Below are 41908 nucleotides of genomic sequence, written 5' to 3'. Positions count from 1 at the left end.
CACTACGCATCATATATATTTGTAATATATTGTTTTATATATTTAATATTTTAAGTATTTGTATTTTAGTAACCATTATAAGTACCACCTCTTCTTTAAGTTCCCAACAACTCACTTTTTCTGTCATCAATGTTAAATAAGTCTTGTGCTTTAAATTCTTAGATGACCTCCTCTACCCTTTATTATCATTTTTATAAAAGTAACTATATGTACTCATTAAAATTTGTAGAGCTCAAAAACAAAAAAGACCGCTATATAGCAGTCTTTTAACTTAATTAAATAATAATTAATTCATTTTCATCATAAGTGCATAAGCATCACGTTTGTTTTGACGCAATGATTCTATCTCGGACTTCGTCAGCTGTTTTACGAGAGTTGAGGATATACTTTGCTTCCCACTCTGTGAGCCTTTCGAAATCGTACCCGTAAATCGATTTCCACCATGCTTCAAGATTACCATATACATCCCTCAATTGCTGAAGAGTTTCTTTACTTAGAGCTAATTGTGATGAGTATTGTTTACCCGTCAGTGCATATGCTCCAATAACTTTATTCGTCCCAGTTGTTTCAATATGACCTTTTAATGCTGCAAAAGTACCACCTTGGGTCTGGGTATCATCAACAATAATAACACATTTATCATTGTTTATTGTCCCATCAAATGCTGGTGGGTTGGCTAATCTATGCCACCCATCACCGCCAGTTCTTGATACTTTTATAGCTTGAACTATATTCGTATCAACTTCAAGCCCAAGTTTCTTTGCTATAACTGCTGAAGTAGCTAAAGGAATCATATTACGACCGACTGCTTCCTCAGCATGTACAGGTACTATAATAGTTTCCCGACCATCGATAATTCTTTCTAGTTCAGCAATCGCCTCATCCGAAACTAAATCTTTAGCTAAAATATACGCACTTTCAACATCCCCTGCTTTAGCAGCTTCATACATGTAATGAGAGGTTGCATCTCCAAGACCACGGTCAATAACCGTTTTAGGAAACATATTCCAATCTGTGCGATATAACTTCATATTTTTAAATAAGTTTTAATGATGGCTAGCATTAAATTTTACACTAAATTTACCGCTAGCATCTCTTGGATATTATTTTTCGTATCAGGCAGCACTCTCAAAAGCCGTTTGTTTGGACAGTCCCCATGATCATACACGAGGCAGCTTCAAATACTTATGGGCCCATCCTATCCAGTTGTATCTTCTTGCATCACATGAATATTGTATACTCATTTTGACTACTTGAAAATTATGGAACAACGTCAATAAAAACAATAACTCTAGAGTCTTTAGTCGACATTCCTAAAAAGGTAAATTCAACATTTCTTTCCATATCATTTCTTTGTGTCTCTGGATGAACAAAAGAAACATAGCTTATTTCAAAGAATCGGGCTAGGGTTTTTATGCCAATGATTTTGTTCTCTTCATTAGCAATTAAAACATCTAATTCCAGATCAAACTCTTCTAATTATTTAATTAAATCTTTAACTTTCATTTTACTATCAACCTCTATGAATTATTTAAAAAATTAGCACAATGAAACTTGTGAAAAAAATGGATTTGAACAAAATTTTTTAGCAAAAAAAGCATAGCAACCAGAAAAATCTTTCCAGCAATCAACAAAAATATCCCCGTGTGCTTCCAGTTTACAACATTTTGACTACCACACTGCCCACAGTAGTAATAATAGCCTTTGATACGGCCACCGCATTCAGGACAATTTTTATGATTAATGAATAAGTTACTCAACGTCTCTTCTCCAAAATTCTTATTATCAAGTTGTAAGTGAAGATAGCACACATTTATAAAAATGTCTTTTTTAAAACATCAAAAGATGTTATAAAAAAGACATTAGCTACTTTAGGATAACTTTTAAGATGAATTTAAATCTCCTTGATGAAGAATCAATCCAACCTTCTGAACCCACGCCATGTGATTTTTTCAAAGGTGAAAATGCTATCAAAAAAGCTAAACAGTTAGGATTACCTGATCTCGAGTTAGTCAGAAACGCAATTATGATCGGTGATGCTGACTATAGAACAAATACTCACTATAACCGTGCACGCTTTATTGCACGATGGGGAAAAATTGGAGAACAGATTGCTTTACTGCTTCGACAATCTGATCCTGCTTGGATATTCCACAATGACAGCCAGCCAAGAATTGAGAATACAGTAAAGAAAATACAAATTATCTTTATGAGCGGGAATATTGCATTGGGGTTAGCTGATCAAGTTGTATCAGCACACTGTGAAAAAGGATTAATGACATTAAATAATATTAAGGAGAATCAGTCTGCTTATGATGATGAGACAAAATTGAGAACATGGATTTTATACTTTCCTTCAGCATCACATCCAGCCTATAAAGACATTGATATCCCAAATATTCCTTTTGAATTTGCATACCCAACTAGCTTCGTACAGGACTTAAAAGCGAAAAAAATTTCAATTTTACCAAGTGACCATACTTGCAGAATTGCATTTGAAATAGATAATACAGTTCCTGTAAAAACTGATCCTAAGCCAGTATTGGAACCATCTAATGAAATTAAACCAGATGATTTTGATATTCAGCTTGTAGTTTAATCTGAGGTTAATGTGTTTAATAAAGATCGTTTACGTATTGCTAAAGAATTACGAGGACTTAGCAATACCGATTTCGCAGAAAAATTGAGTTGCTCTATCTCTAAGGTAAAGCAACTTTTAGACGTGGATAAAGAAATCAATGAAAATGATCAAGATGATATATGCCGTGTATTAAATTTACCCAAGTCATTCTTTGCAGGTAATGACACACAACCACATGAAACAGACCAAATCTTCTATAGATCGGTTGCTCGTATTAAAGCACAGCATAGAAAAGCTAATGAGGCATATACTCTTTTAGCAATAAATATTAACAAGTACTTAAATCAGAAAGTAAAGTTACCTACTTTTCACCGTCCTGATTTAGATATTACTGAGTTTTTGGGTGAATCTAAGTATGCCGATCACCTAGCGTCAGAGTTGAGAGGTTTATGGGCTTTAGGTAATCAACCTATTAATAACATTGTTTCGTTGTGTGAGCTAAAGGGAATCCGTGTCTTTAGATTACCGACTGAAATTCGAGAAATTGATGCACTATCTTTTTTTGATGATGAAAGTGGTAGCCCTTTCATATTTCTAAATACATTTAAGTCTGCCGAAAGAGCCCGCTTCGATTGTGCACACGAACTTGGTCATATCGTTATGCATACGCATAACAAAAAAATTCGTGTCAAGAAAGATAATCGTGTTCTCGAAACTGAAGCGGATCAATTTTCATCTGAATTTTTAATGCCAACAGATGCATTTCTTTCTACTGCTCCACGCTATTTTTCACTAGAAAATATGATTGAGTATAAAAAGATTTGGCGAACATCCCTGAAGGCTATTAACTATAAAGCTCACAAGCTGGGATTAGTTAGTGATTGGGTTAATCGTAGTAACTCTATAAAGATCAATTCGTTGGGCTACAACATTAATGAACCTGAGGAAACTCATCGAGATGAGAGTTTGATGTTGCCCAAAATTATCTCTGTTTTAGCCTCACAACCATCTTTTGATAAAAATAAAATGCTTGATGAAATTGGAATCTCTGAAGAAGATTTTAATCAATTAACATTTGATGCTTTAGCTAAAGTTGAGCCCCCGAAGAAAAAACATAAGTTATATATTGTCGAGTAATACAAACCTTCCTTAAAAATAATGCGCCTTACGGCGCACTATTTATGCAAAATCCTGATTAATTTTTTTATGACTTCACGCCCAACGTAGTTTTGCATCCCATAAGTCATACTTTAACTGAAAATGTAACTTGCCCCATCATGACTTTTTTCATATAGCCTACTTGAACTGACACCATAAATCCCATGTGTTCCATAAAGCATCGTATACAATTTCAGATAAATTCTTTAGTTATGTGATCAGGCTATGTGCTCAAATTACCTATTTCCAAATAAAAGAAATTTGACACTCTTAGGTGTCGATACCATCCAGTTTGATCTTGAGCTTAAGGATCATGTATTCCCTTCCTATCATGCTCCAATTATCTTAAATGGTTCTGAACACTTAGAACTTGATATCGCAAAGTTTGGATTACTACCGAGCTGGGCAAAAGAGTTGAAATTCAACAGTCATACCTATAATGCTCGTACCGAGTCTGTAGCAGATAAGCCAAGTTTTCGACATGCATGGAAGTACAGCAAGTTTTGCCTTGTGCCTGTTCAAGAGTTCTATGAACCCAAATACATCAATGGTAAGCCGCACTGGTACACCATTAAGCGTAAAGATGATCAGCCTTTCACGGTTGCAGGGATCTATGATGATGCGGTGATTGATGGCAATAAGGTACGTTCCTTTTCAATGTTGACCATCAATTCGGATCATCACCCCTTCATGAAGCAATTCCATGCACCGAAGGATGAAAAACGCTCCATCATCGTTATTCCAGAGCAGTACAGAAAAGACTGGCTGACTGCAGATCATGAACACGCGCATGAATATTTTTTTCAAATGCCCGATGAATTCATCACTTTTCCACGCGATGAGCAGAAACAAAACGTCTTATTCTGACGCATCCTTGTTTATCCACAACTTTTTAAATTTGATTTTCAAACGTTGTTAGTAATATCCTATTTAGACAAATTCTACTTCCAAACACGCCTCGTAGCGTAGGAGTATCACATGTCTAAGAAGTTGCCTATCTACTTCTCTGACGACGCATGGTCATCTTTACAAGAGCTCATGGGTCCAGAGGGTAAGCCAAGCCCTACCATCAATACCGTGCTTGAACAAATCGCTGTTCAAAATGAACTGGTTGCGCAGTTAGGGCTTACTGCAGTTCTACCCAAATCCAAAGTCTCAATTCCCGTCTCTCTAGAGCGCATACCTGCAGGTCCAGCCTTTAGTACCAAGGATGAGCAAGACAAAGCGCTTGATCTAAATGAGTTCCTGATTCACAACCCGATTTCTACGTTCATTGCTTATGTAGACAGTGAATCCATGCTCGATGCAGGTTTTGAGATCAACGATCCAATCATTGTCGATCGCAGTATTGAAGCCAAACATTACGATATCGTCGTTGCCCTAATTGATAATAGTGCCTCGACCATTAAACGGTTGATGATTACTAATAAGATGTCAAAGTCTGAAATCAAAGAGATATTTGGCGATGAAGATTATCCGCTTCCAGAACTTTGGTTGAAGGCTGAAAATCCTAACTACAATCACATCATCCCTGATGACAGTCAGACCATCTCAATCTGGGGTGTGGTGACTTTTAATTTAAAACGTATTTATCACCGCTCATAAAAAGAAGAATAACCATGCAAAGTGAAAATGAAATATTCGCGTTAGTCGACGTGAATAATTGCTACGTCTCGTGTGAACGTGTGTTTAATCCTGCCTTGAATGATCGCCCTACTATTGTGCTCAGTAACAATGACGGCTGTGCCGTGGCCAGAAGTCAGGAAGCGAAAGATCTCGGCATCAAGATGGGTGTTCCTGTATTCCAAATTCAGGACCTGATCAAGCAACATGACATTCAGGTGCTATCAAGTAATTTCTCCTTATATGGCGAAATGTCCAAGCGCTTTATGGAGCTGCTTGGGGACTATGTTGTACCAGGAGACCAAGAGGTCTATTCCATTGATGAATGTTTCCTAAAGCTCACAGCTTATGAGCGTCTATTTGACCTGACTGAATATGCTCAGGATATGAGGGCTAAAGCTTGGCGTTGGTTAGGACTACCCTGCTGCATTGGAATCGGTCGCTCTAAAACTGAAGCCAAGATTGCCAATCATCTCGCCAAGAAAAACAAGTTCTTCAATGGGGTCTGTAATCTGGCCCAGATGGACCCATGCTCTACAGAAACGCTACTCGCGCAGGTTGATGTATCTGAGGTTTGGGGCGTTGGCAGACAAAACTGCAAGAAGCTCAATGCCATGGGTGTTCAGTCTGTTCTAGATCTGATTAATGCCAATCCTAAAGAAATCAAAAAACAGTTTAGCATCGTGATGGAAAAGACGGTGCTTGAGCTACAGGGCATCTCTTGTATTGACCTGAGTGATGATGCCGTAGCGAAGAAACAAATCATCAGCAGTCGTTCATATGGCAACCCGGTCTACGAAATGGATGACATCAAAGCTTCAGTCCGGCTTTATGTGGCCAGAGCCGTGAAACGAATGCGGGAAGATGGCTCAATCTGCAAGATGATCGGTGTCTATATCCAAACCAGTCGCTTTGATAAGACTGAGCGCTACTCGCCTTACATCGTGGTTCAGATGCATGAGCATACAGATGATTTATTACTCATCACCAAGGCTGCGATGAAAGGTATCGACCAGATATTTAAGAAAGGCTTTAAGTATAAAAAGGCGGGAATCGTGCTGCTCGAAATCACAGATAAATCCAAGTTTGTGCCCGATCTATTCACGGACTATTCGCATAAGCAAGAGCGCGAAAGGCTTTCAGATGCCATCGAAGCCATCAGTGAACGGTTTGGGAAGAATCTCGTCACGCTAGGCATTGCTAACAATCAAGAAGCCTCATGGCACATGAATCAAAACCTTAGATCACCATCATATTTAACAAAATGGTCTGACTTACCAAGAGTAGGATAAAACATGCACTTATTTAAATTAACTGACGAACAAATTACTCAACTCCTAATCCCGAAACGATTTGTACCGCCTACTCCACCTGAACATGAAGGCAAAAATATGGTTTATGTTTTTGATAGCGAAGATAAGTTTGAGCTGACTTATGATGAGTTGGTTGAAATTATTAGCAAAGCAAGGATGGCTGGACCTAAGTTGATACCTGTGTTGGGAACAGTAAATTAAGTTGTGCAGTGATCACACACCACTTGAAACATTACTTGATTGGAAATGAATTTGGGCTGAGAAAAATTTAGCTCAAATTTAACCTAACAGACCCACTAAAAAATGGGTAACTGTCAGATCGGGTTTGGACTACAACACTTTAGCTCATTGATTTACCAAAACGCTAATCTTTACACCATTTTCGTAAATCCAGTGATCAAACTGTGATGCTAAAGCTTTTAAATTCCCCTTATTATGAATCAAAGTCAGCATGATGCTTTTCATAAAGACAGTTTACTTATAACCAGAGAGATTTCTAAACAATTCCCCCTTTTCAGTTTGCTTAGGCTATTTTAACCAGAGTTCATCTTCTAGCATGATTTTTAACATTTTGTGGATTTTCTTTCTATCTGCTCTCTCAAAGCTTTCGAGTCATATCCCTTATCAGCGCTAAGAAGATCGGTATTTTTCATAAATTAAGCCAAAAAACCCGCCATGTTAATCTGCACCCCGAAAGTTGGACACTCTTAGTCTAATTTGAAGGGTGCTTTTTAATGGCTAAATATTCTCAAGAATTCAAATTAAAAGTTGTTGAACATTACTTGTCTGGTCATGGTGACTCTGTGACAGGTCAACTTTTTAATGTTCATAGATCAGATGTTCAAAAGTGGAGTAAAGCATTTAAACTTTATGGTCTGGTAGGCTTAGAACGTAGAAGATCTAAAACAACTTTTACGGTTGAGTTTAAGTATCAAGTTGTCAAAGTAATACATGAAGAAGGCATTTCATTAAGAGAAGCTATGCAACGCTTTGATATTAATGAAACAAGCACGTTAAGAGATTGGTTGAAACAATATAAAGAAAATGGCATAGAGGGTTTGCAACCAAAGCCTAGAGGAAAACTTAACAGTATGCCGAAGCCTAAGATGCCCAAAGCTAAGACAATTAAAGCAGATCAGGATAAAACCCATGAGGAACTGCTTGAGGAGTTGGCATATCTACGTGCTGAAGTTGCTTTCCTAAAAAAGCGGAGAGCCTTGATTCAGAAGCAGAAAGAACAGGAAAAAGTCGAACAGCAACAGCTGCAAGATTCATATCTGAATTAAGGCAAAACTACCCACTAAAGCATGTGCTATGTGCAGCTAAGATGGCGCATAGTACCTATTTCTATCATCAGAAGTCATCAAAACTCAATGATAAATACAGTGATTTAAAACAGCAAATCAAAGTGATCTATCATCAGCATAAAGGGCGTTATGGGTATCGCAGAATTACGCTTGCATTGAGAAATACAGGCTTGATCGTGAACCATAAGTGTGTACAGCGATTGATGATATCTATGAAGCTTAAATCACGTATTAGGGTTGTGAAATACCGTTCGTATAAAGGGCAAGTGGGTAAAATTGCAAACAATGTATTGCAGCGTCAATTCAAGGCTGAGCGACCTAATCAAAAATGGGTTACTGATGTGACTGAATTTAATATTCGGGGGGACAAGCTTTACTTATCTCCCGTCATGGACCTGTTTAACGGTGAAATCATTGCATTTCAAATGGAACGTAGACCAGTATTTGGACTGGTCAAAGATATGCTTAAAGAAGCTATAGAGACACTCAATATAAATGAGAAGCCAATGATCCATTCTGATCAAGGTTGGCAATATCAAATGAGATTTTACCAGAAACAATTAGCAGAACGAGGGCTCACCCAAAGTATGTCACGTAAGGGGAATTGTTTAGATAATGCTGCTATGGAGAGTTTCTTTGGAATACTTAAATCTGAATGTTTCTATGGAGAAGAATTTAAATCAGTTGATGAATTGGAGCAAAAAGTGAAAGAATATATTCACTATTATAACCATGAGTGAATCAAGGTTAAATTAAAAGGATTGACCCCTGTAGAATACAGAAATCAGTTCTTAGAAATTGCCTAACTTACTGTCTAACTTTTGGGGGTCAGATCATGTAGACGGGTGGTTGCTCTCTTAAGATCTTAATCGTGTAGTGCTAATTCTGCACTTTTTGCCAAAAAGGCAGATCGACTTTAATGCTGTCTTTTTGCAACAGCATCAATATGTTTGACCAAAGACTCTGACATACTGACATTGATACGGACTGATTTTGCTTGTACCAATATCAATCAACAACCAGAACCCATCTTGAAATCGCTCATCACCCAACCATTGTTCAGGGCTTGATGGTTTTGGTAATTTCAAATCCTCACCATCAAAATGAAGCTCTACAGCCTCTTGCGCCATGCGTTGAATATCTTGCATTTCATCTGCTGCACTAAAACACCCTTCAAAGTCAGGAAAAGTTAAGCCGTATGCAGTATCTTCATCTTTATGAACATATACTGGATATAACATATTTACCTCCACTCCCAACCAGCCTGTTTATAAATATTGCGTAAAGTGCCAATCGGCATGTCTTTCCTCGGGTGAGGAACTACAACATGACCAGATTTTACAGGATGCTTTTATTTCTCATGCTCCGCCTTTATCTCCCACTTTATACCAGCCTTCCTGCTCTAGAGAATTAATAATGTCTTTGCTATTCATTGTGTAATTATACGCAACACTATAAAGTGGCGTTAGAATGTTGCCATATTTGTCAAGAAAGTTTGTCTCCGACAAACTCAGTACGGTTCACTTTATTAAGTGCAGAAAAGCAAAAAACTTTACTGCGTAAAGCTACAATGGGCAGTATTTCAATGATAATTTTATATAGTGGTTTTTTATTTATTACCGTTTTTGTGATTCTTAACGAAGGAATAAAGCGATTATAGGCACATAGACTTTGTAAATTGAAATATCAAGACTAACAAGAAATTCAAATTGATTACTAATAGAGCGCCTCACGGCGCCCTATCTTTTAGAAAAACGTATCTGCCGATACATTAAACCGCTCAGACAATGCCTTAATATGACGAATATTCAGTTGGCGTTTACCACTTAAAATCTCAGAAATCACAGATTGGGTTGCAACCTCTGCTAAGTCAGACTGACCTAAACCATGTTGCTCCATCAAAAAAGCCAAAGCAGCGCGACCATCCCCTTTAGGCATAGGAAGATGCTCATTTTCATAATCAGAAACCAAATCACCAAGCTGAAGAATAAGCCCCATTAAAGGATGAGACTCATCATCACCAACGGTATCTAAAAGTTCATCTAAAGCTTCAACAAGTGTATGAAAGTCGTCTTCATTTTCTGGCTTGCTGAGCAATGGTGCAACGTAGTGCCAGTGGTCTACGGCCTGTTTAATCATCGCGTTCATACTAACCTTCCTTCCAATGACCTTTGTCATATTCTTTATGGGACAAGACATGACGGATATACACACGTTTCGCCTGATACATCACGACTGCAATAAGTCGGATCTTGTTCCCGCCAATATCGAACACATGGAACTTTCCAACTTTATCGACCGCTGGAAAGAGCTGCTTCATCTCAGCAAAATCTTTCGGATCGTTTGCCTTTATGGTTCGATACCAACCATCTAATGCCGTTTCAGCCTGTGGCCACTTGTGCATTGCTGTTATAATTCGAGCGTGGGTGATCACATGCATAACATTTTATCGCATTTTGCTATAAATCAAGTATAAACCAATTATCGCATTTTGCAATATTGAGGGGCTAGGATGAATAAAGCGCCAAACGGCGCTTTATTCATTATCAGAATTCACTTAATCTGATGACCTTAAAAATGCCTGTTCATTGATCTGACTTTTCCCCGTCAATGACTTGATTTAAATCATGCTTTTCATCACAAAGGTTTCAGACAATTTAAGCAACCTGTTGATTTATTTTGATCTCTTCCAATGCTTTTACCAATTTAGTTAAGTTCTGCTCTGGATCTAGCCACCAATCAACTGTCCACACTGATAATACCTGCCAGCCTAACCCATTTAATACTGTTGGTCTGAGCTGATCACGGTCTCTTGCTGTAGCTGCTTTTGCATAATTTTCACCATCGACTAGAATACCTACAATATAGCTATCTGTATGCAAGTCATCTTTAATAGCTAGATCTACACAGCTATCGCCCTGACCTATTCCGGGGTCCACGCTCCAACCTTTTTCTTGAAGCTTATTCTGTAAGTACTGTACAAATTCTTTTTTTAGTCTGCTGTTTGTTTTGATCAACATAATTTAAATGCAACTGACCACTACGAGCAAAAACTAATAAGTCTTTTAAATCCCTTACACCCTCACTATTGGTGCGTGCCAAATTAATTTCTTCTGGACTTAAGGTCGAGAAAACATGTAATCCTTGACGAGCGCGAGTAATTGCTACATTTAGACGGCGCTGACCACCTTGACGGTTAAGTGCACCAAAACTCATAGATAAGCGGCCATCACGGTCTTTTGCGTAAGTAATTGAGAAAACGATAATATCGCGTTCATTGGCCCGTTGCAGTTCTTTATTCTCACGCTCAAGTTATTTGATACGTAGCTGATTTGAAAGAAGTTGTACTTTAACTGGATTCTGTTGATTCAAATACTTCTGAAATTATTTTCAAATCCACAGGTTTTCTTGCTTAATTGTATGTAATAACAATATAAAAACTATACAAAGAGTTACATTACCAAATGCTGAATTGATAAAACTTAATTTAATTTCACGACTTTTTCGTGTCATATCAGGTGGATAATTATCCAGTTTTAATACCGTATGATCAGGCAAAATGCATTTCAATCCTAATACAAGACTTTCAACAGACCAATTGATTCTTGGTCTATTTTGTTTATCGAAGCAGTATTGAAAATGAATGAAATTTTTTCTAACTTTGCCATGTTCTTTAAGAGTTTTTAGCGCAATCATAATCTGCTTTTGAACATTCTTCTGCATTGATGGAATATCTAAACATTTTTTCACATCAAAACCTTTCTTCAACGCATATTCATATAGCGTAATCAATTCACCATCATCAAGGAAATCACTTTCTTGAAACTTTTTCACGGCCATCCATTTTGTTGCCAGCTTTTTACTACGGGTAACCCAAATGTGATCCTCGTACGATTTATACTTTATATAATCATGTATCACTGTAGAGACAAATAAATTTTTACTTTCTGTAGGCCGAGATAGTTTGACTGAATCAACTTTATTTACTGCTTGTGAGGCATGATAAAAATCAAACTGCCTGTCTTTTTGAATCACGTGATTGAGATCAATAATATCTTCTTTCGATCCTTTTATATCACCTTGTAGAATCTGTTTGATCGCACTCTCATGGATTGTACATGGCAGGTGATAGATTCGATCGACCACCAACAAATCAAGTATGTGTAGATAATGTGATGCTGTTTGCTCTATGGTGCCGTGCCCCATCCAATCGGCAAGTAACCGCCACTTATGTTGTATAACAGCCTCATTTTGAATTGCAGTATCTCCAAACAAATGCTTACGCATCTTCTTACACTGGCTCCACCCATAGTCTGTATAGGTCATGACCATTTCTTTTGAGCCTAGCCAAGCTATTGCTAGATGATTCGCTGCACTATGCCTAAAATTATGGAATGTATAGCCGTGACCTTCTCCTAGTATCTTGTCAAAAATCATCTGGGTCATTTCGCTAATATAAGTTGTACTTAAAATTTCGCCATCATTAGCAAAAATCAATTTTTCCGTATGATTTGTTTTAACAGGATTATGCATAATACATTGCTTTATATGCTGCTGAACCAATGCTAACTCAGCATCTAGCATAACGGCATTCAAATCGAGCTGACGCTTTGCATTTTGACTTTTTAGTTTTCGGTAAACATTATTACGTAAGTTAATGCGAATGTTAACAATTTTTTCTTGTGTATCATGATTCCATATCAGCTCAGGACAAATGACCTCAGCGAGGGTTAGGCCACGGATTTCATTCAAACGCATTCCTAATCGAAATGCGAGTAAATACATGAGCTGTAGTTGATATAAATACTCTCGCTCTTTAGACCTCTCACTTTGTTCAATCTTTAAGGTGAGCACCTGCTTGAGCTGATTAAATAGTTTCGGACTAATCAATTTTGCATCACAAAATTGCACCCGTTGATAATCATTATACTTAAACGTACTAACTTTAGGCACTTGATATTGCTTCATACAAAATGTATGAAATGCTTTTAGTCGGCCAAATGCATACTGTGCTCGCCCATGATTAGCCTTTGGATCAGATTCTCGTTTCGCTTGGTCACGATCATCAATGCTATTTAGAATTGCTTCGTATAGTTCCTCACAATCTTCTTGATTCATAGTTTCTATATCATCCGTAAACATATAGATATGAAATAAATAATCTTTGGCGATGCTACTTAAATAGCGTTCGATACTATTTAACTTCTTGTTTTGAGCTTTAAGATGAAAGATCCAAGCCAGTAGCCTGAGCTGCGCTTCGATGATATTTCTTTCATATATACCGCTTACTAATTTCTTTTGTTCTAGACGTTGCTGAATCTGTTTCCATCGCATCCATTTAATTCGCTCACTTTTACGTTGTCTCTTGTGACTCTCATTTTTTTCCGTTTGATCTCGTTCAAATAACATCAACTCAAAAGGGATTTCTTTGAGTTGCTGATGTGCTGTAATCAAGTCTGGCTTGACGAATTCAGTATGTAGAGGAATTATCCTTTGCTTATCATCGGGCAAGGTTTGATCTTGATCTATGAACAAATCAAACCAAGACCGCACCTGATCCATAGGAGTTAAAGACACTGTCTTTAAGCGATTTTGCATTACCTCACTTAAACACATGTCTAAGCCTGAATTTGGGTCTAACTCAATAGCTAAATTCAAATTCTCGAAAGGCGTAAGTGAGCGGATCTCTTCTAACTTTGCATCACTACGGCGTAAGAGTTTCTTCAATCCAGTCATTTGATAATTGAGATCAAGCTCTTTCGGCAATCGACCTAATACTGTTGAAATAGACTCAAGTACAAGTCGAGGGGTCTGTGTATACAAAGCCTGAGCAGTTCGTTTTTTTATCCCTTGTATATACAATTGTGAATAGGGGTTCAACCAAATATGGCGCCACTGATAGACCTGTCTATTATCAATCTGATTACCATAAGCACGTTGCTGTACTCGGTAGTGTAGCACTAGAGGGTTAATAATTTTTTTGTAATCTGCATGGTATAGCTTAGAACAGACCTGTAGTTCACCCTCAATGATTGCTTTAATTAAAGTATTTCCTATAGCCGTTAAATGACTTAAATCACTACAACCTGAACAATACATCAAACTTAGATAAAAACTACCCCATATCCAATCCACTGTGATTTCTTCATGGCACGGATCATTCCAATATTCTTTTAATGCTATGGCGATATGAAAATGCTGCTGCCCAAGTCGAAGGTGTGCTTCAGTACTTCGAATTTGTCGTGGGATTGGATCAAAGAATGTGGTCTTTGGCCATACTTTTATAGGATAAGCCAGTGGTGTTTCTGATAAGTAATCCTGACGCAGGGATAAAAAATACTGTTCACAATCCTGAATATAGGGCTTTTGAGCATCTTTACTGGTTAGTTTTTTCTGCTCTAAAAAACATATTAATTCATCATAAAACTCATACCAGAGAGCATTCAACTTGTAATCTAATAATTCAGAATTATCACTTAACTTTTTAATCTGATTCCTCATCTCAGAAAAGACAGAATCAACCTGTTCTCTAATCTTCGCTATCAGCAGATCATTTTTTTTCATGATAAACCCTCATTCTGAGTAGTCAGGCTGATTGAGAGATGCTCAATATGCAACTGCTTAATCATGCGATCAATACTCTGGGTAAACTGATTTATATACTGCGGTAAGGATGCAGATGAATAGCGGTAAAAGAGCTCCTGATTGCGTTGATCATGCCCATAAATGGCTTGTATTACATTAAATGCAACACTCTGCTCCATTAGTATGTTCATATCAAAATGACGTAACCAATTGTTATACAAGCTGCTGAGCTGATGCTTCTCCATATAATCATTAACCCAACTACGTTTGAGGGCAAAAATTTTAATCTTTTTACTGGCCCATTCCTGAGCTGAACTAGGTAAGTCATTGGGATAGAAGATGACTTGCCCAAAAAGATCTTGCAGAGTAATCCTTTTACCAAACACATATTTGAGTAAATCTGCATACTGTTGTATCACCATATTTAAAAATTGGATATAACGTTTAACGGCTTGGATGAAAAATTGAGGCAACGGTATATATCGACCGTCTTTACGAGATCGACTGTTTTTCTTATCATTAACGTACAGCAATTTCATCCTCAAATCGTAATCACTATAATTTCCTAATAAATTCTCACGAGGACGGAGAGTCAGACACAATAAACTGATATGCCACATCCAAACGCTATAAGCATTTATTCGCTCGATCAGATGCTGATGAAGCTGTACCTTGTCAGAACAAGTTGCATGTAAGCGTGTAAAGAATTGAGAGACATAGTTTTGGTTTAACGCCAATTGACTGCCAAAACGCAGTGATAAATGCTGCTTATTTTCTTCAAATTGATTTTTTACAATTTGAATTTCTTGCTTAGTCTCTTTAATGTCGAGTGTATCTAAATAGATTAAATAATTCTGATTCAATTCAGTTGTCGGAACACCATTGTAATAACTACTTGGTAACTCATGATTACTGTCCTTGCCAGAAAGCACATGAGCAATATATTCATTGAAAGTACGATGGAAAATATAGAAATACAGCTGAGCTTGTAGTTTCTCTACAGTAATCGAGCCGATCCCTTGGTTCATTGTCCATTCTTTTATTTTTTTATTAATATCATTCGCCATAAGCACGTGTTGAGACTCATGAAGCACAATGTATTCGAACCAACTACTTGATAAATGCAGATCATGTGTCACAGTCTGATTTAGCTGATGATGCTTTAAAATATCAACTTTCTGTTCTGTAATATCTAAATGTAATCTAAGAATATACTCTGGTTTTTTATGACTTTTACTTTTTATCAAAACACCTTCATCAATCAATTGCTGAAATTGAAGTAAATGCATCGGTGATAAGCCTGTCGCCAGACTCAATAAACACGCGGCTGCTATTGCGGCATCATTGGGATGATCATTGTAAAGCTCGCTTTTTAGTACATATATCAGATGTTGAATAACATCCTTACTCATAAAATGAGTGTTGGTCACAAACGGCTGTAGACGTCTCTGACGATGCCTCATCAAATGTTCACTCTGCGGATTAAGTACAGAGTTAAATCTAGCAGTAGACCTATCTGTCGTATGTACAGAAATTCCTTCATCTATATATTCTACGTCCCCCTCTTCATCATAAAGGACCTCTTGGCACGTCCTAATGTATCCTGGATAACTTTTGATAAGCTGTCTTTTCTCTTGCTTTCTTTGGAAAATTTTTAATTTCTTTTTTGTTGGCCAATCATTCATTTTTATTTTTTTACGACGTTGCCGTTGAACAATTTTCCTTTGTACTAGCCTTTTAAAAATAATTTTCAAATCATGTAAGTAATTACGAATTTTGGTCTGATTGAACACCTGATTTTTAGAATAATTATCCCAGTCACTAAACGTAACCAGTCCATCCTTCAGTTTTAGCATATATTGTATAAAGCACTGTAATAGTCTCTGGCTTTCATCCTTTAAATCCAGTTCAGCTTCAATGTTTTGGATCAGAGGTTTAGCGATAAACCGTAGTAAATCAAAAACCTCTTTTTGCTTTGCTTGAGAATCCGCTAATTCGGCAATTTTTTCATAGAGTGCATAAATGAAATAACTCGATCTAAAAACAAGATACGACACATTATCATTTTTAAATTCTAGATCTGCTCCAAAATATGTTAATGCAGCAACGTCATATTTTTCGCCAAGTTTACGATCTCTAATAATTGATTTAAAAATTTGTCGAGCACGGTGTCTTAAGTGCTGAAAGGCTTTCAAATCTTCGTGATCTAAATCATCAAATTCTTTAGCAACAAACCTTGTCTTGCACTGATGATATTGATCTAAAAATTGCTGTTCCATTAACTCACTCAACTTCTTTGTTCATTAGTGGTGCTGTATCATTCACGGGGGATTTATTGTTATAACAATGGATTATTTTTTTCTTTATTTCTTCATTACGCAGATCAAAAAAAAGAATCAAGAATTGCGCAGTGAATTCTCTCCGAGTATTAAAAATTTCTGATGTCATTTTTGAGTCGATATATTTTTCCACATTACAAATCAATTGCAGTTGTGGAACATAGTTAACATTCGCTCGGACTGACCTATCGCTTTTAAGAAGCTCTAAAATTTGACACCAGAGTTTTACATAAATTTTTTTGAAATCATTCTGCTTAGCCTTGTTGTTGCCTGGTCTTATTTTTTCTAATTGTTTAAGCCTAGTCTTCACATTGGCCAACTCTTTCGCTTGAGTTGAGAACGGCAGAACAAACTGATAAAGAAAAACCTTCATATTTTTTACCATTTGTTCAAAATTCATTATTTAATAAGATCAAAATTAATTACTAAATATTTATACCATTTTTCTATTATTTATTTATAAAATGAACTATTTTTTCATATATTTTTGTTTTATAGTTACATTTTAAAAAATATTCTTCCATTTTACTATGATTTTTGGTTATTACATGCCATTTCAATGGAATGCATCAGTAAATCACATAAGTTATTTTTGACTAAAACTGTTCAACATGTTCAGCCTCCTAACAAGCTATCATAACGATTAATATTGGCTTGAGGCTCATGACGTAGTTGCAATCAATTCTGTTCTGACAGATCCAGATTGGCTGGTGATGTCGAAGAAATTAAATGCCGCAATTCATTCATTACGATGGATGAAATGCACCATACTATAGGGTCAGTTCACAAGTAACCTGTAGTGCTCTTACCCACACTCCTTAACTGCAAGCAACAATATGACAAACGCATAATCTTCATTAGGATATTTCAGTATTTTGTCTCGGACTTTGAGTATGGCAGGCGGAAATTCCTAAAATGGGACACCATGACGGACTGCGCTAGGTTTCTGTCAAAGCTTACATGCTAGATGATCACGTCCAAACGGACGGGGATAATCAACGCTGACCTGATGCTTATAAATCATTTTAATATGGTCGGCATAGGCATGGACGAGCACAATTTTTCTGGCGTACTGGGCTGGTACACTGTAACGGTTGAGGTCACAGTGAATCAGATGGCGGTTGCTTACGCGTAAGACATGCTGAATATAACCATCAAATGGCTGCTGGATGGTAATGAGATGGCATTTTCCATGTCATAAACATCCATTATCCGATATTGTTTCATGATCGAGTACTATCTTTTGGCAAGCTTCTGATATCGCAACTCCAGCCAATGATTGAACTCATGATGATCATTAAATTTCAGACATTGGATGAATAACCATTCACGAATATTGCCGAACTGATTTTCGATTTAACCTTCTTCCTAGCCTGACGTGGGTGTACATGCAACAGGATCAAATAGGTAATGTACGCCAAGTGCCATAAAACACCAGTTAAATTGCCGTTCCTTGCCTGTCATAATGATATCTACAACGGTCTTGATTGCCATAGACCATTCGTTTTGGTATGCCACCTAAGAAGTGAAAAACGCATTGATGTGTGTCCATGACCTTTTCCTGTATTTCTATAGAAAAAGCAACAACAAAGCATTTACAGCTATGGGCTAAACGAAAATGTGCAATTTTGACTTGATGCATGTCACCTGAAATTTCTACCGTTTCATAACTCCAGAAAAACTAGCACATATCTCCAGGCAACAGCATGGGAACAAAAGTTAGTTTGGATTTAGGACGTAAAACGGACTTATTTCAAATTCCAACATAACGCTGCACTGAATCATAAGTACCTTGGTGGCCTTCGGTCTGCAAGCATTCAAATAAACATCATGCTGTACATCGTTGTTGTTTTGGTCGATAACTGTCCCGAATGATCCAGTACCTAGGATGACGTTATATTCACCAAGCTTAGGTTGGAGTTGAGAGTGGCAGAATAAATTGATAAAAAACACCTTGATATTTTTTACCGCTTGTTCAAAACTTATGATTTAATCAGTTCAAAATTACACAGCAAATACTTATATATTTTTTCCTATTTTTTATTTAAAAAATTATTTATTTTAATATATATTATTGTTTTACAATAATATTTAAATAATCATTCTTCCAATTTTTTTTGATTTAGTGTTATTACCCCCCTAAATCCATGTTTGGCATCTTCTATTACACAAATAATTTAGAAGTATCCACGATTTAAATTGCTTGTCCTCACCCCCCTCTCACGCCCAAAAAATTTATACTGAAAGGCAGATTAAGCCCGCACGATTTACATATTCACCGCATGCTATATTGAAAGCATTAAGAAAATATCCTCAATATTTATAGGATTTTTAAAATATGAACTACTTTTCGAAGAACCCTTCTAAGTCATGTGGCCTAAAAGGAAAAATGAAAATACTGAAATCTCCGTTTCAACAATCAGTCCAAGTACATCCTGATGATTTTCTGTAACCTATATCCAAGGACCATACCTCCCTTTCGATGTACTGCATAACAAAGTCCACCTTAACTACACGATAGCTGTAGAATAATTCCATTATTTTGTGGTTTAATTAAATTATTAAAGATTAAGCCCCAATATAATGGATTTATATTTCACTAAACCCGAAGAAGTTGTGACTCTTTTAGGTGAGCGTTTACGTAAGCAACGACTCATTCTGGAGATGTCCCAAGCTGACGTTGCAGCACGAGCAGGTGTCGGCGTAAATACTGTTTCGAATCTAGAAGCGGGGCGAAATGTATCTGTTGAAAATTTAGTCCGTATTGCAATGGTCTTGGGCCGATTACACGAACTTCAGGAGCTATTCCAACCTCAGCTTAACAGTGTAAATGACATTTTACGCTATGAGAGTCAAAGTAAGCGACAGCGTATTAAGAGGAAGGGATAATGCTCAATAGGCTTAATGTTTATTACAATGGTTGGGGTGAAACTTGGCTGTGGGGAACGCTGATTAGCTCAACTGCCACAACTGGTAGACCCAGCATCGCTTTTGAATATAGTCCAGAAGCAATACAGCGAGGTGTTGAGCTCTCTTCTTACTTACTCCCTTTAAAAGGTCTACCATTCAGACAGGGTTTTCCTACTCATCAAATGGGATTGCCTGGTCCAGTCTATGATGCTTTGCCGGATGGTTGGGGCATGTTGTTGATGGATCGATATTTTCGAAAAATTGGACTGAATCCGGCACGAATCGGCCCTTTGGAACGTCTAACTTATATTAGCACCCATGCAATGGGTGCCCTCTCCTTTGAACCCTGTGTCACAGAGATGCAAACTTCAGAGAATATTCCCCTGCCGCAATTGGCACAGGAAGTCCAAGAAGTCCTCAAAGGAGAAGGTAGCGAATTTTTACAACATTTGCTGGTCATGGGTGGCTCCCCCCAAGGTGCCAGACCCAAAGCATTGGTTTACCGAGATCCTGTCAATTTTGAGTTTTCGACTCAAGCTTCTAATCAACATGAAGCCTGGCTGATTAAGTTTCCTGCTCAGCAAGAGCATCCTGAAGTCTGCGCCATTGAAGCCGTCTATGCAGAATGTTTGCGGCTTTGTGCAATCGAGACTCCAGATACCCATTTCTTTAATTTGCCCAATGGTTTAACGGCTTTTGCTTCTAAACGATTCGACCGTCAAAATGGTATGCGGATTCCAATGCAGAGTTTGGCTGCATATACAGGAGCAGACTATAAAGTTCCAGGTAGCCTAGACTATCGCAATTTTCTCCGGGCAACATTGATGTGTACGCAAGATGTACGAGAAAGATTGCATGCTTTTAAACGTGCTGTGTTTAATGTGCTTTTCAATAATCGGGATGACCATACTAAGAACTTTTCTTTTCTCATGGAGAAAAATGGTCAATGGAAATTGTCTCCAGCCTATGATGTGACCTTCTGCGAGGGTCCAGGTGGTTATCATCAAATGGACATTATGGGCGAAGCGCTCAATATTTCCCGAAATGACATACATAAACTCGGTACTTCAGAAGCTAATCTGGCTACTCTAGAAGTCGATGAGATCATCTTGGCCATGCGTGAAATTGCACTTCAATTTAGTCAAATTGCGCAGCGCCTGTATCCCAATCAAATTCGAGAATCTACCCTACAGATGATTCAATCACGAATTCAACAAAATATTGATTTTTTAACGGCAATGTAAATGGAATCCAAATTAAGTGCCTGCTCTCATATTCAAATAGGCTTAGATATAGTTTAACAGTCGCTAAATAATCTGTAGAACCTGCGAATTAACTCGTTTTATCACCAAGAACATTAAATGAAACATCGCCAAGATATGCTCTGCACTATCTAAGTTGTATGGGCTGTAATATCCATAAACAGCTAAAAAGCCCTGTACTCCTTATGGATTTAAGTTCTGCAAACGTGAAAGAATTAATCCTACAGTGTGGTATTAGCCCAGATGAATGCCGTTTGTGCATCTAACATTGCAGCATCATATTTTTTGAATTTCACTTGTCCAAAACTGGCTGATGTACCATATTGAGTTATGCCATCACCGAAAAGTCAGTAAAATTTTGAGCTATTTAAACGTGAAATCACTACATCTATATCGAAAATCACTAAGAAACACTGTCACCATAAAAAAAGGTCTGCACTACGGATAGATACAGACCAAACTCTGGATAACTACCAGCGCGAGAAATATGTCTCAATTTTGCATAAACATGATTATTCACACAAGTTAAATATTTGTTACCGTTTTCACTTAAAGAAATTCTTCAATCAAAAATTAATCATCTGCTATAAATGTAAGTTCATAATCATCGTGGGTGATTTTAATCTTTATCCCGCGATAACAACGCTTATCCGGATCTAAAGCTGAATTAGCCACTTCGTCTGCGAATTTAGGATCCCCTCTAAACTTGTCATATAGCTTGTAACCAATTCGTATCTTTTTAATTTTCTTATTCTTCTTCTCGTTATTATCTAATGTTTGGTCTAAAAAATCTAAATTAAGGTCACTCACTCGGTTTACCCTCTGGTGCTTTTTAAAAAGAAGTGCCTAACTCTAGCCTGATTAGTATTACAAATACCAGAAATATTACCCAACAAAATAACTACCTATTGCGAGGTTCAATTGTATAAATTTCCTAATGAACAACCTATTTGTTTTCTTTGTTCAGGAATGAAGTGATAAAAATCAAAACTCTGATATATGCTCTCTATTATATTGAAAAAATTAAGGGTATAACATTATCTACTTATGATGTTCTCTCCTATACAAGAAGATGATATTTATCTAGGAGAGGAGTGACAGGCGATTTAATGATATTAGAAGATATTTTTTATTCTTCATATTTACGTATATTTCATGAAATTCGATATTGAAATGTATTTTTAACATTCAATACACTCGTCGGCTTGCCATCTACTAATCTCGGCTGATACTTAAAATTAAGTGCAGCCTGTATTGAAGGACGTACAAACATCGGATGACAATCACCTTGTGCTTTTGGATTTTCAACTCTTCCTTTTTCATTCACGCTATAAACAACTGTACAGTCCCCTTCGATCTTTCGATCTAAAGCTGATTCAGGATATGCAGGTGCAATTTTGGAAACTGGTTTATAGTTTTTTACATCAAAAGTCGCTGTTTGGCTGGATTGTGCTTTTGATGTTGTCGGCTTGTCATTCATAGACTGCGTTGCAAGGTTTGACTTCGGTTCAGTCTCTGCTACTTTCTTAGTTTCTGTTGTTGTACTTGAATTTTCAGCTGACACCTGCTGTGGTTGTTTATTGGCCACAGGTGCAACTTTCTCACTTTTGGATTCCACAAATTTCTTGTCAGTTTTCAGCTGTGTTTCTTTAGGTTGCTCAACCTGCTTTTTTTGAGGGGGCTGATCAGCAACTTTTTTCTCAACCACGGCTTGAGGCTGTTTTATTTTTGGCTGCTCTAGGACTGGTGGTGGCAGTTGAATAAATTGTAATTGAATCGTTTTCGGCTGGGGCTCTTTGAATGTTTCATGCATTTCAACCGTACCAAGCCAGGCAATCACCGCAATATGTAAGCCTGCTGTGACTGTTAAAGCTAGCCCCTGATCACGAAACCTGATTTTTGATGCTATTGCCATCATGATTGTGGTTCCTCCGTGATTAAGCCCAAGTTGGTCACGCCACTCTTTTGCAAGACTGCGATGGCTTGTGCAACTAATTGATAGTCAGCATTCTGATCTGCACGAACATAAAACTGTAGGCTTTGATCGTTATTGATCATGGGAATTAATTTTTGTTGCATACTGCTTAAATCGATCGCTTGATCAGTCACTTTTTCTGTATTCACTTCTGACCCAATATTCCAGTAATACTGGCCATTCGCCTGAATGGATAAAGTCACGATACGCTGCTGTTGTGACGCTGGCATGACATCGGCATCGACTTTAGGTAAATCAATTTTAATCCCTTGTGTCAGCATCGGTGCGGTCACCATAAAAATCACCAACAGCACCAGCATGACATCGATATAGGGGACTACATTCATTTCTGCATTGGGTTTCAACTTTTGAGGACGCTTGATCATGACTCTTACTCCTTAACGCGAACTGCGCTCAGTATGTCCAAGCAAACGGTAAATTCTGGTTTGTAACTCATTGGCAAAGCCGTAATAGCGACTAGATAACTTGTCAGCACGTGCCGAAAACCGGTTGTAAGCCACTACAGCCGGAATGGCTGCAAATAGGCCTATTGCGGTCGCAATCAAAGCTTCTGCAATGCCTGGTGCAACGGTATTTAAAGTCGCCTGCTCAACGCCAGATAGTCCAATAAAAGCATTCATAATTCCCCAAACCGTTCCAAACAAGCCGATGTAGGGACTAACAGAGCCTACTGTTGCAAGGAAAGTAAGATTTTGTTGGAGCTTTTCTTCTTCTTCACTGATGCTACTGAGTAACCGACGTTCTACACCATCGATTACATCAGCCGTAGTGAGCTGTTCATCTTTTATCAGTTGATGATATTCATCTACCCCATGTTGAAAGATACTGACCACCCCTTTGTGCTGTTCGGACTGTTGGTATTCCTGCTGTAATAGGTTTAAATCTTTTTGCTGTCTAAAGTTCTTTAAAAACCGATGCCAGAGTTGCTCTTGCCCACGCAGTAGCATGCCGTGACGTACAATCAGATACCAGCTCACCACCGAAGCTAAGACTAGAATCAACATCACAATTTTGACTAAAACACTGGCATGGCTGATCAGCATCCACACTGACATTTGATCCATTGTTGCTTGCATAACGCTCCCCAATTTTTTAATTGCTGCTTGCTGCAGCGTAGGTATTTATAAAAGTGGGCTGTGCTTTGCTACACCAGCCCATATACTGAATTAACATTTAGTCCAAGTGCAGGGCTTGTGCTATTTTTTCCCAAGGAACGTACTTAAAGTTCTGATTAGTTTCTGGCATACGTTTGCGTCCGTCTTGTACCACCAGCATGCCTTGTTTCCACTTACCACCAAAATCTTGAGAACTTACATCCAAACCGTCGGTTTCTGAGACGGCATCAATCCCTTTTTCGGTGTTAATCCCTACTCGGAATGCGCCCCGAACTGTATACGGTGCTTTGCTATCCACAACCACAAAACTGTCATTGCCTTGACTAGATACCACTAGGTAACTTTTGTCTTTTGCGTGATAAAGTCCCATGCCTTCAATGTCGTCATATAAGACATCCCCCACAGCAAGTACTTGCTGCATCGGTAACTGGGTCTTTGGATTAAGATCTTTAACCCATACTGCAACATCTTCTTCACCTAAGAAAATACGTCCTGTGGCATCGTCGACTACACAACCTTCAGGTTGCGTTTTCACGGAAAATCGTTGGACTTCTTGAGCCTGCAATTTCTGCTGTGTTGCGGTAATGTGATACTGAATAAACGTGCCATTTTTATCGTTCGGAATGGCATAGATTTCACCTTGAGCGTCGCGGTACATACAGATGCCATAGATGTCATCTAGCTCAGTTGGAAGCTCGCCAAGTACTGAAACCTTGCCTGTGTTAGGTTGGATCGCAAAGACATGCAGACTGTTATGGTCTCGGTTCGATGCCACTGCCAAATCAACAGTCTGATTACCCCACTTAAAACCATGACGGACATCGACATTGTTCAATCGTCCGACAGGTAAATATTGGATGGCTTTCCCTTGCAGATCACTAACCTGTAACCCCCCTTGTTTGTCCGTCGCTAGAATACGGGACTGGCTCGGCTGTGCTGCGTTATGCCAAATGGCAGGATCATCAGCAGCATCCCCTGTGCTTGGGACACCCTCAGTCTGGACTTCTGCGGGGATCGTGACAATATTTGCTGTGCGCTGGGTTGCCTGCGTTGGCCATTCAAGCTCTGTGGTCTTGGCAGTTTTATCATCTAAAATCAACAACGCTTTATCGCTAGCATTGCCACGAATACTCAGGCTTTCGGCTTCTTTTACTGTATCCAGCACTAAAGAAGATAATCTATTCCAGTACTTATCCTGCTTTTGATAACGGTAAAGTAATGGTTTTTCTTCATCTAATACCGCTACCAGATCATCCACAATCGCAATTGCAGAAGGTGTACCTTGAATCGAACCAAAAGGTTCTACAAGATCAACAGCTTGGCGTACCATGTCCGCTTCAGAATGCGCAGGATATGCCCAAACCCCCACATTCGCCTCATTAATGAATAGTTCAGCTGAAGCATCATTCACTTTACAGACACTACTCGCGGGCGGAAAACTTAAACGTCGTACCAGTTTGGGTTGCACAAGTGCTTTTTCATGATTGGCAACCAACCATTGCTCACCAATCCCCTCTTCGCCCACCAAGAATGCAAAACTTAAACCTTGTGGGTCGGTGTATAAGCAGACATCTTCAGACTTAAAGGTACGTTTTGGAATAAAAACCGATTTATCCCAGCTTTTGTTCTGCAAGTTCATACTCAAGAGCTGAATTTGCTGTTGTTGTAAATTCGAGGTAGCAATCAATAAACGCTCTGCTCCAATGCGATAATCAAAACGTCCAAACTGACCCTGAATTTGATATAAGACATTTTGTTCATCGTCTAGAAACTGCAACCCTTTATTTTTACTCGTTAACACTCCAGCAACTTCAGGCCAGGTACTCAAACTTAACCATTGCATATCTTCAGCTTTAGCATCATTGATGTCGACTTCACGTAACTGTAGCTTTGCTGCTTGCGGTTGATCCAGCTGAGGTATTGAGGATTGAAGCGCTGTGCTACTCGGAGCCGATGCTAAAATACCGTGTTGACTACATGCCGTCAGCAAGCATAAGCAACTGGTTAAAACCGACAACTTAAAACATGAAACATTCATAGAAATACTCAAAATTGGGTTAAACCGCCTCGGGTCTTCTCATGTAGAGAAAACCTCAGGACGAATATTTAATTCGGTTTAGAAATGGGTATAGGTCAGTGCAAGCTTGTAAGCTGGACCATATTCTTCATATTGCGCGTTATAGGCTTTAGAACCGGAATAGTTGTAATAGACTTCATCGGTTATATTCTGTATATCAAACTTCAACTGCAGGTTTTTCGATAAATTCAGGTGACTACTGAAATCGAGAAAGACTTGGTCATCGGTATAAATGTCTTTTTCAGGCGCATCGATGTCACCCAATTCATACAAATAGCTCGATTTATAGTTTGCAGAAAGACGTACGCCAAAGCGTTCATTTTCCCAGCCCAGCATGAGATTACCCACTACATCGGACTGGTTCGGCAGATGAATACGACGACTTAGCAGCTCGCCATCTTTCATCGAATCGATATCAGCCTCAGACTTACTGAAAGTCGTATTAAAGCCCAATAACATCCCATTCCATGGCGCTGCTAAGTGGTCAAACTTCTGTGAATAAGCAAATTCCATCCCATACAGTTTGGCCTGATTACCGTTTTTATAAGTAATTGCTTCATCAAAGTCAGCCCATTGCCCTGTCCCAGCAATATTGGTGTTGTAAATGAAGTTATCGATATCTTTATAGAATGCATAGAAGCCGACCATGCTGGCTTGCCCCAAATACTTTTCTACCCCTAAATCGAAGTTCGAAGACTCCAATGGCTTCAACATTGGATTACCAAACTCAGCCTCATCACCATCGATATATACACCTGGTGCACTTTGTGCAAAGTTCGGTCGTACTACACTATTGGTCCATGCAGCACGAAGATAGGCATTGTCTGCGAGTTGATAACGGAAATGTAAACTCGGCAACCAATGATCATAGTCATTTTCATATTGGGTGGATGTGATCACATCATCATTAAACTCAAAACCACGCGCTTTAAATTGGGTGTTCTCATAACGTAATCCGGCAATCACGCGAAGTTGGTCTAAATCGACCGTATTCATCAAATAGGCGGCTTGAATGTCTTCATTTGACTTAAAATCGTTAATGATTGAACCATCTGCCACGACATAGTCACTGGCGTTGAGACCGCTAATTTTGGCTTTAATCGCATCTACATTGAGGCTAGGACCAAACTGGCCGAGTTCATAGTCACTATTGGAGTTAAAGTCCGAACTTGAGGTACTCAAGTCTTCGTACTCCCACTCATCGGTATTGTTGGTCTTTTCACGTTGACTAATCTTGCCGCCAAACTTAAACGATGCGGCATAATTACCCAACATATAGTCTTTGAGAAAATCTAGCTTTGCGTTGTACTCTTTATCCGTGGTTTTGGATTGTTCCCAAGAAATCGAATCCAACTCATAGTTCGCAGCATCGTAAAGGTCCTGATCTGCCGTAATCACTGGTTTTTGTGTACTGCTAAAACCCACATTACTTAATTCTGCCTTGTATTTTGCCCCAGAAATTCCGCCTGGATTTTCCTCTGATGCTTCGCTATAGCCCAACTGTCCTTCAACGGTCCAGGTGCCGAACCCTTGTTTACCGCCTAAAACAAAAGACTGAATTTCTTGAGTCTCCTCTCTGCTCTTCAATGAGCGAGTCACTTCTGCATCACCGCTTTGTCCAGCCAGCAATGGATCAGAAAACTCAGCGGCGACTTCCTGACGCGATTCGGTATCTTTAAAACGACTGTATAGGGTTCTTAAATAATATTCCCCCGTATCGTTAGGACGGTAATCAAAATTTAGCCCCGCACCGATGCGCTCTCGCTCGATATCATATTGACGCATTGCCGTTTCTTCGAGCGCATGACCATCCCATGTGCCACCAGTTTCAACGTTATCAGAACCAAACTTTCGATTTTGATAACTCAGGGCCAATGCCACCCCGAGGTTATCCTGACCTTCACCTACACTAAAACGGTTACTGATCGCACCTGATGCTTTAGGGCTATATTTTTCCCGTTTGTCATCATAACTGCCTTCAATTGTACCGGTATAAAACAAGCCATCATGATCAAAAGCCGATAAACTTTCGACCTGAACGGTCCCACCTAAAGAATTAGCATCCATATCTGGAGTCAGGGTTTTGACCACAGCCAACGATTGCACCAACTCCGATGGTAATACATCCAGTGCTACACCACGACGGTCACTTTCAGGTGCAGGCACGAGGGTTCCATTGATAGTGACTGAATTGAGATCCGCCCCCAGGCCCCGCACTGAAACAAAGCGCCCCTCGCCTTGATCACGTTCGGTAGACACCCCTGGAATACGTTGTAAAGCTTCTGCTGCATTATCATCGGGTAATTGTCCAATCCCATCGGCATGTACCACACTGCTGATCTGGTCCGCACGTTTTTGTTCTTTTAGTGCTTTATCCATACGTGCGGCTTGTCCAATGACCTGCACGTATTCCACATTATTTTCTTCCTGCGCATAAACATGTGTCAGGCTTAACATTGACAAGACCAGTGTGCTGAGCTGAAAGCCCGCACGTTTATTTCTGTCTAAACGGCTATTCAGATTGCTCATTGTATTCTTCCCCTCAGGCCAAAGTGGCATGGTTTGAGCGCACAATAAAAAGCGAATATGAACAGGATGTGACAGCAATGATTCCCTCCCTCTCCATTTGGACCTTTTGCTGTATTTCTTGCCACAAAATGAGCTGATTTGATCTGTCTAAATCTATTCTTTGACGAATTAAAAGGTACATATTTACTGTAAATCCAGGATTTTCCCTTACTTTCAGCATTAAAAGCTCAAAATAGCCTGATCTGTTTTGACTCTAACACTTGCCATTAAACTGTCATCTAAACCTGTTTAGCTTGTGTCCAAATAGACCTTCTCTACACGCTATGCCGAAATATTTTGCTTATTACCGCAAGCCTTTCTTATTGTTAGCAACTTTCTGTGCGCTCTCATTATGGCTATTTATCCGCTTAGGGCTGATCAAATCCCTTCATGAATGGAATTGGGTTGATATTTTAGGCGAAGGTGGAGCGACTGTTTTTATCGGAATCTGGATCTTCTTTATTGTCAAAAGTCGTCCTTTGGGTCGAGTCACCCATTATATGTTTTATGGACTGTGCTTTATTTTCTTCCACATGTGGATGGATACTTTGGATGAGTTTATCCGCTTACCCAAAGAAATCATTTGGGATGCTTGGCTAGAATCCATCCCCTTTCCGATTGGTCTATGTTTACTGACCACAGGGATCTATTTCTGGCATCAAGAAGAGCTTGCCATATCCAAACAGATGCAAAAGCGTGAACGTGTCTATAGGGACCATCGTTTATTCGATGCGCTTACTCCCTTAGCTGATGCCAACTATTTTAAGTCTCAGCTTAAATCAATCATGGAACAAGATGACATCGTTAAAAGTGATGTAGCAGTGCTCTTGATCGATATGCAGAATTTCAACCAAATTAACCAGCTATACGGCTTTGATGAGGGTACTTCTGTCCTACAGTATATTTCTCAATTATTGAGCCTGAATTTGCGTCCACATGATTTACTTTGCCGCTTTGCTGGGGATCGCTTTATCGTATTATTGCCCAATACCACGTCACAGCAAGCAGAACAAATTGCCCATCAATTGGAACGCATGATCATGACCAATGCCTATTATCATCGCGATTTGTCTGTCCATATTCCCCTAAAAGCATTAACCACCTCCTGTTCAATTCAACACTATGATCAACCACAACAATTACTCAATGCCTTAAATCAACAACTCATGCAGTTGAAAAAGCATTATGCAGTACAACGGGTAAGCGTATGAGTTTTGAATGCGACTACTGTTTTATTCCAGCCCATCATCAGCTATCAATATTGATTGATTTGGCGGCTAGTCATGAAGTTGACCATCATGTGTTACTTCGCGGTAGTGGGCTTTTTATTGAAGATATTTTTTCTGGTCACAAGCTGATAAATCTGCAACAATTCCAGCACATCCTCAAAAATGCTGAACAGTACTTTCGTAATCAGGATATCAGTTTTTTATTTGGTCAGCGCAGTTTAACCACTCCATTCAATGATGCAATTAAAGCCATGCTTTATTCATCGACCTTAGATGATGCCTTGAATCGCTATTTAACTTTCTTTGCTTCAGTTTCGCCCTGGCTCTGTCCTCGTATCATGTATAGCTCGAACCAGATTCATCTCTATTGGCTAGACGAAAACAAAATTGAAAATCGCTTTTTTATTGAAAGTGCAATGAGTGCAATACAGGCCTTAAGCAGACAGTTGTATCAAAACAAGTTACCTTGGACCTTTGAGTTTAACTTTAATGAGCCAGACTATATTGAGCAATATTGGACGCACCTTGGCGGAGACCTGACCTTTAACCGTCCAATGAATATGATGAGCTTACCCAGCCATTTTATTCATGAACCATTGCCTGGTGCCTCAACAACGCTTGCGACCATCAGTCATCAACAGGCTTTGCAATATATGAGTGCTCAGCATCTCCAACAGAGCTTTTTACTGAGTGTGCATCAGTATCTGATGCAGAATATTCAAAAAAATATCCAACTTGAACACACGGCAGAACATTTTCAAATGAGTTCTGCGACATTAAAACGTAAACTTAAGAAACACCAAACCCATTTCCAAGCACAACTGGATCAAAGCCGGTTACACACAGCCATACACTTATATCGTGTACACGGCTTTAAAACTGAACAGATTTCTCAATACTTGCAGATTAATGACACCACTAATTTCCGTCGGGCCTTTAAGCGTTGGAGTGGCTTAACGGTACAAGCAGCGCAATCTTAGTCCTTTAGCTTTAACTGAACATCTCTTCTTTGCTTCGTAACGCAGTCAAAAACGCATCCTCTTTAGCCGTGATTCAATAGAGTCATCTTTCACACCTCATCAATAAGAAAGAATGCTAAATCCGCTTTAATCACTAAAATCGGAATAGTCACGTTCACTATATTTTTCAGTCTGTATCCACGGTGTTGAAATTGGTGATTTCATTTTATGTACTGAAAACACCTTTGAATAACCTTGCACAGGACGTCGTAACTCATAGCGTTCTACAATCCGATCTTTTTCATTCCATACGATATTCAAGCTTTGACCTGCTTGATGCATTTGATAATGCTGAACTCCAGCATGACTTTGAATAGCTGGAACGTGCTTTAATAAGTCAGGCTGAATTAAGCTATATTCGCAACGCCAGCAACTTCGCATGCCCAGCATTTCTTGCTCTACATCCTTCAAATGCACTCGCATTTTTTCATCAGGCAAGATATAGAAACGCTGAAAAGCCTCATCTTCGGTTTTCATTTTACTTGGCTTATCTTTTTGCAGCCATTGAATCGCATGATCAAAGCTTTGATGCGCATGCTCTCCTTCTTCAGCATGTGCATGTACTTGAGTATTTAAACGCTCAATCCAAACATTATGTTCGTCGCGAATCATCTTATCGCTATACTGTAGAATCGTGGTCACACCATTACTATCAAGCCGCTCAATATGATAATCAATTCGATATTCATCTACTGACCACGCCAATGAACTCAGGGCATACAAAGATAATCCTATAAACAGCGTTTGGTGCTTAAGTAACTTTTGCAGCATTATTTTCATTTAGAATCCAAACGCCTTTTTAAACTGTTCAAAGACCCAGGTATTTTCATGTGTCCCTTTAAATATTTTTGAATTTTGACCTTCTGCAAATAACATCACATCACCGCCCCCATGCGTTTCGCTTTTCTCCAGCTGTACACCCACTTCTTGCTTATAGTCATCCGCAAAAGCTTGCTCATTACTGATGCTTTCTCGAATATCTAAACGCTGGCCTGTACCATTGCCAAACACCAATGTGGTGCCTGTAGCACCATTCACATCACGATAAGGATTATGCATCTGACCATCAGCCAGCACTTTGCTGTAGGCATTTTGCTCTTTTGCGACGTTGTAATCATAGCTGAGACCTAAAATCCCAGGATTGTCTGCTGTACTGCGCCCTGTACGTGCAGCATAACCATTGAAGGTCATGACATGATCATGGTCTGCGGTCACTACAATTAAAGTATTGCTGAGATCCACCTGATGCAGAGCTGTCTGGATAGCGTCATTAAAAGCCTTGGCTTCTTGTAAGGCACGTTTGGCATTATTGCCATGTAAGGCATGATCAATACGTCCACCCTCAACCATTAAGAAATAGCCTTGCCCTTGGTTTTGCGCTTCAAGGGCATCAATTGCCTTACTGGTCATCATCGCCAAGCTTGGTTGGCTATCAATCTTTTTATTTACTCGATCCAAATCATAATTTAAATGTGACTGAACAGAGAACACTGCAAAAATTTTCTGATTATTGACTGTCTGGGCAAGTTCATTCTGGGTTGATGCTGTTTGATAGCCCTGTTGTTTTAACTCTTCTCGTAAATCCCGACCATCCAAACGACCTTTGGGGTTTGACACATCGTCATAAACAGTCCAGTGATTTAAGCCACCTCCCATCAACACATTAATTCCATCTAACAACTTTGGGTTATAGCCCTTGCCTTTGGGAACTGCTTGTAAGGCAATATCATATTGTGCATCACGATGGCAGATATGTGCATAGGTTGCAGCAGGGGTCGCATGAGTCAATTCTGTCGTCGTTACCACTCCTACAGCTTTCCCTTTGCTCTTAGCCAGCTCTAAGATAGATAAAGCGGGGATTCCTGCTGCCACATTACTCCCTTGCTCAGGACAGCGGTTTACAGCTTTGGCAAGGCTTTTTCCATTTGGCAATGTTCCATCATCAGGCTCAACGGCTACCGTACCCGTCGACATGGCAATCACTTCATTTTTATTCTTTTGCCCTGTCATATAAGCGCCCATAGAAGGTGCACTGTCCGTGGTTTGTCCATCTTCAGAATAGGTCTTGATTCGGGCCGTATGTTTCATGGTGTCCATGGCCAGTTTGCCATTTTCCCCTACAGCATAAATTCGACTTGCTGTTACCGTAGTCGGTCCCATACCATCACCTAAAAAGAAAATGATATTTTTTGTCGGACTAAAATCTGAATGATTTTCAGCATATACACCGCATGAGGAGATTGCAGACGTTAAGAGCGTCAACATGTAAGGGAGAGTTTTTAATGTACTGTTCATTGGATATCCCTCTACTTATAAGCCTGTAATCTTGCGAATCAGATGGTTCACTTCAACATTCTCTAAGCTACCCGAGAATTGCTCTGCTCCCTGCCCTATGGCACCTAAGAAAACATCAGCCCCACCATGTGTTTCTTTATCTTTAAAACCTGTCTGAATCACGGCTTCTTGCTGGAAGTCATCTGCAGCAGCACCCGTACACCAGCCAGTTTCACTCAAAGTATAAGTAAAACTATATTTCTCACCTTGTTTAGGTTGTGGACCCTGTACTGGATGACAGATATCACTGTCTTTCAAATTGATTACTAGGTCATCCATCCGATTTTGAGTCGGACGCTTTTTGCCCGTACCAAAACCAATAATCGGATAAGGTTGTCCATGAATATCTTTGGCAAAACCCGCACGATCATAGTTTTTAACCAAACCTAGTACACTGGTTTCCTGACCTTGTACATATTTTCCAGTACGCTTGGCATAGCCATTTAAAAATAGAGTGTGATCATGATCTGCAGTTATCACAATCAAGGTATTTTTTAATTCAGGGTCACTTTGTCGAAGTTTTTTAATGGTTGCATCCAAAGCCTCGTTTAGGGCAATTGTATCCTGTAATGCACGCTTAGCATTGGTGTCATGTAAAGCATGGTCTATACGTCCCCCTTCAACCATCAGGAAAAAACCATTTTTATTTGGGGTTAGAATGTCCAAAGCGGCCAACGTCATTTGCTTTAAACTAGGTTCAGGCAAGTTTTTTTTGGTTCGATCTAAGTCATAATTTAAATGGCTAGTATTAAACAAACCCAATAATTTTTCATTCTTTCCTAACTTCATCTGGGAGAGTTGAGTTTGATCATAGACCACTCGATAGCCTGCTTGTTGCATTTCTGCGATCAAATTCCGTTGGTCTATCCGTTCTCCCCCTTGATCTTTCGGCAGAAATTGACGCTTACCCCCGCCTAGAATCACATCAACCCCATCTTTTAATTTGACGTTATAACGCTGATAGGTATCACCTTGCGAACTTGGTACTAATTGGGATGCTATGTCATTTTCAGCATCACGATGACAAATATGGGCATAAGTCGATGCTGGTGTAGCATGCGTAATGCGAGTTGTCGTGACTACACCTGTACCCCAACCTTGTGCCTTGGCCAATTCAAGTAAAGTTTGGGTGTCTTGCTTATTCTGGTTCTGAGGATTGGTTCCACATTGATGGTTTCCAGCCTGATCTGGTTCTACTGCAATTGTTCCAGTCTGCATGGATATCACTTCATTTTTCATTTTTACACCTGTCATATAAGCACCCATCGATGGTGCGCTATCTGTAACCTGTGCATCTTCTGAGAAAGTACGAACAAATGCTGACTCTGGAAGTTGATCTATCGGCAGTTGCCCGTCTTCACCAACAGCATAGATTCGTGCAGCTGTTAGTGTCGTGATACCCATTCCATCTCCCAAGAAAAAAACCACACGTTGAGGCTGTTTTGATGGTTGTACTGAAGTAGAAGTTGATTGAACTAAAGCAGGACTTTGACAGCCCATCAAAATAACTGTGCCCAAACTACAGCATGCCAAACTCATTAATTTTTTATTAAATTTTTTCTTATGCCAAAGCATTGCATCGACTCATCTTAGGATGGTCGAAAAATACGCTTTAAATATTCAATTTAAATGACAAATTTATGAAAATATTATTATGACTACTTATATAAATTTTCCTAATTGCAAAAAATAGTGTAGCAAGTTGCTACACTATTTTTTTTACTTTATTTTTCTAACATTCTTTTTAGGAAAGCTTCTAATTCTTGTAAATTTTGATCATCAAATTGTCCGATTTTTAAAGATACCTTTAATGTATTATGGTCAAATTTGATATTACCAGCAACTTTCCCATCATATTCAATTTTATGTACAATTGAAGTTTGAATTACTTCTTTCGTTTCTCTTGACTTAAAGATTTTTTCAGCTAGTGATGCCAGTTTTGTCTGTTCAACTTCTTTTTTAAGCAATTTTGACCATGCTTCAAATAATGCTTCTTTAGCATTTTCATGGTTTTCTTCATGATCTGATAGAAATTTTTTCACTGCTGTAGCAGCGGTCCGTGCTAATAATGACGGCTGTTTTTCCAAATCTTCAATCAACTCTCCAGGTAATTTTTCAAAAGATAAATATTTATACATATCTTCACGATTCATACCTAATGACTTTGCTAACTTCTGCTTATTTTTTTTTAATTTTTCATCCAAAGAAGTTAATCCAACATATATTTCATAATCTGTCAGATCTTCTCGCTTTAAATTTTCAGCTAATGTTAATAAAGCAACTTCTTCATCCGATGCATCAATAATGATTACTTCAATGGTGTTCTTATTGAGAAATTGGTGGGCTTTCAATCGTCTTTCACCAGCAATCAACTCATATTTATCATTTATTCTACGAACTGCAATTGGTTGTAATAGCCCAATTTCCTCAATTGATGCTGCTAAATCTTCAATATCTTGTTGATTAAAGAGTTTTCGAGGCTGGTTAGGGCTAGCCTGAATATCTGTAATTTGTACATTACGTCTTAGCTCTTTGACATCGTTAATATGCTCCTTTTGGGCATGTTGATGCTTTTGAGTATTTTGCTGAAGACGTTTAGCCAATAGCTCTTTATTACTTACCATAGTATTTCCAGAATTATATTATCCGACACGCTGAACAATTTCTTGTGCTAAAGTTTCAAAAGCTTTTCGAACTTTTGAGTTTTTATCAACAGATAATAAAGGTTGTTGCAAAATTGCAGCTTGATTAACTTTAGTGCTCATTGGAATTGTGGTATGCAATAATTCTCCAACTTGATTAAATGCTTCATCTTTTATTAATTTACATACATTCTGACGCTCATCATGTTTAATTAATAAAGCACCTAAGAGTTCTAACTCAGGGTTAACTCTTCTAATTTTACTTAAATGATTAATTAAATCAGTAACACCATAGAGACCGTATTGTGAACCAGATTCAATTGGAACAATAACATGTGTCGAAGCGGCTAAAGCATTGCTAGTTAATAATTTTAAGCTCGGAGGGCAATCAATAAGAATGTAGTCATATAATCCTTCTAGAATTTCCAATTTATTTGAAAGTTCCTCGGTTGGTCTTGGTGCATCATCTTTCAATTGATCTTCAGTTTTACCAAGAGTTAATGAGCCATATATTAAGGAAACATTTTTAAATTTTGTTTCTTCTTCTAATGCTTCTGATAATAAACTTATATCACCAATGAGTAATTCCGCTGATGTAGTTTCAACTTCGCTAGGGTGTCTTAATCCTATATGTAAACTTGCATTTGCTTGTGGATCCAGATCAATTACTAAGACCTTATTTCCTAATTCAGCAAGTTCTGAAGCAAGATGTACTACAGTAGTTGTTTTCCCGCAACCACCTTTATGATTAGCTACAGCAATGATTTTAGTTGACATATTTGTCTTAAGGAATTTACTTTGATTTCATTTAATATAAAGATATTTGTAGCAACTTGCTACAGTTCCTTTGTCATATTTTTATCTTTTGAATTCAAAAGATGTGGAAAAAACATTTCTTAACTTTTTTTAAAAATATAGCTAGCTAATTTTAATTAGTATTAATTAGTATTAATTAGTTAATTATAATTAGACAAATTTTATTTTTTTAAAAACAAATAGATAGAATTTTTAAAGTGGAAGGCGTGTCACTAATAAGTGGAAGACCTGTCATTGATAAGTGGAAGCCCTGTCACCTTTAAGTGGAAGGTTTGTCACTAATAAGTGGAAGGTCTGTCACCGATAAGTGGAAGGTTTGTCACTATGGTGGAAGACTTGTCATTGTGATTTATTTTAATGTGGATTTTTTAATTTAAAACAATATAATTCAACTGCTTGTGATGTTGATAAGTTTGTTTTTATTGAAATAAAGGTGGAAGACTTGTCATTAGATGTTTTTTATTCTGTGGATAAACTATTTGTATAAAATTTAATTGATAACATGATGTTTAATAGTCAAGAATATCGGAATGGTGGAAGGCTTGTCACTTTAACAGTGGAATATGTGTTGATTAATTCCACTTTAGTGGTGCTGTAGGCTATTCCTATTTTCAAATTGATTGCTTTAGCGATACGGATGAATTATCAAAGGTGGAAGAATTGTCACTTAAAAGTGTTTAATTTTATATTAATTCCACCATAAGACTAAATAGTATCAAAATTGCACTTTAATAGTGACACTTCTTCCACTCTTAAGGTGTTTGATGGGCATAAACTGAGTTAATTTAATGTAAGGAAGAGAAAATAGTGAGCGGTTTGCATCTTCTTCCACTTTTGTGTATAACATGTAGAAAATATTTTAATCTTTCCACTTATGAGCAATCACAACGAACCAGAAGAATTAGAACATCTACCTTATTGTATTGGTAATATTCGACATAATGGAGTAGTTAGCACTAGTAACCGTCTGATTAGACCAATTGAATTATCATCTAATGAGTATAAAGCTCTACTTTATGCGATGGCTGTTGCGAATTATGGTGAAAAGAATAATCAAGATCGTGAAATTACAGAGCAAACTTATATATATTTGCATAAAGATGATTTAGGCGAACTATTAGGATTAGATAAAAAGAATTCCATTAATGTTGCTATTGATCGTATTTATAAAGAATTATCATCACGAGTAGCCCATTTTGTAATTGAAGAGTCCGTGGATGATAATAAGCGTAAAGTTAAAAAAGTACACTCAGTAGTACCAATTATTCGTGAACTCCGTTGGGAAGATGATGCTAAAAATGCTTTGCAGATACGTTTCACCAGTGAAGTACTTCCATATTTTACTCGTTTAGCAAATGGAAATTTTACAACCTATCAATTGAAAGATTTATTTGCTTTGGACTCTGTCACCAGTATGAGTTTGTATTCATACTTTATCAAAAATGAATTTAAGTATGCTAATCAAGATTCTTATGAGGTTGAACTTTCACTTGAGAATATCAAAGCATTAATTGATATTGGGGAGAAAAAATACGATCGTTGGGTTGATTTTAGACGATACGTTTTAGACAAAATTATTGAAGAAATTAATGAAAGGACTAGTCTTCAATTAGAATACGATACCATCAAGAAAGGTCGACCTATTGTCGGAGTTCGATTTAAAATTCTTAATAGGCATGCCACTGAAGTTGTTGTATCTAATACTAATGATAAGACTCAAATCTATTTAGATGTCAATTTTGATGATAATGCGCTTGTTAAAGAATTAGGTGCGAAGTTCGATATGACCGTAAGGTCTTGGTACATCTATGCGAACGACCCAAATTATAAACAGTTTAGTAAGTGGTTTAAGACAGAAGGGTGCTTAACTGAATCTCAAGCAAATGTGATAGTTAATGATATTATGTTCCAAATGGATTTTGCTGTAGCTGGCAGTTCAATGAGTGAATTTAAGAAAGAAATGAAATATAAATTAAAAAATAATCCAAATTTTGTAAAAGAAAATAGAAAACGATTGAATGAAATATTTGGAAAAGAAGTTATATGATAGTGTAGCAACTTGCTACACTGAACCGTACCGGGTTTGTCGGAGAGTCAATATTCTGAGAGACTATCGCGATGACAAAATTAAAATATACCCCTGAAATCAGAGAAAGAGCGGTTCAATTATTGATTGAATCCGAAAAAGATTATCCTTCTACTTGGGCTGCAATCACAGCAATAGCTCCTAAGATTGGCTGTACTCCTGAAACACTACGTGTTTGGTATCAAAAATATTTAGATAAACAAAATCCTATTAAAGTACAACAGATATCTGATCAAGAAAAAATGAAGCAAATGGAACGTGAAATTAAAGAATTAAAGCGTGCCAATGAAATTCTACGTAAAGCAGCCGCTTTTTTCGCCCAGGCGGAGCTCGACCGCCCACACAAATAATGGTGGATTTCATTCATAACAATAAAGACTTATATGGTGTTGATGCGATTTGTAGGATTTTACCGATCGCAGCTTCAACCTATTACCGAACTTTAGATCTCGCTGACAATCCAGAACATCGAGCGAAACGAGATCTACATGATGAGCATCATGCTGAACAAATTAAACGAATTTGGAAGGAAAGTTCAGGTCGATATGGTGTGCGTAAGGTCTGGCAACAATTGAAACGTGAAGGTTATGTTATCGCACGTTGTACTGTTGCTCGACTGATGCAGAAGGTAGGTATACAAGGTGTTTGGCGTGGTAAGAACAAACAAACTACCCGCAGCCGAGATGATCAAAAAAGAGCAGATGATTTAGTGAAACGTAATTTTAATGCTGATCATCCTGACCAACTGTGGGTAAGTGACTTTAGTGTGCCGCAGCAAGCGGCGTAAGAGATGAGGGTATGGCCCCTCGCTATCGGCTTGCAGGAGCAGGTAGCAAACCACCATAAGCGGCTTGGATCAAAAGTCCCGGTCGTGAGCGTTATGGAAAAGGCATCGTAGAGATGTCAGGTAAGAATTAGGAAGGCGAACAACAGTGAACTGCCGTTCAAGTGTCGAAAGTACTCAAATGACATCAAAACCGGGGATGGAAGTTACCCCGCGATTAGTTTGGCCGTTACCTGCTTACGGGCCATTCGGTGTCCGGCGTAGAGGCAGCGCGATCCTAATTCAGGCTCTTACGTTGAACTGCGGGAACCTTCGGTGGCGATGTCAAGCGAAAGGCACAAGCTCAAAAGGCAAGGCTGATAATAGCAATGCGTCACCAAGGGGCGGAGCAACTCGTAGTAGTGTTGAAGTTACTGTAATGGTAATGGAGCGAAGGGGTTGCATTATCCAGGTCTACGGATTTGTCAACTGTGCAAGCAGGAGGAGCAAAACTTTATGACCAAACCATTTAACATTCCTAAAGCGTTAATCTGGGAGGCATTTAAGAAAGTCAAAGAGAATGGTGGCGCTCCAGGCGTTGATCATGAATCTATTGAGCAATTCGAAAAGCATTTAAAGAACAACCTATACAAACTATGGAATCGACTTTGTTCTGGCAGTTATTTTCCACCGCCAGTTAAGGCTGTTCCGATTCCAAAGAAGTCAGGTGGCGTGCGTATACTAGGTATTCCAACAGTTGCAGATCGAGTCGCGCAAACAGCAGTTAAGCTCTTATTAGAGCCGAAAATTGATCCATTATTTCATCCAAACTCATATGGATATCGTCCGGGGCGTTCTGCCCATGATGCAATTGCGATAGTGAGGAGACGAAGTTGGGATTATGACTGGGTTGTGGAATTTGATATCAAAGGTCTCTTTGATAACATCGACCATGATTTACTCATGCGTGCACTCAAGAAACACTGTGAAATTCCATGGATTCTTTTATATGTGCAACGTTGGTTAAAAGCACCAATGCAACACATAAATGGCCATCTTTTAGAAAGGAATCGCGGCACACCACAAGGTGGTGTTGTGAGTCCTTTATTGGCGAATTTATTTATGCATTATGCTTTTGATATGTGGATTACCAAGAATCTTGCGAGTGTAAGATTCTGCCGTTATGCAGATGATGGCGTAATTCATTGTCGGAGTTTATCTCAAGCCAAACTTGTTTTACAAAAGATCGATGCACGATTTCGTGAATGTGGTCTCGAATTGCATCCAGACAAGACAAAGATTGTTTATTGCCAAGATATTAATCGTCGTAAAGCATATCCCGATGTTCAATTTACTTTTCTCGGGTACACGTTTAGGCCCCGTAAGGCTGTGGACAAGTATAAAAGAGTTTATGTAAATTTCTCTCCTGCAGTCAGTCGTGATGCACTTAAAACAATGCGACAGACTATTCGGAAATGGCATCTACATCTGATGTGTAATCGCGAATTAAGTGATTTATCTGCAATATTCAATCCAATTCTTCAAGGTTGGCAGCAATACTATGGTCGATTCCATGGTTCAGCAATGTCAGCGATCTGGCAACACATGAATGCTTATCTTATACGCTGGATGAGGCGTAAGTATAAAAACTTGGCCCGTCATAAAAGACGGGCTAGATATGCCTTAGGGCGACTTGCGCGTGATTTTCCAAATGCCTTTGTGCACTGGAAAATGGGATGTTTACCATCGGTTGGATAATGGGAGCCGGATGAGCTGAGAGGTTCACGTCCGGTTCTGCGAGGGGCTAAGGGTGAAATTCCCTTGGTCTACTCACCCGTATATTCAAACTCACTCAGGCTGGGTCTATACCGCCTTTATTATTGATGTGTTCTCACGAGCAATTGTTGGATGGAAAGTATCTACACGGATGAATACAGATATGGTGCTCGATGCACTTGAGCAAGCATTGCACGATCGAGGCATGCCAAAGAATGTGATTCATCATTCCGACAGAGGTGTGCAATATCTTTCCATTCGTTATACCAATCGTTTAGAAGCAGCAAATTTACGAGCATCAGTCGGTACGACTGGTGATTCATACGATAATGCTTTGGCTGAAACGGTGAATGGCTTATACAAAACAGAGGTGATTGAATATTTAAAAGCAGATTGGCAAGGTTTAGCG

General features: G+C 38.6%; 32 protein-coding genes, 5 pseudogenes and 1 other annotated feature. Of the genes and pseudogenes, 15 read left to right on the top strand and 22 right to left on the bottom strand.

The window, feature by feature from the left end:
- Nucleotides 1-317: 317 nt before the first annotated feature.
- Nucleotides 318-1031, bottom strand: coding sequence for a phosphoribosyltransferase (locus D7V20_RS12615; RefSeq protein WP_001986287.1), 714 nt, complete (start codon nucleotides 1029-1031; stop codon nucleotides 318-320).
- Nucleotides 1032-1888: 857 nt separating this feature from the next.
- On the opposite strand from D7V20_RS12615, the gene D7V20_RS12605 reads away from it, so the two are divergent.
- From D7V20_RS12605 to D7V20_RS12570, 7 genes and pseudogenes are all read left to right on the top strand, one after another.
- On the top strand, nucleotides 1889-2599 hold the full coding sequence (locus D7V20_RS12605) for a hypothetical protein (protein WP_001052588.1): 711 nt from the start codon (nucleotides 1889-1891) through the stop codon (nucleotides 2597-2599).
- Between the two features lie 12 nt (nucleotides 2600-2611).
- Nucleotides 2612-3718, top strand: a complete 1107-nt coding sequence (locus tag D7V20_RS12600; protein ID WP_042087925.1) for an ImmA/IrrE family metallo-endopeptidase — start codon at nucleotides 2612-2614, stop codon at nucleotides 3716-3718.
- A 246-nt stretch (nucleotides 3719-3964) separates the two neighbouring features.
- Entirely contained in the window at nucleotides 3965-4606 is a 642-nt protein-coding gene (locus D7V20_RS12595; RefSeq protein WP_120384586.1) for an SOS response-associated peptidase, read from the top strand.
- 111 nt (nucleotides 4607-4717) lie between these two features.
- Entirely contained in the window at nucleotides 4718-5344 is a 627-nt protein-coding gene (locus D7V20_RS12590; protein ID WP_100243280.1) for a LexA family protein, read from the top strand.
- Between the two features lie 14 nt (nucleotides 5345-5358).
- On the top strand, nucleotides 5359-6654 hold the full coding sequence (locus D7V20_RS12585) for a Y-family DNA polymerase (RefSeq protein WP_120384585.1): 1296 nt from the start codon (nucleotides 5359-5361) through the stop codon (nucleotides 6652-6654).
- Nucleotides 6655-6657: 3 nt separating this feature from the next.
- The gene (locus D7V20_RS12580; RefSeq protein ID WP_100243282.1) at nucleotides 6658-6876 is read left to right on the top strand and encodes a hypothetical protein; all 219 of its coding nucleotides are present in this window, start codon (nucleotides 6658-6660) and stop codon (nucleotides 6874-6876) included.
- A gap of 533 nt (nucleotides 6877-7409) precedes the next feature.
- Nucleotides 7410-8719, top strand: a pseudogene (locus D7V20_RS12570) (IS3 family transposase); the annotation flags it as partial.
- Nucleotides 8720-8923: 204 nt separating this feature from the next.
- Here D7V20_RS12570 and D7V20_RS12565 read toward each other — a convergent pair.
- The 10 genes and pseudogenes from D7V20_RS12565 to D7V20_RS20320 form a co-directional block, all read right to left on the bottom strand.
- A complete protein-coding gene (locus D7V20_RS12565) occupies nucleotides 8924-9223 on the bottom strand; it encodes a type II toxin-antitoxin system HicB family antitoxin (RefSeq protein ID WP_120384584.1) in 300 nt (99 codons plus the stop codon).
- Between the two features lie 2 nt (nucleotides 9224-9225).
- Nucleotides 9226-9288: pseudogene (locus tag D7V20_RS20150) on the bottom strand (type II toxin-antitoxin system HicA family toxin); the annotation flags it as partial.
- Nucleotides 9289-9728: 440 nt separating this feature from the next.
- Nucleotides 9729-10130, bottom strand: a complete 402-nt coding sequence (locus D7V20_RS12555; protein WP_120384583.1) for a helix-turn-helix domain-containing protein — start codon at nucleotides 10128-10130, stop codon at nucleotides 9729-9731.
- 1 nt (nucleotide 10131) lies between these two features.
- Nucleotides 10132-10422, bottom strand: coding sequence for a type II toxin-antitoxin system HigB family toxin (locus D7V20_RS12550; RefSeq protein WP_120384582.1), 291 nt, complete (start codon nucleotides 10420-10422; stop codon nucleotides 10132-10134).
- Between the two features lie 217 nt (nucleotides 10423-10639).
- Nucleotides 10640-11261: pseudogene (locus D7V20_RS12545) on the bottom strand (DUF4011 domain-containing protein); the annotation flags it as partial.
- Nucleotides 11262-11372: 111 nt separating this feature from the next.
- Nucleotides 11373-14546, bottom strand: coding sequence for a site-specific integrase (locus tag D7V20_RS12540; protein WP_120384581.1), 3174 nt, complete (start codon nucleotides 14544-14546; stop codon nucleotides 11373-11375).
- Nucleotides 14543-16846, bottom strand: coding sequence for a hypothetical protein (locus D7V20_RS12535; RefSeq protein WP_120384580.1), 2304 nt, complete (start codon nucleotides 16844-16846; stop codon nucleotides 14543-14545). The genes D7V20_RS12540 and D7V20_RS12535 overlap by 4 nt, the downstream gene beginning before the upstream one ends.
- A 4-nt stretch (nucleotides 16847-16850) precedes the next feature.
- Nucleotides 16851-17306 carry a hypothetical protein gene (locus D7V20_RS12530; RefSeq protein WP_120384579.1) on the bottom strand — a complete coding sequence of 152 codons (456 nt, stop codon included), beginning with the start codon at nucleotides 17304-17306 and terminating at the stop codon, nucleotides 16851-16853.
- Between the two features lie 549 nt (nucleotides 17307-17855).
- Complete coding sequence (locus tag D7V20_RS20410; protein WP_407923953.1) at nucleotides 17856-18077, bottom strand: Mu transposase domain-containing protein; 222 nt, start codon at nucleotides 18075-18077, stop codon at nucleotides 17856-17858.
- Nucleotides 18078-18274: 197 nt separating this feature from the next.
- Nucleotides 18275-18400, bottom strand: coding sequence for a hypothetical protein (locus tag D7V20_RS20320; protein WP_265102679.1), 126 nt, complete (start codon nucleotides 18398-18400; stop codon nucleotides 18275-18277).
- Nucleotides 18401-19489: 1089 nt separating this feature from the next.
- Between D7V20_RS20320 and D7V20_RS12525 the strand changes: the two genes are divergently transcribed.
- Nucleotides 19490-19795, top strand: coding sequence for a helix-turn-helix domain-containing protein (locus D7V20_RS12525; RefSeq protein WP_016165141.1), 306 nt, complete (start codon nucleotides 19490-19492; stop codon nucleotides 19793-19795).
- A complete protein-coding gene (locus D7V20_RS12520; protein ID WP_120384578.1) occupies nucleotides 19795-21060 on the top strand; it encodes a type II toxin-antitoxin system HipA family toxin in 1266 nt (421 codons plus the stop codon). The genes D7V20_RS12525 and D7V20_RS12520 overlap by 1 nt, the downstream gene beginning before the upstream one ends.
- 591 nt (nucleotides 21061-21651) lie before the next feature.
- Here the strand turns inward: D7V20_RS12520 and D7V20_RS12515 are convergent.
- The 6 genes from D7V20_RS12515 to D7V20_RS12490 all read right to left on the bottom strand — a co-directional run bounded on the left by D7V20_RS12515 (nucleotide 21652) and on the right by D7V20_RS12490 (nucleotide 28873).
- Nucleotides 21652-21888, bottom strand: a complete 237-nt coding sequence (locus tag D7V20_RS12515; RefSeq protein ID WP_004716968.1) for a hypothetical protein — start codon at nucleotides 21886-21888, stop codon at nucleotides 21652-21654.
- A gap of 343 nt (nucleotides 21889-22231) precedes the next feature.
- Nucleotides 22232-22996, bottom strand: a complete 765-nt coding sequence (locus D7V20_RS12510) for an energy transducer TonB (RefSeq protein ID WP_171407817.1) — start codon at nucleotides 22994-22996, stop codon at nucleotides 22232-22234.
- Complete coding sequence (tolR, locus tag D7V20_RS12505; RefSeq protein ID WP_016165144.1) at nucleotides 22993-23439, bottom strand: protein TolR; 447 nt, start codon at nucleotides 23437-23439, stop codon at nucleotides 22993-22995. The genes D7V20_RS12510 and tolR overlap by 4 nt, the downstream gene beginning before the upstream one ends.
- A gap of 12 nt (nucleotides 23440-23451) precedes the next feature.
- Entirely contained in the window at nucleotides 23452-24150 is a 699-nt protein-coding gene (gene tolQ, locus D7V20_RS12500; RefSeq protein WP_120384577.1) for a protein TolQ, read from the bottom strand.
- Nucleotides 24151-24247: 97 nt separating this feature from the next.
- The gene (locus D7V20_RS12495) at nucleotides 24248-26227 is read right to left on the bottom strand and encodes a phytase (RefSeq protein WP_120384576.1); all 1980 of its coding nucleotides are present in this window, start codon (nucleotides 26225-26227) and stop codon (nucleotides 24248-24250) included.
- A gap of 78 nt (nucleotides 26228-26305) precedes the next feature.
- Nucleotides 26306-28873 carry a TonB-dependent receptor gene (locus tag D7V20_RS12490; RefSeq protein WP_235831642.1) on the bottom strand — a complete coding sequence of 856 codons (2568 nt, stop codon included), beginning with the start codon at nucleotides 28871-28873 and terminating at the stop codon, nucleotides 26306-26308.
- 245 nt (nucleotides 28874-29118) lie between these two features.
- Here D7V20_RS12490 and D7V20_RS12480 point away from each other — a divergent pair, with 245 nt between their 5' ends.
- Both D7V20_RS12480 and D7V20_RS12475 read left to right on the top strand, forming a co-directional pair.
- Complete coding sequence (locus tag D7V20_RS12480; protein WP_120384573.1) at nucleotides 29119-30045, top strand: diguanylate cyclase domain-containing protein; 927 nt, start codon at nucleotides 29119-29121, stop codon at nucleotides 30043-30045.
- Nucleotides 30042-31043, top strand: coding sequence for an AraC family transcriptional regulator ligand-binding domain-containing protein (locus tag D7V20_RS12475; RefSeq protein ID WP_120384572.1), 1002 nt, complete (start codon nucleotides 30042-30044; stop codon nucleotides 31041-31043). The genes D7V20_RS12480 and D7V20_RS12475 overlap by 4 nt, the downstream gene beginning before the upstream one ends.
- A gap of 126 nt (nucleotides 31044-31169) precedes the next feature.
- Here the strand turns inward: D7V20_RS12475 and D7V20_RS12470 are convergent, their stop codons facing one another.
- The 5 genes from D7V20_RS12470 to D7V20_RS12450 form a co-directional block, all read right to left on the bottom strand.
- Nucleotides 31170-31862 (bottom strand): hypothetical protein, encoded by a 693-nt coding sequence (locus D7V20_RS12470; RefSeq protein ID WP_235831641.1) that lies wholly within the window; start codon nucleotides 31860-31862, stop codon nucleotides 31170-31172.
- Nucleotides 31863-33377, bottom strand: a complete 1515-nt coding sequence (locus D7V20_RS12465; RefSeq protein WP_120384571.1) for an alkaline phosphatase — start codon at nucleotides 33375-33377, stop codon at nucleotides 31863-31865. It abuts the gene before it with no gap.
- A gap of 15 nt (nucleotides 33378-33392) precedes the next feature.
- Nucleotides 33393-34991, bottom strand: coding sequence for an alkaline phosphatase (locus D7V20_RS12460; protein ID WP_120384570.1), 1599 nt, complete (start codon nucleotides 34989-34991; stop codon nucleotides 33393-33395).
- A 149-nt stretch (nucleotides 34992-35140) separates the two neighbouring features.
- Nucleotides 35141-36040 carry a ParB/RepB/Spo0J family partition protein gene (locus D7V20_RS12455; RefSeq protein ID WP_120384569.1) on the bottom strand — a complete coding sequence of 300 codons (900 nt, stop codon included), beginning with the start codon at nucleotides 36038-36040 and terminating at the stop codon, nucleotides 35141-35143.
- Nucleotides 36041-36058: 18 nt separating this feature from the next.
- Nucleotides 36059-36835 carry a ParA family protein gene (locus D7V20_RS12450; RefSeq protein ID WP_004942653.1) on the bottom strand — a complete coding sequence of 259 codons (777 nt, stop codon included), beginning with the start codon at nucleotides 36833-36835 and terminating at the stop codon, nucleotides 36059-36061.
- A gap of 913 nt (nucleotides 36836-37748) precedes the next feature.
- Between D7V20_RS12450 and D7V20_RS12445 the strand changes: the two genes are divergently transcribed.
- The 4 genes and pseudogenes from D7V20_RS12445 to D7V20_RS12420 form a co-directional block, all read left to right on the top strand.
- Nucleotides 37749-38921: a replication initiation protein gene (locus D7V20_RS12445; RefSeq protein ID WP_004637173.1), complete on the top strand. Its 1173-nt coding sequence runs from the start codon at nucleotides 37749-37751 to the stop codon at nucleotides 38919-38921.
- A gap of 71 nt (nucleotides 38922-38992) precedes the next feature.
- Nucleotides 38993-39735 (top strand): annotated as a pseudogene (locus tag D7V20_RS12435) (IS3 family transposase); the annotation flags it as partial.
- Nucleotides 39268-39384, top strand: a sequence feature (AL1L pseudoknot). Its footprint overlaps the pseudogene before it by 117 nt.
- 504 nt (nucleotides 39736-40239) lie before the next feature.
- Nucleotides 40240-41481 (top strand): group II intron reverse transcriptase/maturase, encoded by a 1242-nt coding sequence (gene ltrA, locus D7V20_RS12425; RefSeq protein ID WP_120384568.1) that lies wholly within the window; start codon nucleotides 40240-40242, stop codon nucleotides 41479-41481.
- A gap of 79 nt (nucleotides 41482-41560) precedes the next feature.
- Nucleotides 41561-41908 (top strand): annotated as a pseudogene (locus D7V20_RS12420) (DDE-type integrase/transposase/recombinase); the annotation flags it as partial.

The sequence above is a fragment of the Acinetobacter rongchengensis genome (assembly GCF_003611475.1).
Classification (GTDB): domain Bacteria; phylum Pseudomonadota; class Gammaproteobacteria; order Pseudomonadales; family Moraxellaceae; genus Acinetobacter; species Acinetobacter rongchengensis.
The sequence above is the reverse complement of the archived record's forward strand: the minus strand, read 5'-3'. Positions and strand labels throughout refer to the sequence as shown.

Coding starts and splice junctions, on each gene's coding strand:
- D7V20_RS12615 (WP_001986287.1), bottom strand. CDS start 1,031: ATGAAGTTATATCGCACAGATTGGAATATGTTTCCTAAAACGGTTATT.
- D7V20_RS12605 (WP_001052588.1), top strand. CDS start 1,889: ATGAATTTAAATCTCCTTGATGAAGAATCAATCCAACCTTCTGAACCC.
- D7V20_RS12595 (WP_120384586.1), top strand. CDS start 3,965: ATGTGCTCAAATTACCTATTTCCAAATAAAAGAAATTTGACACTCTTA.
- D7V20_RS12590 (WP_100243280.1), top strand. CDS start 4,718: ATGTCTAAGAAGTTGCCTATCTACTTCTCTGACGACGCATGGTCATCT.
- D7V20_RS12585 (WP_120384585.1), top strand. CDS start 5,359: ATGCAAAGTGAAAATGAAATATTCGCGTTAGTCGACGTGAATAATTGC.
- D7V20_RS12580 (WP_100243282.1), top strand. CDS start 6,658: ATGCACTTATTTAAATTAACTGACGAACAAATTACTCAACTCCTAATC.
- D7V20_RS12565 (WP_120384584.1), bottom strand. CDS start 9,223: ATGTTATATCCAGTATATGTTCATAAAGATGAAGATACTGCATACGGC.
- D7V20_RS12555 (WP_120384583.1), bottom strand. CDS start 10,130: ATGAACGCGATGATTAAACAGGCCGTAGACCACTGGCACTACGTTGCA.
- D7V20_RS12550 (WP_120384582.1), bottom strand. CDS start 10,422: ATGCATGTGATCACCCACGCTCGAATTATAACAGCAATGCACAAGTGG.
- D7V20_RS12540 (WP_120384581.1), bottom strand. CDS start 14,546: ATGAAAAAAAATGATCTGCTGATAGCGAAGATTAGAGAACAGGTTGAT.
- D7V20_RS12535 (WP_120384580.1), bottom strand. CDS start 16,846: ATGGAACAGCAATTTTTAGATCAATATCATCAGTGCAAGACAAGGTTT.
- D7V20_RS12530 (WP_120384579.1), bottom strand. CDS start 17,306: ATGAATTTTGAACAAATGGTAAAAAATATGAAGGTTTTTCTTTATCAG.
- D7V20_RS20320 (WP_265102679.1), bottom strand. CDS start 18,400: ATGGCAATCAAGACCGTTGTAGATATCATTATGACAGGCAAGGAACGG.
- D7V20_RS12525 (WP_016165141.1), top strand. CDS start 19,490: ATGGATTTATATTTCACTAAACCCGAAGAAGTTGTGACTCTTTTAGGT.
- D7V20_RS12520 (WP_120384578.1), top strand. CDS start 19,795: ATGCTCAATAGGCTTAATGTTTATTACAATGGTTGGGGTGAAACTTGG.
- D7V20_RS12510 (WP_171407817.1), bottom strand. CDS start 22,996: ATGATGGCAATAGCATCAAAAATCAGGTTTCGTGATCAGGGGCTAGCT.
- tolR (WP_016165144.1), bottom strand. CDS start 23,439: ATGATCAAGCGTCCTCAAAAGTTGAAACCCAATGCAGAAATGAATGTA.
- tolQ (WP_120384577.1), bottom strand. CDS start 24,150: ATGCAAGCAACAATGGATCAAATGTCAGTGTGGATGCTGATCAGCCAT.
- D7V20_RS12495 (WP_120384576.1), bottom strand. CDS start 26,227: ATGAATGTTTCATGTTTTAAGTTGTCGGTTTTAACCAGTTGCTTATGC.
- D7V20_RS12480 (WP_120384573.1), top strand. CDS start 29,119: ATGCCGAAATATTTTGCTTATTACCGCAAGCCTTTCTTATTGTTAGCA.
- D7V20_RS12475 (WP_120384572.1), top strand. CDS start 30,042: ATGAGTTTTGAATGCGACTACTGTTTTATTCCAGCCCATCATCAGCTA.
- D7V20_RS12470 (WP_235831641.1), bottom strand. CDS start 31,862: ATGAAAATAATGCTGCAAAAGTTACTTAAGCACCAAACGCTGTTTATA.
- D7V20_RS12465 (WP_120384571.1), bottom strand. CDS start 33,377: ATGAACAGTACATTAAAAACTCTCCCTTACATGTTGACGCTCTTAACG.
- D7V20_RS12460 (WP_120384570.1), bottom strand. CDS start 34,991: ATGCTTTGGCATAAGAAAAAATTTAATAAAAAATTAATGAGTTTGGCA.
- D7V20_RS12455 (WP_120384569.1), bottom strand. CDS start 36,040: ATGGTAAGTAATAAAGAGCTATTGGCTAAACGTCTTCAGCAAAATACT.
- D7V20_RS12450 (WP_004942653.1), bottom strand. CDS start 36,835: ATGTCAACTAAAATCATTGCTGTAGCTAATCATAAAGGTGGTTGCGGG.
- D7V20_RS12445 (WP_004637173.1), top strand. CDS start 37,749: ATGAGCAATCACAACGAACCAGAAGAATTAGAACATCTACCTTATTGT.
- ltrA (WP_120384568.1), top strand. CDS start 40,240: ATGACCAAACCATTTAACATTCCTAAAGCGTTAATCTGGGAGGCATTT.